Below are 54954 nucleotides of genomic sequence, written 5' to 3'. Positions count from 1 at the left end.
GCTGCGGGCTCTGCGAACGGGTCCATCGGCGGTTGGCGGAATTGGCCGCTGAACTGGACTTCGAGTTGTCCAGCACCGACGTCGACGCCGCGGCGGCCGCCGGCGAACCCGCCCTGCGCGCGGAGTTCGGCGACCGGCTGCCGGTGGTTCTCCTGGACGGCCGCGAACACAGTTACTGGGACGTCGACGAGCCCCGTTTGCGGGCCGACGTCACGAACCGGTGACGGCCGGGATGGAATTTGTTCAGCCCGCTGCGGAGCTATTACGGTTTCGGTAGTTTCTCACCCGGAACACTGTCAACAGTCCTCCAGACGTCGCCGCGCATAGGAGTAGGTCAGGTGATCGTGCCGTGAGCGTCCTGCTGTTCGGGGTGTCTCACCGCAGCGCACCGGTCTCGGTCATCGAGCAACTCTCGACCGACGAAGCCGATCAGGTGAAGATCATCCAGCAGGTGTTGCAATCCCCGCTGGTGACCGAGGCCATGATCCTGTCGACCTGCAATCGGGTCGAGGTGTACGCCGTGGTCGACGCCTTCCACGGCGGCCTGGCGGCGATCGGCCAGGTTCTCTCCGAGCATTCCGGTCTGTCGATGGGCGACCTCACCAGGCACGCCTACGTCCGCTACAGCGAGGCCGCGGTCGAGCACATCTTCGCGGTGGCCAGCGGACTGGACAGCGCCGTGGTCGGCGAGCAGCAGGTGCTCGGTCAGGTCCGCCGCGCCTACGCGACGGCGGAGGCCAACCGGACCGTCGGACGGGTGCTGCACGACCTGGCCCAGCGAGCGCTGGCGGTGGGCAAGCGCGTGCACGCCGAGACCTCGATCGACGCCGCCGGCGGCAGCGTCGTCTCCGTCGCGCTGCACGTGGCCGCCGAGCGGCTCTACCGGCCGGAACTGGGCCCCTCCTACACCGCCCTGGCCGGGCGCACGGCCACCGTGATCGGCGCCGGTTCGATGGGCAGCCTGACCGCGGCCCACCTGGTCCGGGCCGGCGTCGGCCGCATCAACGTGGTCAACCGGTCACTCCCGCGGGCCGAACGGCTGGCGCGAAACCTCGACGAGCAGGGCATCGTCGCGCAGGCCATGACTCTCGACGGGCTGCAGACCGCGCTGGCCGGGGCCGACCTGGTGGTCAGCTGCACCGGCGCGGTGCGGCCGGTCGTCACACTGGCCGATGTCCACCATGCGCTGGCCGCCACGACCCGCGACGAGCTGGGCGAGCCGCTGGTTCTGTGCGACCTGGGCATGCCGCGCGACATCGACCCGGCCGTCGCCGGACTGCCCGGGGTCTGGGTCGTCGACATGGAGCGGGTGCAGCGGGAGCCCTCGGCCCGAGCCGCCGCCGCCGACGCCGAGTCCGCCCGCCGTATCGTCGCCGCCGAGGTCGGCGCCTATCTGGCCAACCAGCGGATGGCCGAGGTAACCCCCACCGTGACCGCTCTGCGCCAGCGCGCCGCCGATGTCGTCGAGGCCGAGCTGCTGCGGCTGGACCACCGGTTGCCCGGGCTGGACGCCGCCCACCGCGACGAGATCGCCCGGACCGTGCGCCGGGTGGTCGACAAGCTGCTGCACGCGCCGACGGTACGGGTCAAGCAGCTGGCCGGCGCTCCGGGGGCCGACACCTATGCCGAGGCGCTGCGGGAGCTGTTCGAGCTCGACCCGCAGGCCGTCGACGCGCTGGCTGCAGGTGAGTTCCCGCTGCCGGACAAAAATTCTTGATGAAGGCGTGCCACGTCTACCTCATCGATACGCCCTATCCGACCGACTCGGACATCGAGCGGCGCAAGTTCGAGTTGCTCACCCACATCTACTCCTGCATCAACCACAAGGCCGTCAACCCCGACATCCCGTTGGTCCTGATCACCGACCCGAACACCGTCAGGTATTACGACGACTGGCAGCTGACCGGACTGTACGACGAGGTGATCACCCATATCCACGACGACTACCCGCGTGAGCGGATCTCGAGGAATTTCTGGGCATCGCCCAAGATCTGGGCGATGTCCAAGCTGCACGCTCCGTTCGTGATCTTCGACACCGACATCATCGTGCACCGGCGCCTGACCGACTTCACCGATTGCGATCTGCTCTATCTGCACCGCGAGACCACCGCCATCTACCCGAACGTCTTCGACATCACCGGCCCCCCGGGGTTCCTGTGGGATGAGGAGATGGTCAGGTGCTTCCGGGGAACCTTGCCGATGAATTGCGCGGTCGTCGGCATGTTCAACGAGGCGTTCAAGAACGACTATGTGGAGAAGTACTTCGGGTTCGCCCTTGACGCCCCCGGTGACGTGCAATATGCCAACCCGAACTCGCACCTGATGTACCCGTGGTCCTCGGCCCAGATCGTGACCGAGCAGTGGTTGCTTGCGGCCCTGGCGTACTACTGGGCGATGGTGGCGAACACCCCGATCAAGACCAGGGCGATGGTCAAGGCGCTGTGGGCCTCCAATGACTTCTGCCCGCTCGACATGGATCTGGGTCCAGGTCCGGGGGCCGTCGCGGCCGAACTGCAGAACACCTTCTACCACCTGTGGGGCGCAAAGAAGCACCAGAACAATCCCCGCCACGCCTACTACGACCTGGTTCGCACCACGTTGCTGAGGGGAAAGTACATCGTCGAGACAAGTCCGCAGTACGACTCGGTGAAAGACGTCTTCCACCGCATCGTCTCGCAGTTGGAGGCGTGATCGACATGGCCAGCTCCCCGGCGATTCGGATCGGCACCCGCGGCAGCCTGCTTGCCACCACGCAGGCCGGGACGATCCGAGATCAGCTGATCGCGCGGGGGCGGGCAGCCGAACTGGTCATCATCAGCACCCCCGGCGACCGCTCCGACCAACCGGTCGCCGAGATCGGGGTCGGGGTGTTCACCGCCGCGCTGCGCGAGGCGATCGCCGACGGACGGGTCGACATGGCGGTGCACTCCTACAAGGACCTGCCCACCGCGGCGGACGACAGATTCGTCATCGCCGCAGTTCCGAGGCGTGAGGACCCGCGCGACGCCCTGGTCGCCCGGGACGGGCTGGTGCTGGGCGAGTTGCCGGCCGGATCCATCGTCGGTACTTCATCCGTCCGAAGGGCCGCGCAGCTTAGAGCACTGGGTCTCGGTTTGGAAATCCGCCCCCTAAGGGGCAACCTTGACACCAGGTTGAACAGGGTAAGCAGCGGTGATCTCGACGCCATCGTGGTTGCCCGGGCGGGCCTGGCCCGACTGGGACGACTCAGTGATGTCACCGAGACTCTGGAGCCGGTGCAGATGCTGCCGGCACCGGCGCAGGGAGCGCTCGCGGTGGAATGCCGCGCCGGCGACACTGCGCTGGCCGAACTGCTGGCGGAGTTGGACGACACCGACTCCCGCGCGGCGGTCACCGCGGAGCGAACCCTGCTCGCCGACCTGGAGGCCGGTTGTTCCGCACCGGTGGGCGCGATCGCCGAGGTGGTCGAGTCCATTGATGAGGACGGCCTGGTCTTCGAGGAGCTGTCGCTTCGCGCCTGCGTAGCGGCGGTGGACGGATCCGACGTGATCCGTGTGTCCGGTATCGGCACTCCCGGCCGGGCCGCAGAGCTTGGGCTCTCGGTCGCCGCGGAACTGTTCGATCTCGGTGCGCGCGAGGTCATGGCGGCGGAGCGGGAACTGCCGCGATAGCGGCGGAAGCGGGAGACTGCCGCGGCAGCGGCAGGCGGGAGAGAGTATGTCTGGTCACGCAACCGCGCGAGGGCGCAAGCCGAAGCCGGGGCGCATCACGTTCGTCGGCTCCGGCCCGGGCGACCCGGGTCTGCTGACGGTGCGCGCCCGCACCGTCCTTGCCAATGCCGCTTGCGTGTTCACCGACCCCGACGTTCCCGAGGCGGTGCTCAAGCTGATCGGGACCGACCTCCCCCCGGCCGCGGGCCCTGCGCCCGACGGAGCCCCCACCGACGACCAGACCGCGCCCCCGGTGGTCTGGGTCGGGCCCGACATCCGGCCGGCACTGGGCGAACCGGCCGAAGTGGCCAAGACGCTGGCCGCCGTTGCCAAGACCGGGTCCGACGTGGTGCGCCTGGTTGCCGGCGATCCGCTCTCGATGGACTCGGTGACCACCGAGGTGACGGCCGTGGCCAAGACCCACCTGCCCTTCGAGATCGTGCCGGGCCTGCCGGCCACGGCGGCGGTGCCTACCTACGCCGGCCTGCCGGTTGGCTCCACCCACACCGTTGCCGACGTGCGCGGGGAGGTGGACTGGGCGGCGCTGGCCGCGGCGCCGGGACCGCTCATCCTCACCGCGACCGCGTCGCATCTGGCCGACGCCGCCCGCTCGCTGATGGAGCAGGGGCTGGCCGAGGGGACGCCGTGCGTGGTTACCGCGCAGGGCAGCACCTGCGGCCAGCGATCGGTGGAGTCGACCCTGGTCGGTCTTACCGACCGTGGTCTGGGCGCCGGAGACGCCGCCGGGCCGCTGGCCGGTCCGCTGGTGGTCACCATCGGGCGAACCGTCACCGCGAGGGCGAAACTGAACTGGTGGGAGAGCCGTGCGCTGTACGGCTGGACGGTACTGGTGCCGCGCACCAAGGAGCAGGCCGCGGACATGAGTGACCGCCTGGTCGCTCATGGCGCCGTGCCCATCGAGGTCCCGACCATCGCCGTGGAACCCCCCCGCAGCCCCGCCCAGATGGAGCGGGCCGTCAAGGGCCTGGTCGACGGCCGCTACCAGTGGGTGGTCTTCACCTCCACCAACGCGGTCCGTGCGGTGTGGGAGAAGTTCGGTGAGTTCGGGCTGGACGCCCGGGCCTTCTCCGGGGTCAAGATCGCCTGCGTCGGCGAGTCGACCGCCGACCGGGTGCGTGCCTTCGGGATCAGCCCGGAGCTGGTGCCCTCCGGCGAGCAGTCCTCACTGGGGCTGCTTGACGAGTTCCCGGAGTACGACGAGGTCTTCGATCCCGTGAACCGGGTCCTGCTGCCGCGGGCGGACATCGCGACCGAGACCCTGGCCGAGGGCCTGCGGGAGCGCGGCTGGGAGATCGAGGACGTCACCGCATACCGGACGGTGCGCGCCGCTCCGCCGCCGGCGGAGACGCGGGAGATGATCAAGACCGGCGGGTTCGACGCGGTCTGCTTCACGTCGAGTTCCACGGTGCGCAACCTGGTCGGTATCGCCGGCAAGCCACATGCCCGCACCATCGTCGCCTGCATCGGCCCCAAGACCGCCGAGACCGCGGCCGAGTTCGGTCTGCGGGTCGACGTCCAGCCGGAGACCGCCGCTGTCGGTCCGCTGGTGGACGCGCTGGCCGAGCACGCCGCCCGGTTGCGCGCAGAGGGAGCACTGCCGCCGCCGCGCAAGAAGAGCCGCCGCCGATAGCGGACAGGTCGATGTTTCCCCGGCAACGCCCGCGTCGGCTGCGCTCCACACCCGCCCTGCGCCGGCTGGTGGCCGAGACCGCCCTGGAGCCCCGGCATCTGGTTTTGCCGATGTTCGTCGCCGACGGGATCTCCGAGGCCCGCCCGATAGCCTCCATGCCGGGGGTCTGCCAGCACACCCGCGACTCGCTGCGCCGCGCTGCCGACGAGGCGGTGCGGGCCGGTGTGGGCGGCCTGATGGTCTTCGGAGTGCCCCGCGACGGGGACAGGGACGCCACCGGCTCGTTCGGCATCCGCCCCGACGGCATTCTCAACGTCGCGCTTCGCGACCTGGCCGATGATCTCGGCGATGCGACGGTGCTTATGGCCGACACCTGTCTTGACGAGTTCACCGACCACGGCCACTGCGGGGTACTGGACGCCTCGGGCCGTATCGACAATGACGCCACTAATGCCCAATACGTGAAACTCGCTGTGGCGCAGGCTAAATCCGGTGCGCAGGTGGTCGGTCCGAGCGGCATGATGGACGGACAGGTGGCCGCCATCCGCGACGGGCTGGACGCCGCGGGTTTTCCCGACGTCGCCATCCTCGCCTACGCCGCGAAGTTCGCCTCGTCGTTCTACGGTCCGTTCCGCGAAGCGGTCGCCTCCACGCTGACCGGGGACCGCCGCACCTACCAGCAGGACAGCGGCAACGGGCGCGAAGCGGTGCGGGAGATACTGCTCGATATCGGGGAGGGCGCCGACATCGTGATGGTCAAGCCGGCGATGGGCTATCTGGACGTCGTTGCGGCGGCCGCGGAGGTCTCCCCGGTTCCGGTGGCGGCCTATCAGGTGTCGGGGGAGTACGCGATGATCAGCGCCGCGGCCGCCAACGGCTGGGTGGACGGCCGGGCCGCCGCGCTGGAGTCGCTGAATTGCATCCGGCGCGCCGGAGCCGACATCGTGCTGACCTACTGGGCGGCCGAGGCTGCGGGCTGGCTGGCATGACCACCGGCCCTCAGCCGCCCACCGGCGCGCCATCGCGTCCGGCCGACGTCGACACCGGCTTCTGGCTCTGGCTGGCCGCTGTTCCGCTGATGGTGATCGGTCAACTGGCCGATGCCTACGTCGCGGCCGAGACGGCCGGCAACTCGCACGTATTCGTGATGACGGCTTTCATCGCCACCATCCTCGGCGGCGTGGTGGTCGGGCTGATGGCGCTGCTGCGGTCGGGTTACCGCTGGGCGCGCACGCTGCTGACCACCGGCGGCCTGATCACTATTTTCCTGACCACGGCCAACCTGCTGAGCACCTCGCGCCCGCTGGTTCCCGCGGTGGTCTACGCGGTGACCGGCATATTCGGCTCGGTGTTCATCGCGGGCGGGATCTACCTGCTGCACCGCGCGGATTCGCAGCGGTTCTTCGTTCGCTGAGCCGGCCCGGCCCGAACCCGTCCGACCCCGATAGGCTTGGAGACCATGTCCACGACCGAATACCGGCCCAGCGCCGTCACGGCCGGGTGCTGGCTGCTGACCGCGGCCGCGGTCCTGTTGATAGCCGGCGGACTGCTGGCCCTGTTCATGAGTTTCGACTCCCTGCGCCAGGCCGCCCCGCCGACCGTTTCCGACGAGGCGGTCCGCTCCTACGCGCGGATATACCGGGGCGGGGGCGTCCTGTTCGCCGTCGCCGGAGGCGCGCTGGCCTGGTTCGCCGCCCGCGCGCGCAACCGTGACCCGCGGTCGCGCCGGGCCGCGATGACACTGGGGCTGGCGATCGTGGTCCTGGTCGCGGTGGCCGCCGTGTTCTCCGGCACGCACATTCTTTCGCTGCTGAGCCTGCTGGCGATAATCCTCGGCACACTGCTGCTGAGCCGGCCCGGCGTGGTCGAGTGGTACGCCGGTGGATGAGCACGCCGAGCCGCTGTTCGCCGAGGCCGGAGCCAGCTGGCTGTGGTTGCTGGCCGGTCCGGCCGCGGCGCTGGCGATGGTGTTCGTGCAGTACCGGGCCGGGCTGGGTTTTCCACTGACGGTGCCGGTGCTGTTCCTGGTGCTGGTGTCCGGTTTTCTCGGGTTGCAGATCAAGGCCGCCCGGATCCACACCAGTGTGGAGTTGACGGCCGACGCGCTGCGTGAGGGCACCGAGGTCCTGCCCGTACAGCAGATCGTCGGTTTGTACCCCGAACCCGAGGAGCAGGCGAAGTCCGCCGGACCGACCCAGAACTGGCGGTTGCGGGCCAGCCCGCCGACGGAGGGGTGGCAGTCCGCCCGGACCCTCGGCGAGCTGTCCGGGGTGCCCAGGGGCCGCACCGCGATCGGCCTGAAGCTGGCCGGTGACCGCACGGCCCAGGCCTGGGCGCGCGACCACGAGGGACTGCGGGCCGCGTTGACCCGGCTGGTGGAGTCGAGGTGAGACGCCCGGTCCGCAAGCATGCCGTCCAACTGGCCGGGGCTGCGGTGGCGGCGGCCGGGGCACTGCTGTGCTGGCTGAACGTCACGAGTCTGGTCGATGTCGCCCCGGTCATCGACGGCCAGCCGGCCACCGTCTCGGTTGCCTACGACCCGCCCCTGATGTTCCTGGCCTGGGTGCTGGCGACGACGGCCGGGGTGCTGGCCGTGTTGGGGGTGGCGGGGCTGCGCCGGGGGCCTCGACTCAGGCGGGCTGCCCCCGGGGGTGCATGCGGGCACGGCGGCTGAGCATTTGGTACAAAGTTCATAATCTGTAACACTGTTCCGCATGACCGATCTGGCCCACCGCCCCGCCAGCGGCCCCGACGCCCTCCCGTTGGGCCCCGGCTCGCTGGTGTGGCAGTACTTCGGCGACCGCCGGATCGCGCTGGTCGGGCCCCGGCCGGCGGTTCTGCAGAACATGCTCGCCGAACTCGGCCAGGGGGTGGTGGACCACTCGGTGTTCTTCGCCGACACCTCCGCGCGCATCCGACGGTCACTTCCGCCGATCTACCGGACCGTCTACGGCAGCGACGACGACAACGCCGGGGAGATGGTGCGCGCGTTCCACACCGGCATCAAGGGCGAGATGCCCGCCGAGTTCGGTGGAGGCCGCTACCACGCGCTGGACCCCGACACCTACTTCTGGGCGCACGCGACGTTCTTCGACCAGGTGCTGTACTTCACCGACACCTTCGTGCGCCGGCTCTCCCGCGCGGAGAAGGAGCAGATGTACCTGGAGTCCAAGACCTGGTACCGCCGCTACGGCGTCAGCGAGCGACCGATGCCCGCGGACTACGCGGCGTTCGAGAAGTACTGGGACCACATGATCGGCGAGGTCCTCGTTGCTCACCGGACCGCCAGGTACGGCGTCGGGTACGTCACCAGGGGCTTCCCGGCGCCCAAGGGTGTTCCGCCGTATCTGTGGAAAGTCGTTGCGCCGGTGTTCAATCCGCTGGCCGCTTTCCTGACCACCGGTGGCATGCCGCCGCGCACCCGCGCGATCCTGGACTTGCCCTGGGACCATCGCCGGGAGCGCCGCTATCAGCGTTTCGCGGCGCTGTGCCGCACTCCGTTGGTGAATTGGCTATGGCGGCGCGTGCCGGTCAGGCTGCGCTACGTGCCCTACGCCCGTGAGGGCTTCGCCCGATATGCCTGACGGTGCGACCGAGGCCATCCTCGACGCCGCGCTGGCCGAGTTCGACCGGCACGGCATCCGCCGGGTGGCTCTGGACGACGTGGCCCGACGCGCGGGTGTCAGCCGGACGACCATCTACCGCCGGTTCGCCAATCGCGACGAACTGGTCGCCGCCGTCATGGACCGGGAGAACGCCCGGCTGTTCTCCGAGATCGCCGAGGAGCTGAAAACCACACGACCGCAGTCCAATTTCTACGTCGAGGCGTTCACCGCCGCCATGCTGCGCACCCGCCGGCACCGGGTGCTCAACCGGATGATCGTCGACGAGCCCGCTCTGAGCCTGCAACTGGCAGGCCGGCACTATCGCCCGGCGGTGGCCCGGATCGAGCAGGCCCTGCAGGTCATCTTCCCGCCGGGGTTCGCCGGCCGGATCGGCCCGCAGGCCGTTCGCGAGCTCGCCGAGTGCATCTGGCGCTACGCGATGATGCTGCTCCTGCTGCCCAGCGCCGACCCGGTCGAGACGCCCGACGACATCAGGGCCTTCGCCACGAAGCACTTTCTCCCCAGCCTGCCCGAGGCATTGCGGACCGATCGGCTGGTCGGCGCTCCAGCCGGGCCGGCGAACTAGGTATCCGAGCCGCCCCGGCCAACCGACCGCTCGAGTCGGAGCCGTAGCTGGCCGCGTCCGGCGCCGGACTCCACCAGATCGGGGCAGCGTCGCCGCAGTTCCCCCAGGAGTCGCAGTCGAAGAGTGTGCTCGGCGGCCGGACAGTGCTCGCATGCCCCGCCGAGCTGGACCGCCACCTCCTCGCCGCCGGCCGGGCGGGCCGTCACCGACCCGCCGTGCGAGCGCACGAAGTCCCCGACCGATCCGGCCAGCAGGTCCTCGGTCACGTGCGCCAGCACCTCGCCGGGGGCCGGTTCCACCAGCCAACCGGATGGCTCGGCCAGCGCCTGGCGCAGGGCGGTTTGGACGGCCGGGCCCTCGCGCGCCCAGGACAGGTCCTCGCGCAGCCAGAGCCACACTGCGCCGTGCTCAGTCAGAGCTTCGGAAAACGTTCCCGCGCAGAGCATCTCACCGATCCGGCCCGGGGCACGGCGCACCCGGCCGACTGGCAGGATTCCCGGCGGAACCACCCAGCGGACGACCTGATCGTGACCGGCCACCCGTTCGGCGTGGATGCCGATCACATCACACCAGCGCCGCCACGACGGTCCTGGCCACGAACGCCAGCGTCCACGCCAGGGCGAACATGTAGCCGAACGCCACGGCCGGCCACTTCCACGAGCCGCTCTCCCGGCGCAGCACGGCGACCGTCGACATGCACTGCAGGGCGTACATGAAGAAGACCAGCAGCGCGGCGATGGTTGGGGCGTCGAACAGGGTGCGCCCGGCCTGCGGTCCGCTCTGCACGGTCATGTCCCGAAGCGCCTGTGCGGGCTCCTCCGGGTTCTCGGCGGCGGCGACCTGGCCGAGGGTGGCGACGAAGACCTCGCGTGCCGCCAGGGACGACAGGATGCCTATGTTGATCCGCCAGTCGAAGCCCAGCGGCTCGAAGACGGGTTCGACGGCGCGGCCCACTTTCGCCGCATAGGAATGGTCGATCACATAGGCGGCGACGGCGGCGTCGTCGCCGGTGTCGACGCCGGCCGCTGCCAGCTCCGCGTCGCCGCGCATCGGCAGGTTCAGCAGCACCCACAACACCACCGTGGTGGCCAGGATTATCGAGGTGACCTTGCGCAGGAAGGCCGCGGTCGCCGTCCACACCTCGGCGGTCACGTTGCGCGCCCGCGGCACCTGATAGGGCGGCATCTCCATGTAGAACGGAAGCATCGGCCCGCCCCGGGAGGTGATCTTCTTGAACAGCGCGGCGGTCAGCATCGCCGACAGGGCGCCGAACAGGTACAGCGCGAACATCACCACGCCACGGGCGTTGAACGGCCCGACCCGGGCGTGGCCGGGCAGCAGAAGGCTGATCAGCAGGATGTAGACCGGCAGCCGCGCGGAGCATGTCATCAGCGGAGCGCCCATCATGGTTGCCAGCCGGTCGCGCGCCGAGGGCAGCGAGCGGGTGGCCATGATGCCCGGTATCGCGCAGGCGAAGGACGACAGCAGCGCCACGAAGGCCCGACCCTCCAGCCCGGCACGCGACATCACCCGGTCCATCAGGAACGCCGCCCGGGCCAGGTAACCCGTGCCCTCCAGCAGTGCGATCAGCACGAACAGCAGCGCGATCTGCGGTACGAACACCAGCACGCTGCCCACCCCGCCGATCACCGCCTGGGACAGGAACGCCGAGAGCCAGCCGATGCCGACGTGGTCGGCCACCAGCCCGCCCAGCCAGCCGAAGAAGGCCTCGACGTAGTCCTGCAGGGGCGCCGCGACCGCGAAGATGGTCTGGAAGAAGACGAACATGGTCAGCAGGAAGATCGCGGTGCCCAGCACCGGATGCAGCACGACGGAGTCGATGCGGTGGGTGCGGTTGTCGATTTCGGGCAGCCGGTATCCGGAGGCGTCGAGCACCGAGTCGGCCCAGGCGGTCACCTCGGCGGGCTCGGTGGGTGGTGGCACGACGGGCGCGGTCCAGGAGTCGAAGCGGGCCATCACATGGCGAAGGTCGGCCAGGCCGTCGCGGTGTCCGGCCACCACGGTCACCACCGGAACCCCGAGCGCGCGGGTGAACGCCGGGATGTCGAGCCGGCCGTTGCGCCGCGCTAGGTCGTCGGTGAAGGTCAGCACGACGCAGATCGGAAGACCGGTCTGCTGCAGCTGGGCCAGCAGGCCCAGAGATCGCCGCAGCGACGTCGCGCTGAGGGTCACCAGCATGGCGTCGGGTACATCGACGCCGGTGTTGTGATGGTCGGCATCGAGGACATCGACGACGATCTGTTCGTCGGGGCTGATCGGGTCCAGGCTGTAGGTTCCGGGCAGATCCTCCACGACCACGGTCTCGTCGTCGCCGAGACGGGTCGTGCCCTCGTAGCGGGCGACGGTCACCCCCGGGTAGTTGCCGGTCTTGGCGTGCAGTCCGGTCAGTGCGTTGAACAGGGTCGTCTTGCCGGAGTTGGGGCTGCCGACGACGGCGAAGCGGGTCAGGCCGACGTCTTCGACGGTGGGCGCACCGCCGCCCGCGCAGTGCGCGTCGCTCACCGGAGTGCCTCGACGAGGACCTCGATGTGGATACTGCGGGACTGCTCCGCGCGCAGGGCGATCTCGTAGTCGCCGACCCGGAAGATCACCGGGTCGCGCAGCGGCGCGCGGCGCACCATCGTCACCTCGACGCCGGGCACCAGGCCCAGGTCGAAAAGCCGGCGGGCCGCGCTGGGCGGCACCGCGCCGCTGTACCCGACGACCCGGGCCCGCTGACCGCGGCCGAGGTCGGCGAGGGTGGGTCCGGCGGCGGTGCCGTGGCCGCCGGCCAGCGCACGCGCGCGCATCCGCTCGGATACCGAGGACATTAAGTTAGGGTAGCATAACCAATCCTGGTAAGTCGCCCCGGCCGGGAAGAAAGGGACCTTGGTCCCCACCCCGTCTCCTACCGGCCCATTCCGGCTGGAACACTGGAGCCCATGATCGAGCAGGCGGCGCCCCCGACCGCCTCGGCCACGCTCTTCGCCGAGGCCTGTGCGGTGATTCCGGGCGGGGTGAACTCGCCGGTGCGGGCGTTCAACGCCGTCGGTGGCACCCCCCGCTACATGGCCTCGGCACAGGGGTGCTGGCTCACCGACGCCGACGGCAACCGCTACGTCGACCTGGTGTGCTCCTGGGGGCCGATGATCCTCGGCCATTCCCACCCGGCGGTGGTGGACGCGGTGCAGCGGGCCGCCGCCGGCGGACTGTCCTTCGGGGCGCCGACGGCGGCGGAGACCGAACTGGCGGCCGAGATCGTCGCCCGGGTGGCGCCGGTGCAGCGGGTCCGGCTGGTCAACTCCGGCACCGAGGCGACCATGAGCGCGGTACGGCTGGCCCGCGGGTTCACCGGCCGGCCGAAGATCATCAAGTTCGCCGGCTGCTACCACGGCCACGTCGACGCGCTGCTCGCCGACGCCGGCTCCGGGGTGGCGACCCTGGGCCTGCCGTCCTCGCCGGGGGTCACCGGCGCCACCGCCGCGGACACCATCGTCCTGGCCTACAACGACGTCGCCGCGGTCGAGGAGTCGTTCGGCCGGTTCGGCGACAGCATCGCGGCGGTGATCACCGAGGCCTGCCCCGGAAACATGGGCGCGGTCGCGCCGCTGCCGGGCTTCAACGCCGCGCTGCGCCGGGTCACCGCCGAGCACGGGGCCCTGCTGATCATCGACGAGGTGATGACGGGCTTCCGGATCAGCCGATCCGGTTGGTACGGAGTCGATCCGGTCGACGCCGATCTGTTCACCTTCGGCAAGGTCATGAGCGGCGGCCTGCCGGCCGCGGCCTTCGGTGGGCGCACCGAGGTGATGGAACGGCTGGCCCCGCTCGGCCCGGTGTATCAGGCGGGGACGCTGTCGGGTAACCCGGTCGCGGTGGCGGCGGGGCTGGCCACCCTGCGCCATGCCGATGACGCGGTGTACGCCGCACTCGACGACAACGCGGACCGGTTGGCCGGGCTGCTGTCCGGTGCGCTGTCGGAGGCCGGGGTGACCCACCAGGTGGCGCGGGCGGGCAACTTCCTGTCGGTGTTCTTCACCGCCGAACCGGTCACCGACTTCGCCGGCGCCCGGGCCGGCGAGACGTTCCGGTTCCCGCCGTTCTTCCACGCCCTGCTCGATGCCGGGGTGTACGCCCCGCCGAGCGCATTCGAGACCTGGTTCGTCTCGGCTGCTCTCGACGACGACGCCTTCGACCGGATCGCAGCCGCCCTGCCCGCGGCCGCTCGCGCTGCCGCGGAGGCGCAGCCGTCATGACCCGGACCATCGTTCACGTCATGCGGCACGGCGAGGTGCACAATCCCGAGGGCGTCCTCTACGGACGCCTGCCCGACTACCACCTCTCCGAACGGGGCCGCGCACAGGCCGAGGCCGTCGCCGAGTGGCTGGCCAAGCGCGACATCGTCCACGTCGTCGCGTCACCCCTGGAGCGCGCGCAGGAGACCGCAACGCCGATCGCTGTCCGCCACGGACTGCCGATCGAGGTCGACGACTCACTGATCGAGTCGCACAACGTCTTTCAGGGACAGCGGGTCTCCCCGGGAGACGGCGCACTGCGCGATCCCCGCAACTGGTGGCACCTGCGCAACCCGCGTTCGCCGTCCTGGGGCGAGCCCTATCACGAGATCGCCGAGCGGATGCGCTCGGCGCTGGCCCGGGCCAGGGACCGGGGGGCCGGGCACGAGGCGGTCGCCGTGAGCCACCAGCTTCCAGTGGAGACATTGCGACGGGCGATGAATTCCGAACCGCTGCATCACTTCCCGACCCGGAGGATGTGCAACCTCGCCTCAGTCACGTCGTTCTACTTCAACGGCGAGGATTATGTCGGCTGGGGATACTCGGAGCTCGCCGGGCGGTGAGACGCCTGGTGGTTGCTCTGGCTGCGGCGGCGGTTCTGCTGGCCGGATGCTCCACCGGTGATGATGCCGTCGCCCAGGGCGGGACCTTCGAGTTCGTCGCACCGGGCGGCAGGACCGACATCACCTACGACCCGCCGGAGGCCCGCGGCACTCCCGGGGAACTGGCCGGGCCGGATCTGATGGACACCGCCCGGACCATCTCGCTCAACGACTTCGCCGGCCAGGTGGTGGTGATCAACATCTGGGGCCAGTGGTGCGGACCGTGCCGGGCCGAGGTCTCGGAGTTGCAGCGGGCCTACGACGCGACCCGGGGCGAGGGCGTGGCCTTTCTGGGAATCGACGTGCGGGACAACGACATCGACGCTCCACGCGACTTCGTCAAAGACCGTCGCGTCAGCTATCCCTCGATCTACGACCCGGCCATGCGCACCATGATCGCCTTCGGCGGGCGATATCCCACCACCGTCATCCCGTCCACGGTGGTCCTCGACCGCCAGCACCGGGTCGCTGCGATCTTCCTGCGCGAGTTGCTTGCCGACGACCTGATTCCCCTGCTGCAGCGGCTCTCCGCCGAGCCGGCACCGAGACTCCCGTGACCGGCCTGGCCGAGACGGCTGCCGCCGGACCACTCTTCGCGGCCCTGGGCCTTTGTGTGCTGGCCGGGCTGATTTCCTTCGCCTCTCCCTGCGTGGTGCCGTTGGTTCCGGGCTACCTGTCCTACCTTGCCGCCGTCGTCGGCAGCCCGGCCGATCAGGACGGCGCCGGACCCCGGCGGCGCTGGCGGGTGGCCGGTTCGGCAGTGTTGTTCGTCGCCGGATTCACCGCCGTCTTCGTGCTGGGCACGGTGGCCGTCCTTGGAATGACGACCGCCCTGATCACCAATCAGGTTGTGCTGCAGCGCATCGGCGGAGTGCTGACCATAATCATGGGCCTGGTCTTCGTCGGCTTCATTCCCGCGTTGCAGCGTCAGGCCCGGTTCACGCCCCGACAGTGGGCGGGCCTGGCCGGCGCTCCTCTGCTGGGAGCGGTTTTCGGACTGGGCTGGACACCGTGCCTCGGGCCGACCCTGACCGGGGTGATCGCCGTGGCGTCGGCGACCGACGGAGCCAGTGTGGCCCGCGGTGTGGCCCTGGTGATCGCGTACTGCCTGGGGCTGGGCATCCCGTTCGTGTTGCTCGCGCTCGGGTCGGGCTGGGCGGTGTCGGCCTTCGGCTGGCTGCGCCGGCACGGCCGCGCGATCCAGGTGTTCGGCGGCGTGCTGCTGATCGCCGTCGGCGTGGCTCTGGTGACCGGTGTGTGGAACGACTTCGTCTCCTGGGTTCGCGACGCCTTCGTCAGCGATGTGAGGTTGCCGATTTGACCGGGTTGCTGGCCGGCCGGGTCCGCCGGCCGTGGCGGGCGCTGACCTCCATGGGCACCGCCCTGGTGCTGTTGTTCCTGCTCGCGCTCGCCGCCGTCCCCGGCGCTCTGCTGCCCCAGCGCAGCCTCAACGAGTCCAAGGTGCAGCAGTACCTGCAGCAGCACCCGGTCATCGGCCCATGGCTGGACCGGCTGCAGTTCTTCGACGTCTTCTCCAGCTTCTGGTTCACCGCCATCTACGCGCTGCTGTTCATCTCCCTGGTGGGCTGCCTGACGCCGCGCACCGTGGAACACATCCGCAGTCTGACGGCCGCGCCGGTGCCGGCGCCGCGCAACCTGAGCCGGTTGCCCCGGCACTTCGAGACCACGGTCAACGGCACACCCGGGCAGGCGGCTGAACGCGTCAATCGCCAGTTGCGCGGCTGGCGGCGGATGACCCGAACGGGGGACGTGGTCACCGAGATCTCCGCCGAGAAGGGCTATCTGCGCGAGTTCGGCAACATCGTCTTCCACTTCTCGCTGCTGGGTCTGCTGGTCGCCGTCGCCGTCGGCAAGCTGTTCGGATACGAGGGCAACGTGATCGTCCTCGCCAACGGCGGACCCGGCTTCTGCTCCGCCTCACCGGCGGCCTTCGACTCGTTCCGGGCCGGCAACAAGGTTGACGGCACCTCGCTCTACCCAATCTGTATGCGGGTCAACGACTTCCAGGCCCGGTACCTGCCCAGCGGGCAAGCCACCTCATTCGCCGCCCAGATCGACTACCAGGCCGGCGAGGACCTGACCACCGGGACTTGGCGGCCGTACCGGCTTGAGGTCAACCACCCGCTGCGGGTCGGGGGCGATCGGGTGTATCTGCAGGGACACGGCTACGCACCCACCTTCACCGTGACCTTCCCGGACGGACAGAAGCGCACCCAGACCGTCCAGTTCAGTCCCGACAACCCGCAGACCCTGCTGTCCTCGGGCACCATCCGGTTCGATCCGCCCGCGGGCATGTACACCGGAGACGAGCGGCGCAAGCACCAGCTGGCGATCACCGGACTGTTCGCTCCGACCAAGCAGATGGACGGCAAGCTGCTGTCGTCGAGCTTTCCGGCGATGAACGACCCCGCCGTCGCCGTCGACATCTATCGCGGCGACGCCGGGCTGGACACCGGACGGCCGCAGTCGCTGTTCGCCCTCGATCACCGGCTCATCGAGCAAAAGCGTCTGATCAAGCTCAAGCGGGTCAACCTCGACCCCGGCCAGCAGGTCGTCCTCGACGACGGCACCTCGGTGCGCTTCGACGGCGCCACGCCCTTCGTCAACCTGCAGGTCTCCCACGATCCCGGGCAGGTATGGGTACTGGTTTCCGCGCTGACCATGATGGCCGGGCTGCTGGTGTCCCTGGTCGTGCGGCGTCGGCGGGTGTGGGCCCGCATCACCGCGTCGGGCGCGCAGGGGAGAAGCGACCCGGGGATAGGATCCGGCCCGGGTACGGTGAAAGTCGAACTCGGCGGCCTGGCCCGCACCGACAACTCGGGTTGGGGTGAAGAGCTGGAGAGGCTTGCTCAGCGAGTAGCGGAGGCGGATCGCGCATGAATGCTCAGCGAGTAGCGGAGGCGGATCGCGCATGAAGGCTCAGCGAGTAGCGGAGGCGGATCGCGCATGAATACCGAGCACATCGACATCTCCCTGGCCCGCTATTCCGACTGGGCGTTCACCGCGTCGGTGATCGTCCTGGTCCTGGCGATGATGCTGCTGGCCGTCGAACTCGCCTCCAGCCGGGGACGCCGCGCCGAGGACCGCGAACTGGTCGCCGCCGGCGCCGGGGCGATGTCCCTCGGCGCCGACCGGCCCGGCATCGTCACCGACACGTCCGGGCCGGCTCTGTCCGAGCGCGCGGGTAAGGCCGGACTCGCGCTGGTGTACCTCGGCATCGCGCTGCTCTTCGCCTGCATCGTGCTGCGCGGACTGGCCACCGCGCGGGTGCCGTGGGGCAACATGTACGAGTTCATCAACTTGACCAGCTTCTGCGGCCTGCTCGCCGCGGCTGTGGTGTTGCGCAAGCCCCAGTACCGCACGCTGTGGGTGTTCGTGCTGGTTCCGGTGCTCGTCTTGCTGACCATCTCCGGCAAGTGGCTCTACACCAACGCCGCGCCGGTGATGCCCGCGCTGCAGTCCTACTGGCTTCCCATCCACGTCTCGGTGGTCAGCCTCGGTTCGGGTGTGTTCCTGGTCGCCGGCGTGGCCAGCATGCTGTTCCTGCTGAAGACGTCGAAATACGCTCAACCCGGGCAGGACGGGGCACTTGCGCGCATCACCGCGAAGCTTCCGGATGCCCAGACGCTGGACCGGATCGCCTATCGCACCACCATCTTCGGGTTCCCGGTCTTCGGATTCGGCGTGATCTTCGGCGCCATCTGGGCCGAGGAGGCCTGGGGCCGCTACTGGGGCTGGGATCCCAAGGAGACGGTGTCCTTCGTCGCCTGGGTGATCTACGCGGCGTACCTGCACGCCCGGTCCACCGCGGGGTGGCGCGACAAGAAGGCCGCCTGGATCAACGTCGCCGGTTTCGTCGCGATGGTGTTCAACCTGTTCTTCATCAACCTGGTCACCGTCGGCCTGCACTCCTACGCGGGAGTGAACTGAAGCCTCGAGGACCTCGACGAACTCAAGCCCGGACGGCTAAGGCTTGTTGTCCCCGTGGCCCAGTCGCCAGAGGAAATCCGGGTCGTCGTCGGGTCCGATGACGCGGGTCGTCGGCCGGCGGGCCTTCTCGCGCGCCGCTCGAAGGGCCACGTACCCCAACGCGGCGACGACGAGGATGAGCACCAGGTAGATCACGACCAACCTCCTTAGAAGCGAATATACGCGCGTGGGTAGGCTTCCCGGCGTGGCGGACGAACAGTCGGGCGGCGCGGGCGGGCGCCTGGTTCGCGACGTCGCCGTCTACACCCTCGCCCGGCTGATCCTGGTCGGCGCTCTGACCGCCGCCATCTTCCTCGCCGGCAGCCTGATCAAGGTCCAGATACCGCTCGTGGTGGCCATGCTGTTCGCGATCGTGGTCGCGCTGCCGCTTGGGATGTGGCTGCTGGCCCCGTTGCGCCGGCGCGCGACCGCCGCCATCGCCGAGGTCGACGAATCCCGCCGCCTCGACCGCGCGCAATTGCAGTCCCGGCTGCGCGGGGAGAACCGGGGCGAATAGTTCGGGTCGGCGGCCGCGGCGGGTGTGCCAGGATTGCCGCGTGCGCGGACGGCGCCTCGCCGGCATCATCGGCGCCGCTGCGCTGACGTCCGCGGTCGTGGCTGCAGGACCCGGGGCGCACGTGGCGGCGGCTGATCCGTGCCCCGACGTCGAAGTCATCTTCGCCAGGGGCACGGTCGGCGCGCCCGGCGTCGGGAATGTCGGCGGGGCATTCGTCGACGCGGTGCGCTCGAAGGCCGGCGGGCGCTCGGTCGCCTCCTACGGGGTGAACTACCCGGCGAGCTTCGAATTCGAGAAGTCGGCCGCGATCGGAGCGGCCGACGCGGCCGCCCGGGTGCAGTGGATGGCCGACACCTGTCCGGCCACCCGCCTGGTGCTCGGCGGTATTTCACAGGGCGCGGGTGTGATCGACCTCATCACGGTGAACCCGGGTCCGGTCGGGCGGTACACCCCGACGCCGATGCCGCCGCGACTGGCCGATCACGTCGCCGCGGTGGCGGTGTTCGGAAACCCGATGCGCAAGATCCCCGGAGCCGGACCGCTGACCGAGATGAGCACCCTCTACGGCCCCAAGTCGATCGACCTGTGCGCACCCGGCGACGTTTTCTGTTCTCCGGGGCTGAGCCTTTCGGCGCACTTCTCCTATGTGGACAACGGCATGGTCGACCAGGCGGCGCAGTTCGTCGCCGAACGCCTCCGGTAGCCCTCAGCGCCCGAACGCCAGCGCCCCCGCCACCGCCACCGACCACAGCAGCATGGTCAGGCCGGTGTCGCGCAGCACCGGGATGAGATCGCGGCCGCCGCCGCCGCCCCGTACCGGACCGGCCGCCCGCAGCGCCAGCGGCGCCGCGACGAGGCCCAGGGCGCACCACGGGGTGGCCCGCGTGAGCACCAGGGTCATCACCGCGGCCACTCCGAGCAGACCCTGGTAGAGCAGCCTTGTCCGGGCATCCCCGAGGCGCACGGCCAGGGTCATCTTGCCGGCCACTCGGTCGGTCGGGATATCGCGAAGGTTGTTGGCCACCAGCACCGCCGACGACAGCGCCCCGATCGCCACCGCCGCCGCGGCGCCGACCCAGTCCACCCGCAGCGCCTGGGTGTACTGCGTGCCCAGCACCGCCACCAGGCCGAAGAACACGAACACCGCGACCTCGCCGAATCCGGCGTAGCCGTAAGGCCGCGATCCGCCGGTGTAGAGCCAGGCGCCGGCGATGCATGCCGCCCCGACCGCGACCAGCCACGGGGCGCTGAGCATCGCCAATGCGACCCCGGCCACCGCCCCGATGCCCAGGCTCACCACGGCTGCCGCCAGGACGGCCCGCGGGGCCGCCAGCCGCGAGCCCACCAGCCGCAGCGGGCCCGCCCGTTCGTCGTCGGTTCCGCGGATACCGTCGGAGTAGTCGTTGGCGTAGTTGACTCCGACGATCAGTGCCAGCGAAACAGCAAGTGCCAGTAATGCTTTCCACCAGACCGCCGCACCCAGCCAGGCCGCCGCGCCGGTGCCCGCGATCACCGGGGCGACCGCGTTGGGAAGCGTGCGGGGACGGGCACCCTCGATCCACTGCGCGACGGTTGCCATGCGGGTAATCGTCGCATGGCCGCTCAGCCGGTCAGCCCGCCCACCAGGTTGAGCGTGATCGCGATGATGACGGTGCCGAGCAGGTAGGACACCAGGGCCTGGGACAACACGGTCAGCCGCAACCGGCGGCCCTTCACGCCGTTGTCGGAGACCGAGAAGCACATGCCGACGGTGAACGCGATGTAGGCGAAGTCGAGATAGCCGGGCTCATCCCCGGCGAAGTCGATCCCCGGGTCGCCGGGATCGGGCGCGGAGTAGTACAGCCGCGCGTACCGCAGCGCATAGACGGTGTGGATGGTGAACCAGGACGCGAACACGCTGAGCACCCCGACCACCCCGGCGGCCACGTCGGGTTTCGGCCCGGACGTCGCGTAGAGCAGGTAGCCGACGCCGGCCAGGCTGGCCAGGCTGGCGGTCACCACGATCACGTGCGCGACGTGACGGCTGCCGTCGCGTTCGTGGAAGAGGGCGTGGTCCCGGGTAGCCGCCGCATCCATCGGGAAGATCACGACCCAGGTCCACACCAGGTACACGACCGCCGCGGTGATCCAGCCGACCGCCGAGGCGTAGGCGAGGCGGGAGTTGACCCCGGTCACCAGCGCCATCGCTCCGCCGGCCAGTCCGGCGGTCCCCACCCGCAGCGCGACGGGCCCTTCGGCGCCGATCCGCGTCCGCAGCATCACAGGCCAGAGTCAACCACTTTCCGCGCCCGCGCATACTGGGCTGGTGAAGACAGAGATCTGCGACCGGTTCGGCATCGAGTTCCCGTTGTTCGCCTTCAGCCACTGCCGCGACGTCGTCGCCGCTGTCACCAACGCCGGCGGGTTCGGCGTCCTCGGCGGCGTCGCCTTCCGGCCCGACCAGCTCGAGCAGGAGCTGACCTGGATCGACGACCACGTGGGCGGCAAGCCCTACGGCGTCGACATCATCGTGCCGGCCAAGTACGAGGGCAAGGGCGAGAACCTCACCCGCGACCAGCTCGCCGAGCGCATCCCGGATGAGTACCGCGTCTTCATCAACGAGCTGTTGGCCGCCCACGACATCGAGGTCGAGGAGTTGCGGGTCGCCGGCTCCGCGCTGTCCGGCGACACCGGAAAGGGCCTTCTCGACGTCGCACTGAACCATCCGATCGCGCTGATGGCCAATGCGCTCGGCGTCCCGCCGGACTACATGATCGAGGCGGGCAAGGAGCGCGGCATCCCGGTGGCCGCCCTCGTCGGCGCCAAGGAGCACGCGATCAAACAGGTCCAGGCCGGGGTCGACCTGATCGTCGTACAGGGAACCGAGGCCGGCGGCCACTGCGGCGAGGTGACCACCCTGGTGCTGATTCCAGAGGTGCTGGACGCCATCGCCGCGATCCCCGGCGGCAAGGACGTGCCCGTGCTGGCCGCGGGCGGCATCGTGACCGGCCGGCAGATGGCCGCGTGCGTGGCGATGGGAGCCGCGGGCGCGTGGACCGGGTCGGTGTGGTTGACGACGGAGGAGGCCGAGACCGCGCCCTACACCAAGCAGAAGATGCTGTCGGCGTCCTCGCGTGACACCGTCCGCTCGGCGGGCCGCACCGGCAAGCCGTCGCGTCAGCTGCGCTCGGACTGGACCGACGCCTGGGCGCCCAACCCGAAGGGCCGCCAGCCGCTGCCGCTGCCGCTGCAGGCGATGATCGCCGAACCGGCGCTGCGGCGCATCGACAAACTCGCCGAGGGCGGCCACCCCGGGGCGCAGGCGCTCTCGACGTACTGGGTCGGTCAGGGCGTGGGCCTGATGAACAAGATCAAGCCCGCCCGCGATGTCGTGCTGGAGTTCATCGAGGACTACGTCAACGCCGCCGAGCGGTTGTCCCGCACGCTGGACGACTGACCCGCCCACTTTGCTAAGAACCGCCGTCGGCGACGGGCGCTGACCTAGATTGAGTTCTCGTGAACACGATCTTCACGGCGCGCCACGTCGTCACGATGAACCCCGCGAACCCGCAAGCCCAGGCAGTGGCCGTGCGAGACGGGCGCATCATCTGCGCCGGCACGCTGGAGGAATGCCAGTCCTGGGGTGAGGCGAGGGTCGACGACCGGTTCGCCGATCATGTGCTGGTTCCCGGGTTCGTCGAGGCCCACGGTCACACCGCCGACAGCGCCAGCGAGATGATGCCCTACGTCGGCTACCACCCCTACCCGCTGTCCGACGGCCGGACCACCACCCCGATCCGCAGCTATGACGACCTGATCGCGCAGCTCAAGGCCGAGGACGCCACACTGCCGCCGTCCGAGCCGCTGGTGGCCAACGGTTTCGACCCGATCTACTTCCCGGACCTGCCGCGGCTGTCCAGACGCGAACTCGACCAGGTGTCGACCACCCGGCCGATCTTCGTGCGCCACGCCAGTGGCCACCTGGCCACGGTGAACACCGCGATGCTCGAGGCCGAGGGCATCACCGGGGACAGCCCGACGCCGGGCATCGGCAGGGATTCCGACGGCGAACCCAACGGCGAACTTCAGGAAGCGCCGGCGATGATGCTGGCCAAGTCCGCGTTCGCGAAACTGATGGCGGCCGGCACGGGCCCGAGGCCGATCCAGATCCACGCCGCGATGTGCCGCAACGCCGGCGTGACGACGTCCACCGAGTTGATCGGCATGCTGCTGATCGACGCCGGGCAGGTCAGGGTGTGGCAGGACACCGTCAACGACGCCGCCTTCCCGGCCCGGATGGTGCTCTACAACCTGCCCGCCATGCCCGGCACCACCGCGGACTACGACGCCGTCGCCGACGCAGCGGTCAAACTGCGTGAGATCGAGACCGACAAGCTTCGCGCACCGGGCATCAAACTGGTCGCCGACGGCTCCATCCAGGGCTGGACCGCGGTGATGCTGGAACCGGGCTACTACACCGGTGAGGACCACGGTCTGCTGCTGTTCTCCCCGGAGGATCTGCTCGCCGCGGTCAAGGCGTTCCATGCCCGCAAGCTCAACGTGCACTGCCACTGCAACGGCAACGGCGCCGGGCAGCTCTTCGTCGACACCGTCGAGGAGGTGCTGCGCGGCGACGCGTGGCTGGACCACCGTCATGTCGTCCAGCACTCGCAGACCACCACCGCGGCGCAGTACCGCAGGATGGGACGACTTGGCATCTGCGCCAACATCTTCACCAATCACATCTGGTACTGGGGCGACCAGCACTTCGAACAGACCATGGGACCGGAGCGCACCCGAGGGATGTGGGCCTGCCGCACCGCATTGGACAACGGCGTCCCGCTGTCGTTCCACTCCGATTCCGGTGTCACACCGATCGGGCACCTGATGACCATGTGGTGCGCCGTCAACAGGGTGACCCCCAGCGGCCGGGTGCTCGGCGAGCAGGAGAGGATCACGCCGTACGAGGCGCTGTACGCGGCCACCATCGGCGGGGCCTTCCAGATCCACATGGATCACGAGATCGGCTCCATCGAGGCCGGCAAGTTCGCAGATTTCGCCGTGCTGGGCGACTCGCCGCTCGACGTCGACCCGATGGCCATCCGCGACATCACGGTGTGGGGCACCGTGGTCGGGGGCGAGGTGTTCGAGGCCGCGCACGGGTGAGGACGCCGATCCCGGTCACTGTGGTCGGGGGTTATCTGGGCTCGGGCAAGACGACGCTGCTCAACCGGATTCTGCTGAAGGCGGCCGGGCGGCGGATTGCCGTGCTGGTCAACGACTTCGGCGAGATCGGAATCGACGGTGATCTGATCGCCTCGGCCGACGGTGACACCATCACGCTGACCAACGGGTGCGTGTGCTGTGCGATCGGCAGTGACCTCATGACGGCGTTGTGGTCGGTGCGCGACCGCGACACCCCCCCGGAACAGGTGATCGTCGAGGCCAGCGGCATCGCCGACCCGGCGCCGATCGCCCACCACGCGCTGACCCCCGGTTTCGGCCTGGACGGCGTCGTGGTGCTGCTCGACGCCGAGACGGTGCGCCGGCGGGAACGCCACCCGGTGGTCGGCCGGACCATCCGTCGCCAGCTGGCCGCCGCGGACGTGCTGGTGCTCAACAAGATCGACCTGGTCTCCGACGAGCAGGTCGCCGAACTGGACGCGTGGCTGGCGCACGTCGCCCCCGGCGTGCCGGTGCTGCACGCCCGCGACGCCGACGTCCCGATCGCGGCACTGACCGGCGTCGGCCCGGACGCACCGGCGGAGCCGGAGTCGTCCGGACACGCCGACGACTACGTCACCGTCAGCCTTACCTTCGACCGGCCGATGGCCCGTGCCGAACTCGACGCCCTCCTCGACGGACTCCCCGAGGGCGTTCTGCGGGCCAAAGGAATTGTGCGGCTGCAGGACTCGCCCGATCAGCGCACGATCGTCCACCGAGTGGCCAGCCGTCGCAGCATCACTACCGAGGGGCCGTGGAAGACCGGCGAATCCGGACGCCTGGTGGTGATCGCGCTGGCCGGCACGCCCCTCGGCGGGCTAGCCGGCCGCTAGCGGAAGCCGCACCTCGAAGCGGGCGCCGCGGTCGAGGTTGCGCACCGACAGCGATCCCCGGTGGGCGCGCACCAGGCCCGCCGCGATCGCCAAGCCCAGGCCCGAACCGCTGGGCAGCGACGAATCCGACCGTGGCACGCGGTCGTTGGAGCCCCGATAGGCGACGTCGAACACCCGTGGCAGGTCGGCGGCGTCGATGCCGACCCCGGTGTCGTCGACCCGCGCCCACGCGCCCTGGGCGTCGGCGCCCACCGCCAGTGTGACGGTGCCTCCCGCCGGGGTGTGGGCGATCGCGTTGGCCACCAGGTTGGACAGCACCCGCACCAGGGCCCGGTCGCTGCCGATCACCCGCACCGGTTTGACCGGCAGTTCGGCCTCCAGACTGATCCCGGCGCGTTGGGCGGCGATGCCGTGGGCCGACATCACGTCGTCGACCACCTCGTCGAGGGCTACCCGCTCGTAGGGCGTGTTCACCGCTCCGGCATTGATCTTGGCCATCTCGAAGAGGTCGTCGACCATCTCCTGCAGGCGCACGCTCTCTCCTTCGATGCGCCGGGCTTGCACGCGGACTTCGTCGTCGCTGACCACGCCGTCGGCGATCGCCTCGCTCAGTGCCCGGATCCCGGCCAGCGGTGTGCGCAGGTCGTGGCTGACGAACGCGACCAACTGGCGGCGGGACTGTTCGGCGGCCGCTTCCGCGTCCTGAATGTCCTGCTCCCACACTGTCCTGCGGGCCTGGTAGCGGGCCAGCATCACCGCCGAGGGCAGGGTGACCACCGCCACGATCAGCAGCACGATGGCGATGGCCTGAAAGTTCGGCTCGGTCATGAACCGGCTGGCGCAGAACACCCCGGCGAACGTCGCCAGGGTGGGGATCAGCACCAGCGCGACCATGCTCACGGTCACCGACCAGGACCGCGCCAGCCGGATGATCAGACCGCCGAGCAGCACCACCGGCAGTGAGCAACCGAGAGCGAGCAGCGCGACTTTGACCAGTTCATGCGAAGTCACGGTCACCGCCGCCGGCCTCACCCCGCCACAGGTAACCGCGACCCCAGACCGTCTGGATTCGATGGGCCTCGCCGAGTTTGGACCGCAGGCGCTTGACGTGCACCGTCACCGTCGACAGGTCGCCGAAGTCCCAGTTCCACACCCGCTTGAGCAGTTCCTCGCGTGAGAAGACCGTGTCGGTGTGGGTCAGGAAGAACAGCAGCAGGTCGAACTCCCGGTTGGTCAGGCCGATCGGCTCACCCCCGACGGTCACCGACCTCGACGCCGTCGACACGGTCAGCCGGCCGACGGTGATCTCCAATGGCACCGTCGACGGCGCGGCCGGCGCGCGGCGCAGCACCGAGCGCACCCGCAGCGCCAACTCGCGCGGGCTGAACGGCTTGGTCAGATAGTCGTCGGCCCCGGCTTCCAGCCCGGCGATCCGGTCGTCCTCCTCGCCGAGTGCGGTCAGCAGGATCACCGGCACGGTGTAGTCGCCGCCCTGGCGCAGCGTGCGGCACAGCGACAGCCCGTTCGGGCCGGGCATCATCACGTCGAGCACGGCCACGTCGATGCGTTCGGTGCCCAGCACCCGAAGCGCCTCGTTGCCGTCGCCGACGACGAGAACCTCGAGTCCGTCCCGCTCGAGATAGCGCCGGACGACGTCGCGTACCACGGCGTCGTCGTCGGCGACCAGAACCCGGGCGGTCATGTAGCCAACCCTAACCGTGATGGCGCGGGACCCGCTGTGCCGTCACGGTTTCGTCACTGCGACGGCATTAACGCTGGAACCGCTCGCTCAATGCCCGGCGGTCGATTTTGCCGATGCCGCGGCGGGGCAGTTCGGCGACGACATGCAGTTCCCGCGGGGCCGCGACGCCGTCCAGGGATCGCGCGACGAACTCGTGCACCTCGGCCAGGGCCGGCGCCGGTGCCCCCGCTCGGAGCACCACCGCGGCGGCGACCCGCCGGCCGAGGCGGTCGTCGGGGACGCCGAACACCGCGCACTCGCTCACCGCCGGGTGTCGGCACAGCACGGCCTCCACCGGACCCGGCAGGACGGTCAGTCCGCCGCTGATGATCGCGTCGTCCGCCCGGCCCAGCACCGCCAGCCGCCCGGCCTCGTCCAAGCAGCCGACGTCCTCGGTGGCAAACCAGCCCGGCTCGGCGAACGGGTCGGGCCTGGATCCCGGCGGGTTGCGGTACCCGCTGGCCAGGGTGGCACCGCCGACGGCGATGCGGCCCTGCCCGGCCGGTGTCGGGTCCTCGATGCGGATCTCCACGCCGTCCAGCGGGACACCGTCGTAGACGCAGCCGCCGGCCGTCTCGCTGGATCCGTAGGTGCGCACCACCATGATTCCGGCGTCGGCAGCCGCGTCCAGCAGCGGGCGCGGCGCCGGGCCCCCGCCGAGCAGCACCGCGTCCAGTTCGGCCAGTGCGGCGGTGGCCGCCGGGTCGGCCAGCGCCTTGGACAGTTGATTGGACACCAGTGCGGCGTAGCGCCGCCCGGACCCGAGTTCGCCTACCGCCCTTGGTAATTCGGCCGGATCGAAACCGCTCGAGATGTCGATCTCGGCCGGGACCGTGCCGGCCAGCAGACTGCGCACCAGGACCTGGATTCCGGCGATGTGGTAGCTGGGCAGCGCAAGCAACCAGGTTCCCGGTCCGCCGAGCCGGTCGTGTGTTGCTGTCGCGCCGGCGATCAGGGCGGCCGGGGTGAGCATGGCGCCCTTGGGCGTTCCGGTGGAGCCCGAGGTGGCGATCACCAGGGCGACGTCGTCGTCGATCTCCTCGTCGAGCCGCAGTGCCGTGGTCAGCAGTTCGGCCAGCCGCAGATTCCCGGCCGGAATCGGGACGAATGCGGCGTCGCGGCCGTCGAGCACGCCCTGCAGGGCGGCCAGCATCGACAGAGCCGCCGGACCCGGCGGAACGACGAGCGCGCGGAGGGCTGCTATCCGGTTTCCTCGACTTCGCGTGCGTTGTCCAGCGGCCACCCGAAGGCGGCCAGTTTGGCCCGCACCCGCTCCACCTCGGTCGGCTTGGGCAGCTGGTCGGTGATCCGCAGGATCTCGGCGCCGACGTCGATGAAGCCGGGTTGGGGCAGGTGCCTCAGCTGCCGGGCGACCTCGATGATCTCGTCAGCGGTAAGGCGCCGGGACAGCAACGCCAGGATGGGGAGGTAGTCGTTGCGCGGCACCCCGTTGGGGTAGCCGGCCCGCAACCACGACACGATGCCGGAGAGGAATCGGTTCATGTCACCTCCCGACCGGCACGACTCGATGTCCGGCCTGACCCGATCTTAAGTCCCGCGCGCGCCGGATTGGGTATCTTCGCCGGGCCTTCGGGGCGGCGCGTACCGCGAACCGGCGGAGTACGGATCGTGAACGGCCGATGAACACATGGGCCGTTCGGGGAAACACCGAGGTCATGGAGGTCACCGGTCTGGCGGTTATTCGCCAAACCCGACGCCGACGCAGCACAATGTCGGCCATGGGCACAGAGATGATCATCCTGGTGCTGTTGATCGCCACGGCCCTGGCCTTCGACTTCACCAACGGCTTCCACGACACCGGTAACGCGATGGCGACCTCGATCGCCACCGGCGCCCTCAAACCCAAGGCCGCCGTCCTGCTGGCCGGCGTTCTCAACCTGATCGGCGCCTTCCTGTCGGTCGAGGTCGCGGTGACGGTGACCACGTCGGTGTTGAAGGTCCAGGACGCCAAGACCGGGCACCTGCTGGAGGGCATCGACGCGTCGATGGGTCTGACGATCATCTTCGCCGGCCTGATCGGCGGCATCCTGTGGAACTTGCTGACCTGGCTCTTCGGCATCCCGTCGAGCTCGTCGCACGCGCTGTTCGGCGGCCTGATCGGCGCCGGGCTGGCCGCGCTCGGGCTCAACGGCGTCAACTGGCCGGGTGTCACCCAGAAGGTGCTGATCCCCGCAGTGGCGGCCCCCGTCATCGCCGGCGTCGTCGCCGCCTGCGGAACCTGGCTGGTCTATCGCATCACCCAGAAGGTGCTCAAGCGCCGCCGCGAAGCCGGCTTCCGCTGGGGCCAGATCGCCACGGCGTCTCTGGTCGCGCTGGCGCACGGCACCAACGACGCGCAGAAGACGATGGGGGTCATCGCGCTGGCGCTGATCACCACCGGGCACCTGACCGGGGACGTCAAGAACGACGGTCTGCCGCTGTGGATCATCGCCAGCTGCGCGGTCGCCATCGGCCTGGGCACCTATCTGGGCGGCTGGCGGGTGATCCGCACCCTGGGCAAGGGGCTGGTCGAGATCGAGTCGCCGCAGGGCCTGGCCGCCGAGGCCTCCTCGGCCGCGATCATCCTCAGCTCCAGCGCCGCCGGCATGGCGCTGTCAACCACCCACGTCGCCACCGGTTCGATCCTCGGCAGCGGGGTCGGCAAGCCCGGGGCGCAGGTGCGCTGGGCGGTCGCCGGCCGGATGGCCGTCGCCTGGCTGGTGACCCTGCCGGCCGCCGCACTGGTCGGCGCCCTGTCCTACTGGCTGGCCCATTTCGTCGAGGAGGCCACCGGGTCGGCACTGGCCGGCGACGGGCTGATCTTCGTGATCCTGGTGGCGGCCTCGGGTTACATGTGGTGGCGGGCCCAGCAGCAGAAGGTCGACCACAGCAACGTCAACGCGGACTGGGACGATTCGACGAACTCCGTTGTGCCCGCGGACGTTCGCGAGGCCCGGGTCGCGGCGAAGACCAGCCCGAAGTTGCCCAAGGCCGCCGAACCGCCGGCGCCGAAACCGAAGACTCCGGTGTAGAGGGGAGACGCGACAAATGCACTATCTGGAAGCGGTTTTCAAGGTTCTCGTCGTCGGTCTGATCCTCGGCGCGGGCCTGCCGGCGCTGTTCGCCACCGGGATGCTGGCCTACTCGTTCGGTGCCGGTGGCGAGGAGGCCGACCACGTCATCCACAAGCCGAACCCGCCGCTGAAGTTCCTCGGGATCGCGCTGTTCGGTTTCGTCGCCCTTGTTATCGTCACCGCGGTCGCCTGGATCACCAGGGCGACGATCATCCACCACTTCGGGGTCGACCTGTTCCCCATGTTCCCGAAGAAGTGAGGTAGCCGTGTCCGTCGAACACCAAGAGGGCTTCGTCGACAACGTGGTCGGATGGCTCCACGAGGGCTATCCCCACGGCGTGCCACCCAAGGACTACTTCCCCCTGCTGGCGCTGCTGATGCGGTCGTTGACCGAGGAGGAAGTGATCAAGGCCGCCCGGACCATCGTCCGTCACGCCGACGCCGACACCCCGGTGAGCGAGGAGCAGATCCGCAACGCGATCCACGAGGTGATCGAGAAGGAACCCAACCCCGAGGAGATGCGTCAGGTGGCCGCGCGGCTGGCATCGGTCGGCTGGCCACTGGAGGACGGCCGCTAAGCCGGTCCCGCCCGTCGCAGCGGGTGGCTCTCCGGCACCTCGACGAAGATCAGTGTGATCCCGTCGGGATCCCGCACGTGCATCTCGTGCAGCCCCCACGGTTCCTGTCGCGCCTCCCGGGCGATCGCGACGCCGCGTCCGCGTAATTCGTCCTGCGTGGCGGCGATATCGCGGACCTGCAGCCACAGCGCGCCGGCGAAACCGTCCCCGGCGTCTGCCGGCCGGCCGTGCCCGGCCACTTCGATCAGTGACTGTCCGGCGAAAAACACCGTGCCGCCGGGGTATTCGCGGGCGATCGCCAGCCCCAGTGCATCGCGGTAGAAGGCAAGCGTGCGTTGGTAGTCCGCGGGTCGCAGCAGCATCCGGCTGGCCAGAATCTCCATACGTCCATCCCTCAGATCGGCTGAATCCGTTGACGCTTGAGCACGGCGTTGAGCAAGCCCGGGGCGACGACGTCGATGGCCCGGGCCGAGATACCGGCCCGTGGGGCGATCCGCACCGGTCGGTGCCGGGCCGCGTCGATCATCCACTGCGCGGCCTCCCGCGGGCTCAGCGCCGGCATGCCGGTGTATTCCTTGGTGGGAGCGATCATCGGGGTGGCCACCAGCGGGTAGTAGAGCGTGGTCGAGTGCACGCCGTTGCGGGCCCACTCCGTCTCGATCACCCGGCTCACCGCGCTCAGCGCGGCCTTGGAGGCGTTGTACACGCCGAACAGGGGAGAAGCCTCGCTGAGCACCCCCCAGGTCGCGACGTTGATGATGTGGCCGTCCCGGCGCTCGATCATCCCGGGCGCCAGGCCGCGGATCAGCCGCAGCGGGGAGAAGTAGTTCAGCGCCATCGTGCGTTCGACGTCGTGCCAGCGGTCCAGGGACTCGGCGAGCGGACGGCGGATCGACCGGCCGGCATTGTTGACCAGGATGTCGACCCCGCCGAAACGCTGCTCGACGGTTTCGGCCAGGGCGTCGACGGCGTCGAGGTCGGAAAGGTCGCAGGGGATGGCGGCGGCGGTGCCGCCGGCGTCGGCGATCCGCGCCGTCAGCGCATCGAGCAGGTCGGCGCGGCGTGCCACGACGATCACCTCGGCACCCTCCTCGGCGAACCGTTCGGCTCCCGCCTCCCCGATACCCGAAGATGCCCCGGTGACCAGGACGCGCTTGCCGCGCAAGCGAATTCGGGTCCGGCTGGGCACACTCGGCGGCGGGCGCAGGCCGGCCAGGGTGACGGCTTCGGTCAGCTTCCGGCGCAGCGGGGTCACGGAACCGAGTCTAGAAATAGCGGGGGAACGCGCCCCAGTCCGGGTCCCGCTTCTGCAGGAACGCGTCGCGGCCCTCCACGGCCTCGTCGGTCATGTAGGCCAGCCGGGTGGCCTCTCCGGCGAAGAGTTGCTGGCCCACCAGGCCGTCGTCGAGCAGGTTGAAGGCGAACTTCAGCATCCGTTGCGCCTGAGGTGATTTGCCGTTGATCTCGCGTGCCCAGTCCAGGGCGACGTTCTCCAGTTCGGCGTGCTCGGCGACGTCGTTGACAGCACCCATCCGGTGCATCTGCTCGGCGGTGTAGGTGCGGCCCAGGAAGAAGATCTCCCTGGCGAACTTCTGGCCCACCTGACGGGCCAGGTACGCGCTGCCGTAGCCGCCGTCGAAGCTGCCGACGTCGGCGTCGGTCTGCTTGAACCGGGCGTGCTCCCGGCTGGCCAGGGTCAGGTCGCACACCACGTGCAGGCTGTGGCCGCCGCCGGCCGCCCATCCGTTGACCAGACAGATCACCGGTTTGGGCATGAACCGGATCAGCCGCTGCACCTCCAGGATGTGCAGCCGGCCGGCGCGGGCGGCATCGACGGTGTCGGCGGTGTCGCCGCTGGCGTACTGGTAGCCGGTGCGGCCGCGGATGCGCTGGTCCCCGCCCGAGCAGAACGCCCATCCGCCGTCCTTGGGCGACGGGCCGTTGCCGGTCAGCAGGACCACGCCGACGTCGGGTGACATCCGGGCGTGGTCCAGCGCCCGGTAGAGCTCGTCGACGGTGTGCGGGCGGAAGGCGTTGCGCACCTCGGGCCGGTTGAACGCCACCCGGACGGTGGGCCGCGCCACGCCCGCCTCGAGATGGCGGTGGTAGGTGATGTCGGTGAGGTCCTCGAATCCCTCGACGGGCCGCCAGAGGGCCGGATTGAACGGGTTGTCGCTCACTCCGGTGACGCTACGCCAAGCCTGGTGGGCATCCCGTCCGGTGGGGAGTCACAACGCCAGCCCCTGTTCACGCAACGCCGCGATCAACCCCGCGGGGCGACTGGCGATCGGCAGCGGTTCGACCCAGGCGAACGCACAGCCCAGGGCGCGCGCCGCACCGTCGTTCTCCTCGCTGTCACCGACCATGAGCGCGTGCTGCGGTTGCACTCCTACAGCCGACAGCGCCGTCTGGAATATGCGCGGGTCCGGCTTGGCCGCACCCACTTCGAACGACAGCGTGTAGTGATCGGGACGCGCGCCCGCCGCCTGGAGAACCGACCGGATGTCCCAGGCGATGTTCGAGACCACCGCGGTGCGGATCCTCTTGTCGCGCAACGCGTCCAGCACCCGGACGGTGTCGGGGTAGACGGCCCACTCGGCCGGATCGACGCAGCGCTGATAGAGCGCCTCGGCGTGTTCGTCGGGCAGTCCCGCCTCGCGCAGCACATGCAGGTAGGCGGTCCGGTGCTTGCGGGGGTCGAGGTCGCGGTGCGCCCAGGCCTCGTGGCTCACGCTCGCGGTGGGATGGGTCATCCGGTCCATCACCTCGGCCCGGCGCCGCGCGTCCAGATCCATCCCGGCAAACCACTGGTCGTTCTCCTCCAGGCTGGCCAGCGTTCCGGAGAAGTCGAACAGGACCGCCCGGACCTCACCCGACGGCACGATCCGAACCCTCCCAGAACCGGGCCCGCACCGCCTTCTTGTCCGGTTTGCCCAGGGCGGTCACCGGCACCGAGTCGGCCACGACGACCCGCTTGGGCGACTGGACCGCCCCCTTGCGCTGTTTGACCGCGTCCTGGATCTCGGCGGTCACCCGCGCGACCGCGGCCTCGTCCCGGGGATGATCGGGCCGCAGCACGATCACCGCGGTCACCGCCTCGCCCCATCTGTCGTCCGGGGTCCCGATCACGCAGACCTGCGCCACCGCCGGATGCTCGGCGACGACGTCCTCCACCTCGCGGGGGAACACGTTGAACCCGCCGGTGACGATCATGTCCTTGACCCGGTCGACGATGTGCCAGAAGCCGTCCTCGTCCTCCCGGGCCATGTCGCCGGTGTGCAGCCAGCCACCGGAGAAGGTCTTTGCGGTCTCATCCGGCAGGTTCCAGTAACCGCCGGCCAGCAGCGGCCCCGACACGCAGATCTCGCCGACCTCGCCGCGCGGCACCGGTCCTCCGTCGCTGTCCAGCAGCGCGGTGCGCGCGAACAGCGTCGGTCGACCGCACGAGGTCAGCCGTTTGGCGTCGTGGTCGCCCCTGGCCAGGTAGGTGATCACCATCGGGGCTTCGGACTGCCCGTAGTACTGCGCGAAGATCGGCCCGAACCGTTCGATCGCCTCGGCCAGCCGGACCGGGTTCATCGCCGAGGCGCCGTAGTACACCGTCTCCAGCGACGACAGGTCGCGGGTGTGCGAATCGGGATGGTCCATCAGTGCGTAGATCATCGACGGCACCAGCATGGTTGCGGTGATCCGGCGCTCCTCGATGACCTGCAGCACCTCGGCCGGATCGAACTTCGGCAGCACGATCATCTCGCCGCCCTTGACGATCGTCGGGGTGAAGAACGCCGCCCCCGCATGCGACAGCGGGGTGCACATCAGGAACCGGGGGTGCTGCGGCCACTCCCACTCCGCCAGCTGCGCGGTGGTCATGGTCATGATCGAACTGACCGTGCCGATCACGCCCTTGGGCTTGCCGGTGGTGCCGCCGGTGTAGGTCAGACCGCCGATGTGGTCGGGTGGAAGATCGGCCGCCGCCAACGGCTTCGGCGGGTACTGCGCGGCCTTGGCGATGAGGTCCACCGCCTCGGCCCTCGACGCGGTCAGTTCGGCCGGCACCGGCCCGAGCGTCAGCACCTGCCGCAGCGAGGGGACCTTCTCCAGCAGGCCGGCCGCCCGCTCGACGAACATCGGGTTGGGGTCGATGATCAACGCGGTGGCGCCGGCGTCGGCCAGCACGTAGGCGTGGTCGTCGAGCGATCCCAGCGGATGCAGCGCGGTGCGCCGGTAGCCCTGGGTCTGTCCGGCGCCGATGATCATCAGCACCTCGGGCCGGTTGAGCGACAGCAGCCCGACGGTCGCGCCGGTGCCCGCCCCGAGCGCCTCGAACGCCTGGATGAACTGACTGATGCGGCCGGCCAGTTCGCCGCCGGTGAGGGTGGTCTCGCCGAGGAACAGCACCGGCCGGGTGGCGTTGCGGTGCAGCGCCCCGACGGTCAGGTGGCCGGAATGCAGCGGATGGCGCAAATGGTCGGTCATGAGTGACACGTCGGTCATGAGTGACACAGTAGAGCGCGTATGTCCGACCGCGAACCGCCGGACGACGCGCTGCGCGCGGCGATCCTCGACCTGCTGTCCCGACGTGCCGGCAGCATCTGCCCGTCGGAGGCGGCCCGTGCCGTCGGGGGCGCGGGCTGGCGGGATCTGATGGAGCCGGCCCGCCAGGCGGCCCGCGCCCTGGCCCGCGCCGGGGTCGTCGAAATCACCCAGGGCACCACCGCGCTGGACCCGGACGGCACCTGGCGCGGACCGGTCCGCATCCGGCCGCGTCGGGCATAACATCGACCAATGCCGGAGACACCTGCCAAGGCCGAGGTGTCCGGCCTTGCCGCGACAATGACCATCGCCGCGATGGGTCTGGGTTACAGCATCACCGCCGCCGACCCGACCACGCTGTCGGCCAACCTCGCCGAAGTCCGCAAGGGCCTCCAATTCACGCCTGCCACAGCCAGTTTCCTGGCCAGCCTGTGCACCCTGACCCTGGCCGCCGCGGTGCTCGGTGCGGGTGCGCTGGGGGATCTGGCCGGAATGAAGCGGATGTTCGTCATCGGCACCTACGGTTCCATCGTTTTCGGCGTGCTCGGCGCCGTCGCCCCGCATGTGGCCGTGCTGATCATCGCCCGCGCCGGCCTCGGGATCGCGTTCGCGTTCGTGCTCGGGCTCTCGCTGGCGATCATCAACGCGGTCTTCCCGCCCGGCCGCAGGGCCGCCGCGATCGCGGCCTACCTGGGTGCGGGCCATGCGCTTGCGGTGTTCCAGCCTGCCCTCGGGGGCTGGCTGGCAAGCCATTACGGCTGGCGGACATGCCTACTTGTCACCCCGGCGCTGGCCCTGCTCACCCTCGTCATCACCCTCCGCTACGTGCCGGAGACCGTCAAAGACCAACGCAAGCTGGACATTCCGGGGATCGCGCTGATCGCGGTCGCTCTGGTCACCGTCATCTACGGACTGACCGAACTGCAGGGCGGCGTCAGCGCCGGGGCTCTGGTCCTGATCGCGGTCGGCCTGGCGCTGGGGGTGGCGTTCGTGCTGTGGGAGTTGCACACCGACACCCCCGCCCTGGACATGCGGATCTTCCGGTCGGGCCGGTTCAACGCGGCGCTGATCGCCGGGGCCACCTTCAACTTCCTCGGCGGCGGCGGCACCATCCTGTTCGCCTACTACCTGGTCACCCTCCGCGGCAAGTCTCCCGAAGTCCTCGGGCTGCTCCTGATCCCCGCGATGCTGATCGCGTCGGGGGCCGCGGTGCTGGCCGGCCGGGCCGTCGTCCGCTTCGGCGAGCGGGCGGTGCTGGTGGCCGGTTTGGTGATCCTGCTGGCCAGCATGCTCATGCTGGTGGTGCTGGACACCCGCACCCCGATCGCCTACCTGGGAATCGCCGTCGCGCTCAACGCAATCGGCGGCGCCGTGGTGCAGACACCCCAGTCGACGATCATGATGTCCAGTGCGCCGCCGGAACTCGGCGGGGTGGTGTCTGCGGTCAAGCCGGCGGTGGGACAGGCCGCCTATTCGCTGGGTCCGGCGCTGTTCGCCCTGGTGGGCACCACGCTGTTCCTGCGTGACGGCCGCCGCAAGCTGGAGGGCTCCGGCATCAGCGAGGAGCAGGCCCGCGACGCCCTGCGGGTGGCGCACGGCGGCGCGCCCAGCCCCGCGGCGGGCAGCGAGGTGCTGGATCCCGAACAGGCCCGCTGGGTGGTCTCGGAGTCCACCGGCAGCTGGCTCTCGGCGATCCACGACGTGAGCCTGATCATGGCGGTGGTGCCGGCGGCCGCGATCGTCGCCGCGCTGGTGTTGCTGCGGCCGCGGGCAGCGGCCCGGCCGGACTGAGCGTTGTTCGCCGCAACCGCGGGTCGACGGGCCGTTAGCGGCGAGGACAAGCACGGTCACCGATTGCGGGAAACCGGTCGATCGGGAGGGCAGCTGGTGGCACGCTGATGCGTATGGAACAAGCCCCGGAACCGCGCTTTCTCGACGACCGCCTGTCCTACTGGGCCACGGTGAAACCGGACGAGGAGGCGATCAGTTACCTGGGCCGCAGCTTCACCTGGGCCAAGTTCGACGACCGGGTGCGCCGGCTGGCCGGCGCGCTGTCCGAGCGTGGCGTCGGGCGCGGCGACGTGGTGGCCTTCCTGGACAAGAACCACCCGGCCTGCGTGGAGACCACGCTGGCCGCGGCGAGCCTGGGCGCGGCGACGGCGATCATCAACTTCCGGCTTGCCGCCGACGAGATGGACTACGTCCTCAACGACTCCGGCGCCAAGCTCATCATCGTCGGCGAGGAACTCAGGGATTCGGTCGACAAGATCCGTGACCGCATCCCCGGCGTCGAGCACGTCGTCAGCGTCACACCGTCCGGAGCCGACGGCGACGAGTACGAGGCCATGCTGGCCGAGGCCACCCCGCGCGGACGCGGCGCGGACGTGCAGCCCGAGGACGTGTGCGTGATCATGTATTCCTCCGGAACGACCGGAAAGCCCAAGGGTGTCAGGCTTTCCCAGGCCAACCTGGTGGCGCACACCCTCAACGCCGCGACCTTCCAGTTCGACGCCGATGACATGAACATGGTCTCCATGCCACTGTTCCACGTGGGCGGCTCCTCCTATGCGCAGCTGGGCATCCACGCCGGCATCCCCAGCATCGTGACCCGCGAGGTGGACGGCCCGACGCTGGGCGCGGCGATACTGCAGGGCGCCACCCGGACCTTCCTGGTCCCCGCGGTGCTGGGCAAGGTGATGGAGGCCGGACCCGGCGCCATCGAGATCTTCAACAAGTTGCGCACCTTCGTCTACGGCGCCTCTCCGATGCCGCCGGCCCTGCTGGCCAAGGCACTGGCAGCGTTCCCCGACACCGACTTCGTGCAGGTCTACGGCCTGACCGAGGTGTGCGGAGCGGTCACCCAGCTGTCCCCTGAGGCCCACCGCGACCCGTCCCACCCCGAACGGCTGACCAGTGCCGGCCAGCCCGCGCAGAAGGTCGAGGTCCGCGTCGTGAACCCCGACACCCTCGAGGATGTGCCGGTCGGGCAGCCCGGGGAGCTGTGGTTCCGCACTCCGCAGCTGATGGACGGCTACCACAACAAGCCGGAGGCCACCAAAGAAGTGATCACGGCCGACGGCTGGTTCCGCACCGGCGACATCGGCCGGGTCGACGACGAGGGCTTCGTCTTCGTCGAGGACAGGCTCAAGGACATGATCATCTCCGGCGGGGAGAACATCTACTCCGTCGAGGTGGAGCGGGCGCTGACCGACCATCCGGCCGTGCTGGACGCCGCTGTGTTCGGGATCCCGGACGAGAAGTGGGGTGAGTCGGTCAAGGCCGTCGTCGAACTGTCCGAGGGCCAGCAGACCACCTCCGAGGAGCTGATCGCCTGGTGCCGGGAGAAGCTGGCGCACTACAAGTGCCCCAAGAGCGTCGACATCATGGACGTGCTGCCCCGCAACCCGACCGGCAAGCTGCTGAAGAAGGACCTGCGCAAGCCCTACTGGGAGAACCGCGACCGCGCCATCTGATGCGTCCCGCGCTGGAGGACCTGCTGGACCGGCTGCATGTCCTGGCGCTTCCCATGCGGGTGCGGTTCCGCGGAGTCACCGTTCGTGAAGTGGCGCTCGTCGACGGGCCCGCCGGCTGGGGCGAGTTCGGGGCGTTTCCCGAGTACGGGCCTGCCGAGGCGGTGCACTGGCTGGCCTCGGCTATCGAATCTGCCTATCGCCCAAAGCCTTTGGCCTTGAGGCAGCGTATCCCGATCAACGCCACCGTGCCCGCGGTCGGACCGGCGGAGGTGCCCGGCGTGTTGGCCCGGTTCCCGGGTGCGACGACGGCGAAGGTCAAGGTCGCCGAGGCCGGGCAGACGCTGCGGGACGACGTGGAACGGGTGAACGAGGTTCGGGCGCTGGTGCCCACGGTGCGGGTGGACGCCAACGGCGGCTGGAGCGTCGATCAGGCGGCAGCCGCGCTGCGTGCGCTGACCGCCGACGGGCCGCTGGAATACGTCGAGCAGCCCTGCCGCACGGTCCCGGAACTGGCCGAGGTCCGCGCCCGCACCGATGTCGCGGTGGCCGCCGACGAGAGCATCCGCAGGGCGCAGGACCCGCTGGCCGTGGTGCGGGCCGGAGCCGCCGACGTCGCCGTGCTCAAGGTCGCCCCGCTGGGCGGAATCGCCGCGGTGCTCGACATCGCCGCCCGGGTCGACATCCCGGTGGTCGTCTCCAGTGCCCTGGACTCGGCGGTCGGGATCGCGGCCGGACTCGCGGCGGCTGCCGCGCTGCCCCGTCTGGAGCACGCCTGCGGCCTGGGCACCGGAGGACTGTTCGTCACCGACGTCGCCGATCTCGAGGTCCTCGACGGTCACCTTCCCGTCGTCGGCGTCACCCCGGACCCGGACCGCCTGAGAAGTCTGGCCGTCCCCGCCGAACGTCGCCGGTGGTGGGTTGACCGGGTCCGGGAGTGCTATCCGCTTCTGATCGATCAGTCCTCGTCGGGGCAGACGGCGTCCGGATAGACCGTTGCCGGGAATTCAACGGCGCACTGCTACCGTCGCGCCGTGACGAACCTGCTCTACGACGACACCGGTTCGGGTGACCCGGTGCTGTTCATCGCCGGAACCGGCGGGGCCGGCCGCACCTGGCACATCCATCAGGTCCCGGTGTTCCAGCGGGCGGGCTACCGCTGCGTCACCTTCGACAACCGCGGAGTGGCGGCCACCGAGAACGCCGACGGGTTCGACACCGCTCAGATGGTCGCCGACACCGTCGACATCATCGAGACCGTGATCGGCGGGCCCACCCGGGTGGTGGCGATGTCGATGGGCGCGTTCATCGCCCAGGAGTTGATGCTGGTGCGGCCCGACCTGGTGCGCCAGGCGGTGCTGATGGGCACCCGGGGCCGGGTGGATCCCACTCGTCTGGCGTTCCGGACCGCGGACCTCGAACTCGCCGAGGCCGGAGTCGAGCTGCCGGCCTCCTTCGCCGCCAAGATCCGCATCCTGGAGAACTTCTCGCCCAAGACCATCAACTCCCCGGCGATCGACGAGTGGCTGCAGATGTTCACCGCGTTCCCGCTCAAGCGGACCCCCGGATGGCGTGCGCAGCTGGCGGTGGCGCCGACGGAGAACCGGCTGCCGGCCTACCGCTCGATCCCGACCGAGGTGCTCGTAATCGGCTTCGCCGACGACGTCGTGACCCCGCCGGCCCTGGGCAGGGAGGTGGGGGAGGCGATCCCCCGCGGCCGCTACGTCCAGATCGCCAACGCCGGACACCTCGGATTCCTGGAGCGTTACGAGGCGGTCAACCGGGCCATGCTGGACTTCTTCGCCGGAACGCTTATTTAGTCGCGGTTCACCGGCTGTGCCACCCTGTAGGGGTGAACCCCTCGACGACTCAGGCCCGGGTCGTCGTCGACGAACTGATTCGCGGCGGCGTCCGTGACGTCGTGCTATGCCCCGGCTCCCGCAACGCCCCGCTTGCTTTCGCCCTGGCTGACGCCGACCGCGCGGGACGGCTGCGGCTGCACGTGCGCATCGACGAGCGCACCGCAGGCTACCTGGCCATCGGGCTCGCGGTCGGCAGCGGCCGGCCGGTGCCGATAGCGATGACCTCGGGCACCGCGGTGGCCAACCTCGGTCCGGCCGTGGTCGAGGCCAACTACGCCCGGGTGCCACTGATCGTGCTGTCCGCCAACCGGCCCTACGAGTTGCTCGGCACCGGCGCAAACCAGACCATGGAGCAGCTGGGTTACTTCGGCAGCCAGGTGCGCGCCGCGATCAGTCTGGGGCTGGCGGAGGACGACCCCGGGCGGACGGCGGAGTTGAACGCGTCGTGGCGTTCGGCCACCTGCCGGGTGCTCGCCGCCGCCACCGGGGCTCGCACGGCCAACGCCGGGCCGGTTCAATTCGACATACCGCTGCGTGAACCCCTTGTGCCCGATGAGAATTCGGATCCGCAGGATTTCCCGGCGGGCCGACCCGACGCTCGACCATGGACCTCCACCCCGCCGGTCAGCTTCGACGAACCGGTTTGTGTGGACCTCACCGAGGACACCGTGGTCATCGCCGGCCACGGGGCGGGAACTCATCCGAACCTGGCGCATCTGCCCACCGTCGCCGAGCCGACGGCCCCGCACCCGGCCACTCCGCTGCATCCGCTGGCGCTGACGCTGCTGCGGCCGCGGCAGGTGATCATGCTGGGCCGGCCCACCCTGCACCGGCCGGTCTCGGCCCTGCTGGCCGACCCCGCGGTGCCGGTCTACGCGCTGACCACCGGTCCGCGCTGGCCGGACGTGTCCGGGAATTCGATGGCCGCCGGCACCCGCGCGGAGACCGTCGGCACGCCCGACCCGGACTGGCTGCGCCGCTGCGCCGAGGCCGGCGCCCGTGTCAACTCCGTGGTCGCCGAGCAACTGGCAGCCCACCCGCTGACCACCGGGCTGCACGTGGCCGCCGCGGTTGCCGCCGCGCTGCGGCCCGGCGACCAGCTGGTGCTGGGCGCCTCGAACCCGGTTCGCGACGCGGCCCTGGCCGGGCTGTGCACCGCGGGCGTCACGGTGCGGTCCAATCGCGGGGTGGCCGGCATCGACGGCACCGTGTCCACGGCCATCGGCGCGGCGCTGGCGCACACCGGGCGAACCGTCGCCCTGCTGGGCGATCTGACCTTCGTCCACGACGCCTCCGGCCTGCTGATCGGCCCCACCGAGCCCATCCCGCACGACCTGACCATCGTGGTGTCCAACGACAACGGCGGCGGCATCTTCGAGCTCCTCGAGCAGGGTGACCCGCGGTTCTCCGACGTCTCATCCCGGGTGTTCGGCACTCCGCACGACGTCGACGTCGGCGCGCTGTGTCGCGCATACCACGTGGACGCCCGCCAGATCGAGGTCGGCGATCTGGGTGCGGCCCTCGAGGAACCGCACGACGGCATACGGGTGCTGGAGGTCAAAGCGGACCGCTCGTCGCTGCGACAGTTGCACGCCGCGATCCGGGCGGCACTGTGATCCGGGCGGCACTGTGACCCGGGCGGCACTGTGACCCGTGCCGGCCGGCTTCCGGCCCGCGCCGTGCTCGCGCGGATTCGGGCCATGGTGGAGGCAGCGCTGCCGAGCCGGGATCCCGACCTGCCCGATCCGCTGGACCGCAAGATGCTGCGCTGGGCCAAGATGGCGGTCTGGGTCCTGATCGGGATCGTCACCCTGCAGTCGGTCCTGCTCGTCGTCGGCGCCTGGCGCAACGATCGCCAGATCGAACGGCACCTCGCAGTTGCCGAGGCGGAGGTGCTCTCCGCCGGTCCGCGCCGCTCGACCATCGAGTTCGTCACACCTGATCGCGTCACCTACCGGCCCGAGTTGGGGGTGCTGTACCCCTCGGAGCTGGCGACCGGGATGCGCATCTACGTCGAGTACGACAGGAACAACCCGAACATGGTCCGGGTGCAGAACCGGAACGCGACCCTGGCGATCATCCCGGCCGGCTCGGTCGCGGTCGCCGGCTGGCTGATCGGCGTGGGACTACTTGCGGGGCTGGTTCGTCTGGAGCGCGGGAGGCCCGTCGCGCAACAGAGCCGAAACACAATGTTCACGTGAGATTCCGCTAAGACCTCTTCCGTCAACGGTGTGGCCCGGCGCACAATGGGTAGACAACTCAACGACGATCAAATTCCAACACGTGCAAGCACTTTCACGCACAGCTCTGATGATTGGGGAGGTGTTCACAGATGAGTGACAGCTCGTTCCGGGATGATCTACAGGGTTTCGCCGTAGAACTGCGCCAGTTGGCGTACACCATGCCGGCCGGACACGAGGACCGGCTGATCCACCTCAGCGAGCGGATGGCCGCTCGCTCTCGTCAGGCCGCGGAGTTCTCCAAGCGCCGCGCTTGATAGCGTCGGCCGGGTGAGCCGCGCGTCCCTGGACAAGGATCCTCGCGACGTCGCGTCGATGTTCGACGGCGTGGCCCGACGGTACGACCTCACCAACACTGTGCTGTCCCTCGGCCAGGACCGGTTCTGGCGGCGTGCCACCCGCGCGGCGCTGGGAGTCGGCCCGGGCGACCGGGTCCTCGATCTCGCCGCCGGTACCTCGGTGTCCACCGAGGAACTGGCGAAGTCCGGTGCCTGGTGCCTGGCGGCGGACTTCTCAGTGGGCATGCTGCACGCCGGGCACCGGCGCGCCGTCCCGAAGATCGCCGCCGACGCCACCAGGCTGCCGTTCGGCGACGGCATCTTCGACGCGGTAACCATCAGCTTCGGCCTGCGCAATGTCGTCGACCCGGGTGCGGGCCTGCGCGAAATGGCCCGCGTCGTCAGGCCCGGCGGTCGACTGGTCGTCTGCGAGTTCTCCACGCCCACCGTGCCGGTGTTCGCCACCGCCTACAAGGAATACCTGATGCAGGCACTGCCCAGGGTGGCTCGCGCGGTGTCGAGCAACCCGGAGGCCTACGTCTACCTCGCGGAGTCCATCCGGGCCTGGCCGGACCAGGCCGGCCTGGCCCGCCGCATCGCGGAGGCCGGCTGGACGCGGGTTCGGTGGCGCGATCTGACCGGCGGCATCGTCGCCCTGCACGCGGCGGTCAAGCCGGCCTGAACCGCCCACCGCACGAGAGCGGCGCGAAACGGCGGCGCGAAAAAGCTGACTAGCTGAACGGCTTGCGGTGGTCGGCGAGGCGTGAGGTTGCCCCGGCGAATCGCCACGCCCGTGCGACCCGGTCGGTGTCCTCGTCGGTTACCAGATTGCCCATCACCCGCACCGCGACACCCATCAGCGCCGTCGAACGCATGGCCAGCGGGCCGGTCATCGGCAGAAACCTCGGCATCGTGAGCAGCAGCCCGAGTCGGCGGGCCACCGAGAATCCGCGGCCATAGTGGGCCTGCAGCAGCGCCGGCCAGGCCGACGCGATGTCCGCGGACCCCAGCAGTCCGGCCGCCAGCCGCCCGGTCTCCAGGCCGTAGTCGATGCCCTCGCCGTTGAGCGGGTTGACGCAGGCGGCGGCGTCACCGACGAGCATCCAGTTGACCCCGGCCACGCCTGATACCGCCCCGCCCATCGGCAGCAGCGCCGAGGACACCGCGCGCGGCGGGCCGTCGAACCCCCACTCGGCGCGCCTGGACTGCGCGTAGTGCTTGAGCAGCGGCCGCAGCGCGACGTCGGCCGGACGCTTGGCGGTGGCCAGCGCCCCCACGCCCAGGTTCACCTCGCCGTTGCCCAACGGGAAGATCCAGCCGTAACCGGGCAGCACCTGGCCGTCGGCCGACCGCAACTCCAGGTCCGAGGAGATCCACGGCTCGTCGGCCCGCGGCGAGCCCAGGTAGGCGCGGGCCGCCACCCCGTACACCGTCTGCTGATGCCACTGCCTGCCCAGCACCCTGCCCAGCGGAGAGCGTGCCCCGTCGGCCACGATCAGCCAGCGGCAGGACACCCGGCGGCCGTCGGCAAGTATCACCGATTCGACCCTGTCGGCTGAATTCCGTTCCGCATCAACGGCTTTACTGCCCAGCAGCATCGACACCCCGGCCTCTTCGGCGGCTTGCCGGATCCGGTCGTCGAGTTCGGTGCGCGGTACGGCCGAGCTCTGCGCGGGGAACGAGGGCCCGGGCCAGCGCACCTCGACCGAGCTTCCGAATCCGGCCATCCGCAGCCCGTGGTGACGGATCCGGCCGTCCAGCCAGTCGCCCAGCCCGAGCAGCTGCAGCTCGGCGACCGCCCGCGGGGTCAGCCCGTCGCCGCAGGCCTTGTCCCGCGGGAACTCGCAGGCGTCGATCAGCAGAACCTCGCGCCCTGCGCGGGCGGCCCACGCCGCCGCCGCCGAGCCCGACGGGCCGGCCCCGACTACGACGACCTCGGCACCGGTTTGCCGGTGCCGGTCGACCTGATGCGACGGTGCGTCCACGCCTCACAGTATGTTGGCAGCGTGAGGACACCGGCGACTGTGGTGGCGGGGGTTGACTTCGGTGACCCGGATTTCGCCCAGCGCGTGCGTGCCGGGGTCGCCCGTGTCGAGGATCTGATCTCCACCGAACTGCGCGGTGCCGACGACCTGATGACCGAGGCGGTGCTGCACCTTTTCGAGGCGGGCGGCAAGCGGTTCCGGCCGCTGTTCACCGTGCTGTCGGCCCACGTCGGCCCCGAGCCGGAGAACCACGACGTCACCGTCGCCGGCGCGGTCATCGAGCTGGTCCACCTGGCCACCCTCTACCACGACGACGTCATGGACGAGGCCCAGGTGCGCCGGGGCGCCCCGTCTGCCAACGCCCGCTGGGGCAACAACATCGCGATCCTGGCCGGCGACTACTTGTTCGCGACCTCGTCGCGGCTGGTGTCCGATCTGGGGCCGGAGGCGGTGCGCATCATCGCCGACACCTTCGCCCTTCTGGTGACCGGACAGATGCGGGAGACCAAGGGGGTGCTCAACGGCGGAGACGCGGTCGCGCACTATCTGAAGGTGGTGTCGGAGAAGACCGCATGCCTGATCGCCGCGGCCGGCCGGTTCGGCGGCACCTATTCCCGTGCGACGCCCGATCAGGTGGAACGGCTGGGCCGTATCGGCGGGATCATCGGCACGGTGTTCCAGATCTCCGACGACATCATCGACATCGAGAGTGACCCGGACGAGTCGGGCAAGCTGCCCGGCACCGACCTGCGCGAGGGCGTGCACACCCTGCCGGTGCTCTACGCCCTGGCCGAGACCGGTCCGGCTGCCGACCGGTTGCGGGAACTGCTCAAGGGCCCGGTGACCGACGACGGCGCGGTCGCCGAGGCGCTGGCGCTGCTGCGCGCCTCCGGTGGGATAACCGCGGCCAAGGCCACCGTGCAGCAGTACGCGGCCCAGGCCCGGGCCGAACTGGCTGGGCTGCCCGAGGGTCCCGGCCGGCGCGCCCTGGCTTCGCTGGTCGACTACACGGTTAACCGGCACGGTTAGCCTGAACCGGAACTTCCCGGCCCGCGCGAGGCGTTAGTCTGCCGAGAAGCCTTCCGAGGAGGACCTAGATGACCTGGCATCCCACCGCCAACCGGATGAAGACGTTCCTGCTGCTCGTCGGCATGTCGGCGCTGATCGTCTTCATCGGCTCGCTGTTCCAGAACCGCTCGGTGCTCTGGTTGTCGGTGTTGATGGCGGTCGGCATGAACATCTACGTGTACTTCAACAGCGACAAGCTGGCGCTGAAGGCCATGAACGCCCAACCGGTCACCGAGGTGCAGGCCCCGCAGATCTACGCCATCGTCAAGGAACTGGCCACCACCGCGCACCAGCCGATGCCCCGGCTCTATATCGCCGATACGGCCAACCCCAATGCCTTTGCTACCGGGCGAAATCCGCGCAATGCCGCCGTGTGCTGCACCACCGGCATCCTGAACATCCTCAACGAACGCGAACTGCGCGCCGTGCTCGGCCACGAGTTGTCCCACGTGTACAACCGCGACATCCTGATCTCCTGCGTCGCCGGCGCGCTGGCGTCGATCATCACCGGCCTCGCGCAGATGGCGATGTTCGCCTCCTACTCAGGTGGCCGCGGGCGGCAGGGCGGTGGGGTGAATCCGCTTGCCATGCTTCTCGTTTCGCTGCTCGGCCCGTTCGCGGCGACTCTGATCAAGATGGCCGTGTCACGGTCGCGGGAGTACCAGGCCGACGAGTCGGGTGCCGAGCTGTCCGGCGACCCGATGGGCCTGGCCTCAGCGCTGCGCAAGATCAGCGGCGGCGTCGAGATGGCTCCGCTGCCGGACCAGCCCCGGCTGGCCGACCAGGCGCATCTGATGATCGCCAACCCGTTCCGCGCCGGGGACCGCATGGGGAAGCTGTTCTCCACGCATCCGCCGATGGAGGAACGCATCGCGCGGCTGGAGAAGATGGCCGGCGGCCGGTAGCGCTACGGGGTGTCGGCGCCGGCGGAGGACTTGCCGGCTCCCGAAGTGCTCGTGCCGGAGGTGCCGCCGGCTCCGGAAGTGCTCGTGCTGGAGGTGCCGCCGGCTCCCGATGTGCTCGTGCCGGAGGTGCCGCCGGCAGTCTTGGCCGAACCGCCCCCCGCCGAAGCGCCGTTCACGCCGGTGGCGCTCTTCGGGGCCCGCTGCCGGCCGGCGCCCTTTCCGGGCGTGGTGGTGTCGCGACCGGAAGCTCCCGGACTGACCACCTTGCCAACCGCGTCGGTGACCGATTTCACCACCGATCCCAGCGCGTCCTTGACCTTGCCCGGGAGATTCGCCGGACCGCTGGGGGCCGGCACGTTCTCGGCCGGACCCTGGTCGGAACCGAAGTCGAGCGGCGTCTTGGTGACGCTCACCTTGGGAACGCTCGGCATGTCGTCGGGGTCCAGCGCGGCCGTCTCCGGGGCGGGCGGGCCCGGGTCGATGGCGGGCGCCACGACCTCCGGGGACGGCGGCAGCAGAACCGGCGCCGTCGTCGCGGGCACGTCCACCGGGGCGACGGACGGAACCGTGGGCGCGGCGGACAGGGTCGGGACCGGGGGCATCAGCGTCCGCAGTTCGGCGGGCAGCGCCTCGGTGAGGGTCTTGTACGCCACCACGGTCAGGTCGTTGACCTTCTGCACGATGGCGACGACGCCGTCGGGGTAGGTCACCGTTGTGACATTGGTCACCGGATCGGTTTTGCAGCTCACCGAGCCGGTGCAGTCGACTCGTCCCTGCGAGTCGACCACCGGTTTGGCGGGAATCATGCCGGCGACCTTGGTGGCCGGGGCAGCGGTCATGCCGGTGCTGGGATCGGTGGTCGGGAACACGCTGATCGTGGTCGTGCCCGGGGTGGAACCTGCCTCGACGGCCACCCGGTAGGAGGTGGGCGGGGCGGCGCCGGTCGCCGGACCGGGGCCCTTGAGAAGGGTCGCCAACTCGGTTGGGTCGCTCGCCCCGTCACCGATGGCGAGCACGTCAGAGGGGGTTTTGGCGAAAACGTCCAGCGGGCCGCCGAAGCTGGCGTGAACGAAGCCGTCGGGAGTCTGGGCGGTGGAGGCGAGCGCCATGAAGCCTGCGGCGACGCCGACGGCCGTTGCGACCGCGCGCGCCCCGTCCTTCATGCGGCGATGCACGTCCCCACCTCCCTCGGCTCTCAGCTTCCGTTAATGCCAATCCTAGCTTAGGTCATCCCGTCCTGTTTTAATACGCGGGTTCGTGCTCGTCCGCGTTCGGTACGGTGTTGTTATGTTACTCAGGTTTCTTATCGCTACTGGTGTGGCGGCAGTGGCTGGTGTGATTCTCTCGCCGGGCGCCGCAGCAGACCCAGCTCCGGAGCCGTCGATCCCCGATGTCAACGCCTACATGCCGGTCAACCCGGCCAACTACACCACCAACAAGGGCAGGTGGTTCGCCTTCGCCGGGCCGCCCGGGGTGGTCTGCGTCCTGGACAACCTGAACGGCGACTACGGCTGCAGCGGCCCGCTGCCGGGGGCGCCCGACGGTGCGAACCTGGTCAGTGGGGGTCCGGTGGGGGCGCCGACGTTCTCCACGACCGACGCTGCCATCTACGCCGCCGCCGGTGAGGTCAAGGCGCTGCCGCCGAACACCCGGATCAGCTACCGGCAGGTCAGCTGCGGGGTCGACGACGCCGGCGTGGTGGCCTGCCTGAACAGCCGCGACCAGGTCGGTTTCGTGATCGGTCCCACCGGGACCTTCATCGACGCCACCAACCCGCTGGTGGACCGACCGGACGGCGCCAACCCGCCGGTCCCGACCCTGCCGCCCGGCTGAGTCAGAACCCGGGCCGGGTCGGAACCCGGGCCGCGTCAGAACCCGGGCCGCGTCAGAACGGAGTGCCGTCGACCTCGTGGCCGGGCTTGTGCGCCATCAGGCCGCGGTAGGCCTGCTCGACGGTCGAGCCGTGGTTCACCACCGCGTCGACCTCGTGCGCGATCGGCATGGTCACCCCGTATTTCTCGGAGAACTCCATGATCACGCTGGCCGCCTTGACGCCCTCGGCGACCTGATTCATGCCGGCGATGATGTCCTGCACGGACTTGCCCGAACCGAGTTCCTCGCCGACGTGGCGGTTGCGGCTGCGCTTCGAGGTGCAGGTGACGATCAGATCGCCCATCCCGGCCAGTCCGGAGAATGTGTCGCGCTGGCCGCCCATGGCCTCGCCCAGTTTGGACATCTCCCGCACCGCCCGCGTCATCACCATGGCTCGGGTGTTCTCGCCGATGCCCAGCGAGTAACCCATGCCGACGGCGATGGCGTAGACGTTCTTCAGCGCGCCGGCGATCTCAACTCCGGTCACGTCGTCACTGGTGTAGGTGCGAAACCGGCTGGTGCGGAACATGCTCGCCAGATTGCCGGCCAGGTTGCGGTCCGGCATCGCCAGCACGGCGGCGGCGGCATAGCCCTCGGCCACTTCGCGGGCGATGTTGGGTCCGGCCAGGATTCCGGCCGGGTGGCCCGGCAGCACCTCCTCGACGATCTGGCTCATCCTCATGTTGGTGCCCTGCTCGAGACCCTTGACAAGGCTCACCACCGGAACCCACGGGCGCAGTTCTTTGGCCAGTTCGATGAGTACGCCGCGGAAACCATGGGAGGGCACTCCCATGACGATGACGTCCGCTCGATTGGCAGCCTCGGCGAAATCAGTTGTGGCGGAAAGGCCCTCCGGTAACTCGACCTCCTCGCCGAGATACTCCGAATTGCGGTGGTTCTTGTTGATGTCCTCAGCGGTGGCAGCCGAGCGCACCCACTGCAGGGTCGGGCCGCGGCGCGCGCAGATGGACGCGACGGTGGTACCCCAGGAACCACCGCCGAGCACGACGACTTGCGGTTGGCGGCGATCAGTTGTCATGGCTGTAAACCTAGTGCCGACGACGACCGCTCACCCGCCGTTTGGGTCAGCTACCCAGGGCGCTATCGGGTCAACTGCGCAGGTGCCGCGACGCGGCCGAACACCATGTCCTCGTCGATCCGGTCGAGAAGGCGGAAGTCGATGGCGTCGGCGAGGAAGTCCTGACGCACCGTCCATGGTCGCTTGACTCCCGACTTGGGCAGGGCGTGCGGGCTGCGCCGGACGTAGCCGGCCTGGAGATCCCAGGTCGGCTTCTCGGGGATCGGCCCGGAACCCAGATGCGGGTAGGCGTGGGTGTAGCCGTGGTCGTCCATGTAGTCGAGCAGTTTGGTGGCCGCCCGGGCGGTCATGTCGGCCCGCAGCGTCCAGGAGGCGTTGGTGTAGCCGATGCACCAGAACAGGTTGGGCACGTCGTCGAGCATGTGCGCCTTGTAGGAGAACCGTTCCTGCGGCTTGACCTCCACACCGTTCACGCTCACGCGAATCCCGCCGAGCGCCTGCAGCACCAGACCGGTGGCCTTGACGATGATGTCGGCGTCGAGGTGCCGGCCGGACCTGCAAGCGATGCCGGTCTCGTCGACGTGGTCGATGTTGTCGGTGACCACCTCCAGTGCGCCTCTTCTGATCTCTTCGAAGAGGTCTCCGTCGGCCACCAGGCACATGCGCTCGTCCCACGGGTTGTACCGCGGCTTGAAGTCGCGCTCCACCGGGTAGCCCGCCGGGAGATACTTGGCGTTCTGCCAGCGGACCACCTTTTTCATCCCGCTCGGCAGACCGCGGGAGAAAATCCAGACGATCTTCTCGAACATCAGGCCGAGCATGCGGACGATCCGGTAGGAAACCTTGGCGGGCAGCAGGTTTCGCACCGGCTGCGGAATCGGATTACGCCGCGGCATGGAGAACAGATAGCCCGGCGAGCGTTGCAGCATGGTGACGTGTGCGGCCCGGCGGGCCAGTGCCGGCACCATCGAGACGGCGGTGGCGCCGGAGCCGATGACGACGGCTCGCTTGCCGGTGTAGTCGAGGTCATCGGGCCAGAGCTGGGCGTGCACGACCCGGCCCCGGAAGCTTTCGATGCCGGGGAAGTCGGGGCTGTAGGGCTCGTCGTAGTTGTAGTAACCGGTGCCGAAGAACACGAAGCGGCTGCGGTAACGGACGGACTTGCCGTCCCGGGTGACGTGCAGTGTCCAGGTGTCGGTGGCGGAGTCCCAGTCCGCGGAGTGCACGTGGGTGCCGAACCGGATGTGCGGGTAGATGCCGTGTTTGCGCGCGGTGTTCTCCACGTAGTCGCGGATCACGTCGCCGTCGGCGACCCAGTCCTGCCCGGTCCACGGCTCCCATGGCCAGGACAGCGTGAAGATGCTCGAGTCCGACCGCACGCCCGGGTAGCGGAACAGGTCCCAGGTGCCGCCGATGCGTTCGCGCCGTTCGAGCACGACGTAGCTGGTGCGGCGGCTTCGCCGGCCGAGGTGGTAGGCGGCGCCGATGCCGGAGATGCCCGCGCCGATGATCACGACGTCGTAGGTGCCCCCGTCGGATTCGGCGGACGCGTCGGCGGTATCCGGGGCGGTGGCCATGTGACCACCATAGGCAGGCCGCCGGGGGTCGGCCAGGGGTCTTTCGGCGCTGCTAGCGGTAGTTGACGAACTGCAGCGCGACCTCGAGGTCGGCGCCCTTGAGCAGGGCCTGGACGGCCTGCAGGTCGTCGCGGCTCTTCGAGCTCACCCGAACCTCGTCACCCTGGATCTGGGTCTTGACGCTCTTGGGCCCCTCGTCGCGGATCAGCTTGGTGATCTTCTTGGCGTTCTCGCTGGTGATGCCCTGTTTGAGGGTGCCGGTGACCTTGTAGGTCTTGCCCGACGCCTGGGGTTCGCCCGCGTCGAAGGCCTTCATCGAGATGTCGCGGCGGACCAGCTTCTCCTTGAACACGTCGACGGCGGCCTTGGCCCGCTCCTCGGTGGAGCTGACGATCTCGATGACCTCGTCGCCCTTCCAGGCGATGGAGGTGTCGGTGCCGCGGAAGTCGAAGCGGGTGGCCAGTTCCTTGCCCGCCTGGTTCAGGGCGTTGTCGACCTCCTGGCGGTCGACCTTGCTGACGATGTCGAACGACGAATCTGCCACTGTCGGCGCCTCCTCGGTGTCCCAGCCGGTCGGGTATCGGCCGGTTTGTGTCCGGGGTACATCCTCGTTGTACCCTGCTAGACGCATCAAACCGGCCGGTTCGGTTTGATCCAGGCAGGTTGCCCGAGCGGCCAATGGGAGCGGACTGTAAATCCGTCGGCGGAAGCCTACACAGGTTCGAATCCTGTACCTGCCACAGAGCTCACCGGCATTTGCTGCTGCCGTCCGGTTTCGCTGTTTAGCAAATTCACGGCCTGCGTGATAGCCTTCGGCGTTAATTTGCTGGATGGGCAGGAGCTTAGATGAGTCACGGGCAGACGAACCGGGGGCGCCACGGCGGACGGGCGTACCGCGCCGGGCGGATCGGGGCCTTTGCCCTGCTACTCGGTGTGGGCGGCGTCATCACGCCGGTGCCGGCCGCGGCGGTCGGGGACACCGGTTCGCCGGCGGACACCACGGCGTCGGCGGGGACGGTCGACCCCTCCCGGCCCTCGGCTCCGCGGCGCGCGAGGGGTGGCCGCGGAGTCGGGGCGGATCATGATGCCGGCAGTGCCCAGGCGCCCGCGGCCGACCGGCGATCGCCGCGTCGGTCGAAGAGTTCCGCCGCCGCCGCGAGCGCAGCCTCACCGGGTCCGGGTCGGACCCGGATCGTGGCCCCCGCGGCCGCCACCGGGAAGCCCCACGAGGTCCGCGGTTTCGCAGACGTCGAATCACCAACGCCAAGTGCGGGTTCGGATGCAGCGGCTGCACTGACCGATACCCCGGTGCCGTCTTCGCCGTCAGCCCGCTCGGGTATCGCGACTTCCGCCTTGCTGCCCGTCGCGGCGACGCCGGCGATGACGGTAGCCGCGCCCCGGGGCGCGATGGCCTCCGCCGACCCGCTGGCGTGGCTCGGCGGCGGCCGCGATCCGCTCGCGCCCGTCGCCGTGCCGATAGGCTGGGCGGCCCTGGCGGTGAGCCGGCGCGAACTCAAGCCCGCCGCGTCCGCCCCCGCGCCGGCGGCGTCGGTGTCCGCCGCGGAGCCGGCGCCGTCCGCGCTGACCGAAGCGCTCGGCCGCCCCGGTGCCCGTGACGCGCTGACCGTCGCCGCCAAAGAGTTCGCCCTGGCCGCCGCCGGCGGCGGCAATACTGTCGACGCACTGCAGCGCGGCATTAGCTCGCTGGAGAATGATCCCATCTTCAGCGACATCACCCTGGATTCGCTGTTGACCGATCCGGCCCTGCCGCAGGCCGCCGGATCGGCAACCGCCGCGGTGGTCAGTGCGCTGGCCGCCGACCCGGAAGTCCGGGCCGCCGTCGGCAAGGCGATCACCGACTATCTGGGCCCGGCGCTGGGTGGGCTGCCGGCGGGCATCGCCCCGTCGGTGGCCGACGCCGCGGTGGCCCTGCTGGCCGATCCGGCGGCCGGTCAGGCGCTGGGGTCGGTGGCGGGCTCGATGGTCGGGGTTTTCCTCGGCCACCCCGGCGTCGTACCCGGACTCAGTGCCGCGGCCTACCAACTCCAGGCGGCGCTGAGCGGCGAGGGTTTCGGCGCCTCGCTGGACTCGGCGTGGGAGGCCGTGCGGGCCGTCTCGGCCGTTCGGGACGGAATCGTCAGTGCCGTCACCGCGGGGGTTGACACGGCGCTGACCGAACCCGGCCTGGTCGCCGCCCTCGGCTCAGCGGCGACCGCGCTGGTCGGCGATCTGAGTGCCGATCCGTCCACCTGGGCGCTGGCCGCGGATCTGCTCGGGCCCGGCTACGGTGACGCGATCGTCGGCCTGCTGTCCGATCCGGCGGCCGCGGCCAACCTGGCGCAGACGGCGGGCGCGGTGCTCACCGGATTCCTCGGTCAGCCCGGTGTCGCCGCCGCGCTGTCGGTGGCCGCCGGCGATCTCGCCGATGCGCTGCTGTCCGGAACGGAGCCGACCGCCGCCGCGACCCTGGTGTTCGAACGACTGCAGGGCGATCCCGCCGTCGCCGAGGCCGTGAGCGTCGCCGCCTCAGCCGCGTTGCGAGCGATCCTCGGCGACCCCGGTGTCCAGGACGCCGTCGGCGGGGTGGCCGAGAAGGTCGTGGTCGGTCTGGTCTCCGGCGCGGTCGGCGCCGCCGATCTGAGTCCGGCGGTCAGCGGACTGGTGACCGTCGCGGTCGACTCCCTGCTGGGCGACGCCGCGGTGCAGAGCCTGATCAGCGACATCGCGCCGGCCGTCGTCGGAGCCGGCGTGTCCGGTGATCTGGCCGGCACCGTGATCCAGGCGGTCGTCGACCGGCCCGCCCTGCAAACCGCCGTCGGCACCGCGGTCGGCGCGGCAGTCGGTTCCCTCATCGGGGACAACCCGATCGGCAAGTTCGTGGCTGAGGCCGTCGGGAAGGGCGTGACGGCGCTGATCCGCGCCGTCGTCCGGTTCGCGCCGCTGCTGACCGGACTGGGGTTCACCCTGCCCGGCCCCGCGGCCGCCGAAAGCCGTTCGGGCAGCGGCTATCTGGTCGCTGTCGCGCAGTAGTCACAGACCTGCCGGGTCGTCCGGCACGTCGACCGCGTGTTGGCGAAGGGCATCCAGCGGAACCACGGCCAGGGTGCTCTCGTGCGTCGCGGCCAGCACCACCGGTGCCGCGCAGCCGTCGCGGTAGGCGCGCAGCCAGTTGCGGGCGGTGACGCACCACCGGTCGCCGGGCACCAGGCCGGGGAACCGGTAGGCCGGCATCGGGGTGCTCAGGTCGTTGCCGATGGCGCGTTGGTGCTCGAGGAACTCCGCGGTGACGACCGCGCAGATGGTGTGCAGGCCGCGGTCCTCAGGCCCGGACGAGCAGCAGCCGTCGCGATAGAAGCCGGTCAGCGGCTCTACCCCGCACGGGTCCAGCGGCCCGCCGAGTACGTTGCGATCCGTCACCGGGTCAGTATCCCCGACACGGCGGCCTAGGACCGGTGCTCCGGGTAAGGCCCCTCGCGCACAACGTGATTCAGTGACTTCATCACGCCGATCACCTCCTCGCGGCGGTCATGGAGAAAGGCCGGGACGCAGCGCTGCCAGTCCGCGACGGAGGGCACGTAGGCGACCGGAGGCTCGACACCCCACCCGCAGCCGAAGCAGAACGACCGCCCGTCCTCATCGGTGACGATGAGCTCCTCCTTCCACTGGGTGTGGCCGCGCAGTGTCACAGCGGCGGAGGGCGTCAGTACCAGCCCGGCGGCAGTCCGCCGGGAAAGCATTGCCCGCCCAGTCCGCACGGGGGCC

61 protein-coding genes and 1 tRNA gene (1 of these 62 only partly in view) are annotated in these 54954 nt (G+C 69.9%); 40 read left to right on the top strand and 22 right to left on the bottom strand.

Annotated features, from left to right (window positions below; genetic code table 11):
* The 12 genes from ACKOQ4_RS06185 to ACKOQ4_RS06130 form a co-directional block, all read left to right on the top strand.
* Window positions 1–224, top strand: partial view of a glutaredoxin family protein gene (locus ACKOQ4_RS06185; protein ID WP_526289893.1) — the 3' portion only. It extends 37 nt beyond the left edge of the window; 224 of the gene's 261 nt are visible here — the last part of the coding sequence; the start codon falls outside the window, past its left edge; it ends in the stop codon at window positions 222–224.
* 125 nt (window positions 225–349) lie between these two features.
* Window positions 350–1717, top strand: coding sequence for a glutamyl-tRNA reductase (locus ACKOQ4_RS06180; RefSeq protein ID WP_526289891.1), 1368 nt, complete (start codon window positions 350–352; stop codon window positions 1715–1717).
* Window positions 1717–2691 (top strand): DUF6734 family protein, encoded by a 975-nt coding sequence (locus ACKOQ4_RS06175; protein ID WP_526289889.1) that lies wholly within the window; start codon window positions 1717–1719, stop codon window positions 2689–2691. Before ACKOQ4_RS06180 ends, ACKOQ4_RS06175 begins: the two co-directional genes overlap by 1 nt.
* Window positions 2692–2696: 5 nt before the next feature.
* The gene (gene hemC, locus ACKOQ4_RS06170) at window positions 2697–3650 is read left to right on the top strand and encodes a hydroxymethylbilane synthase (RefSeq protein ID WP_526289887.1); all 954 of its coding nucleotides are present in this window, start codon (window positions 2697–2699) and stop codon (window positions 3648–3650) included.
* Window positions 3651–3696: 46 nt separating this feature from the next.
* Window positions 3697–5340: a bifunctional uroporphyrinogen-III C-methyltransferase/uroporphyrinogen-III synthase gene (locus ACKOQ4_RS06165; RefSeq protein WP_526289885.1), complete on the top strand. Its 1644-nt coding sequence runs from the start codon at window positions 3697–3699 to the stop codon at window positions 5338–5340.
* 11 nt (window positions 5341–5351) lie between these two features.
* Window positions 5352–6329, top strand: a complete 978-nt coding sequence (hemB, locus tag ACKOQ4_RS06160) for a porphobilinogen synthase (protein ID WP_526289883.1) — start codon at window positions 5352–5354, stop codon at window positions 6327–6329.
* A complete protein-coding gene (locus ACKOQ4_RS06155) occupies window positions 6326–6754 on the top strand; it encodes a hypothetical protein (protein ID WP_526289881.1) in 429 nt (142 codons plus the stop codon). The genes hemB and ACKOQ4_RS06155 overlap by 4 nt, the downstream gene beginning before the upstream one ends.
* Window positions 6755–6799: 45 nt before the next feature.
* A complete protein-coding gene (locus ACKOQ4_RS06150) occupies window positions 6800–7228 on the top strand; it encodes a hypothetical protein (RefSeq protein ID WP_526289879.1) in 429 nt (142 codons plus the stop codon).
* Window positions 7221–7730, top strand: coding sequence for a transport-regulating membrane protein Mce1N (gene mce1N / locus ACKOQ4_RS06145; RefSeq protein ID WP_526289877.1), 510 nt, complete (start codon window positions 7221–7223; stop codon window positions 7728–7730). Before ACKOQ4_RS06150 ends, mce1N begins: the two co-directional genes overlap by 8 nt.
* A complete protein-coding gene (locus ACKOQ4_RS06140) occupies window positions 7727–8014 on the top strand; it encodes a hypothetical protein (protein ID WP_526289875.1) in 288 nt (95 codons plus the stop codon). Before mce1N ends, ACKOQ4_RS06140 begins: the two co-directional genes overlap by 4 nt.
* Before the next feature lie 40 nt (window positions 8015–8054).
* On the top strand, window positions 8055–8924 hold the full coding sequence (locus tag ACKOQ4_RS06135; RefSeq protein WP_526289873.1) for an oxygenase MpaB family protein: 870 nt from the start codon (window positions 8055–8057) through the stop codon (window positions 8922–8924).
* Window positions 8917–9531, top strand: a complete 615-nt coding sequence (locus tag ACKOQ4_RS06130; RefSeq protein WP_526289871.1) for a TetR/AcrR family transcriptional regulator — start codon at window positions 8917–8919, stop codon at window positions 9529–9531. The genes ACKOQ4_RS06135 and ACKOQ4_RS06130 overlap by 8 nt, the downstream gene beginning before the upstream one ends.
* Here ACKOQ4_RS06130 and ACKOQ4_RS06125 read toward each other — a convergent pair.
* From ACKOQ4_RS06125 to ACKOQ4_RS06115, 3 genes are read right to left on the bottom strand one after another with little or no spacing between them, the layout of a single operon-like run.
* Window positions 9528–10094 (bottom strand): NifU family protein, encoded by a 567-nt coding sequence (locus ACKOQ4_RS06125; protein WP_526289869.1) that lies wholly within the window; start codon window positions 10092–10094, stop codon window positions 9528–9530. The two genes, ACKOQ4_RS06130 and ACKOQ4_RS06125, sit on opposite strands and share 4 nt — an antisense overlap.
* A gap of 1 nt (window position 10095) precedes the next feature.
* Complete coding sequence (gene feoB, locus ACKOQ4_RS06120; protein ID WP_526289867.1) at window positions 10096–12054, bottom strand: ferrous iron transporter B; 1959 nt, start codon at window positions 12052–12054, stop codon at window positions 10096–10098.
* Window positions 12051–12362 (bottom strand): FeoA family protein, encoded by a 312-nt coding sequence (locus ACKOQ4_RS06115; protein ID WP_526289865.1) that lies wholly within the window; start codon window positions 12360–12362, stop codon window positions 12051–12053. Before ACKOQ4_RS06115 ends, feoB begins: the two co-directional genes overlap by 4 nt.
* 111 nt (window positions 12363–12473) lie before the next feature.
* Here ACKOQ4_RS06115 and hemL point away from each other — a divergent pair, with 111 nt between their 5' ends.
* From hemL to ccsB, 6 genes are all read left to right on the top strand, one after another.
* Complete coding sequence (hemL, locus tag ACKOQ4_RS06110) at window positions 12474–13787, top strand: glutamate-1-semialdehyde 2,1-aminomutase (protein ID WP_526289863.1); 1314 nt, start codon at window positions 12474–12476, stop codon at window positions 13785–13787.
* On the top strand, window positions 13784–14389 hold the full coding sequence (locus ACKOQ4_RS06105) for a histidine phosphatase family protein (RefSeq protein WP_526289861.1): 606 nt from the start codon (window positions 13784–13786) through the stop codon (window positions 14387–14389). Before hemL ends, ACKOQ4_RS06105 begins: the two co-directional genes overlap by 4 nt.
* A complete protein-coding gene (locus ACKOQ4_RS06100) occupies window positions 14386–14985 on the top strand; it encodes a TlpA disulfide reductase family protein (protein ID WP_526289859.1) in 600 nt (199 codons plus the stop codon). Before ACKOQ4_RS06105 ends, ACKOQ4_RS06100 begins: the two co-directional genes overlap by 4 nt.
* A complete protein-coding gene (locus ACKOQ4_RS06095) occupies window positions 14982–15749 on the top strand; it encodes a cytochrome c biogenesis CcdA family protein (RefSeq protein WP_526289857.1) in 768 nt (255 codons plus the stop codon). Before ACKOQ4_RS06100 ends, ACKOQ4_RS06095 begins: the two co-directional genes overlap by 4 nt.
* 50 nt (window positions 15750–15799) lie before the next feature.
* Entirely contained in the window at window positions 15800–17329 is a 1530-nt protein-coding gene (resB, locus tag ACKOQ4_RS06090) for a cytochrome c biogenesis protein ResB (protein ID WP_526289943.1), read from the top strand.
* A 66-nt stretch (window positions 17330–17395) separates the two neighbouring features.
* A complete protein-coding gene (ccsB, locus tag ACKOQ4_RS06085; RefSeq protein ID WP_526289855.1) occupies window positions 17396–18379 on the top strand; it encodes a c-type cytochrome biogenesis protein CcsB in 984 nt (327 codons plus the stop codon).
* A 36-nt stretch (window positions 18380–18415) separates the two neighbouring features.
* Here the strand turns inward: ccsB and ACKOQ4_RS06080 are convergent, their stop codons facing one another.
* Window positions 18416–18574, bottom strand: a complete 159-nt coding sequence (locus tag ACKOQ4_RS06080) for a hypothetical protein (RefSeq protein WP_526289853.1) — start codon at window positions 18572–18574, stop codon at window positions 18416–18418.
* Between the two features lie 49 nt (window positions 18575–18623).
* On the opposite strand from ACKOQ4_RS06080, the gene ACKOQ4_RS06075 reads away from it, so the two are divergent.
* The gene (locus tag ACKOQ4_RS06075) at window positions 18624–18935 is read left to right on the top strand and encodes a DUF4229 domain-containing protein (RefSeq protein ID WP_526289851.1); all 312 of its coding nucleotides are present in this window, start codon (window positions 18624–18626) and stop codon (window positions 18933–18935) included.
* Window positions 18936–18975: 40 nt separating this feature from the next.
* Window positions 18976–19638, top strand: a complete 663-nt coding sequence (locus ACKOQ4_RS06070; RefSeq protein WP_526289849.1) for a cutinase family protein — start codon at window positions 18976–18978, stop codon at window positions 19636–19638.
* 3 nt (window positions 19639–19641) lie between these two features.
* Here ACKOQ4_RS06070 and ACKOQ4_RS06065 read toward each other — a convergent pair whose 3' ends face one another.
* Together ACKOQ4_RS06065 and ACKOQ4_RS06060 are read right to left on the bottom strand one after the other, a co-directional pair.
* A complete protein-coding gene (locus ACKOQ4_RS06065) occupies window positions 19642–20514 on the bottom strand; it encodes a 1,4-dihydroxy-2-naphthoate polyprenyltransferase (RefSeq protein ID WP_526289847.1) in 873 nt (290 codons plus the stop codon).
* Between the two features lie 23 nt (window positions 20515–20537).
* Window positions 20538–21194 carry a DUF1345 domain-containing protein gene (locus ACKOQ4_RS06060; protein WP_526289845.1) on the bottom strand — a complete coding sequence of 219 codons (657 nt, stop codon included), beginning with the start codon at window positions 21192–21194 and terminating at the stop codon, window positions 20538–20540.
* A gap of 46 nt (window positions 21195–21240) precedes the next feature.
* Here ACKOQ4_RS06060 and ACKOQ4_RS06055 point away from each other — a divergent pair, with 46 nt between their 5' ends.
* Genes ACKOQ4_RS06055 through ACKOQ4_RS06045 form a run of 3 tightly spaced genes read left to right on the top strand, consistent with a single transcriptional unit; the run spans window position 21241 to window position 24970 of the window.
* Window positions 21241–22371, top strand: coding sequence for an NAD(P)H-dependent flavin oxidoreductase (locus ACKOQ4_RS06055; RefSeq protein ID WP_526289843.1), 1131 nt, complete (start codon window positions 21241–21243; stop codon window positions 22369–22371).
* Between the two features lie 59 nt (window positions 22372–22430).
* Window positions 22431–24080, top strand: a complete 1650-nt coding sequence (locus tag ACKOQ4_RS06050) for an amidohydrolase (RefSeq protein WP_526289841.1) — start codon at window positions 22431–22433, stop codon at window positions 24078–24080.
* Window positions 24077–24970, top strand: coding sequence for a CobW family GTP-binding protein (locus tag ACKOQ4_RS06045; RefSeq protein ID WP_526289839.1), 894 nt, complete (start codon window positions 24077–24079; stop codon window positions 24968–24970). The genes ACKOQ4_RS06050 and ACKOQ4_RS06045 overlap by 4 nt, the downstream gene beginning before the upstream one ends.
* Here the strand turns inward: ACKOQ4_RS06045 and ACKOQ4_RS06040 are convergent.
* The 4 genes from ACKOQ4_RS06040 to ACKOQ4_RS06025 all read right to left on the bottom strand — a co-directional run bounded on the left by ACKOQ4_RS06040 (window position 24956) and on the right by ACKOQ4_RS06025 (window position 28214).
* The gene (locus tag ACKOQ4_RS06040; protein ID WP_526289837.1) at window positions 24956–25981 is read right to left on the bottom strand and encodes a sensor histidine kinase; all 1026 of its coding nucleotides are present in this window, start codon (window positions 25979–25981) and stop codon (window positions 24956–24958) included. The two genes, ACKOQ4_RS06045 and ACKOQ4_RS06040, sit on opposite strands and share 15 nt — an antisense overlap.
* A complete protein-coding gene (locus ACKOQ4_RS06035) occupies window positions 25968–26672 on the bottom strand; it encodes a response regulator transcription factor (RefSeq protein ID WP_526289835.1) in 705 nt (234 codons plus the stop codon). Before ACKOQ4_RS06035 ends, ACKOQ4_RS06040 begins: the two co-directional genes overlap by 14 nt.
* Before the next feature lie 67 nt (window positions 26673–26739).
* Window positions 26740–27864 carry an o-succinylbenzoate--CoA ligase gene (gene menE / locus ACKOQ4_RS06030; RefSeq protein ID WP_526289833.1) on the bottom strand — a complete coding sequence of 375 codons (1125 nt, stop codon included), beginning with the start codon at window positions 27862–27864 and terminating at the stop codon, window positions 26740–26742.
* A gap of 47 nt (window positions 27865–27911) precedes the next feature.
* A complete protein-coding gene (locus tag ACKOQ4_RS06025) occupies window positions 27912–28214 on the bottom strand; it encodes a DUF3349 domain-containing protein (RefSeq protein ID WP_526289831.1) in 303 nt (100 codons plus the stop codon).
* Window positions 28215–28450: 236 nt separating this feature from the next.
* On the opposite strand from ACKOQ4_RS06025, the gene ACKOQ4_RS06020 reads away from it, so the two are divergent.
* The 3 genes from ACKOQ4_RS06020 to ACKOQ4_RS06010 are packed head-to-tail and all read left to right on the top strand — an operon-like array spanning window position 28451 to window position 30363.
* Window positions 28451–29743, top strand: coding sequence for an inorganic phosphate transporter (locus tag ACKOQ4_RS06020; protein ID WP_526289829.1), 1293 nt, complete (start codon window positions 28451–28453; stop codon window positions 29741–29743).
* A gap of 16 nt (window positions 29744–29759) precedes the next feature.
* On the top strand, window positions 29760–30044 hold the full coding sequence (locus ACKOQ4_RS06015; protein WP_526289827.1) for a hypothetical protein: 285 nt from the start codon (window positions 29760–29762) through the stop codon (window positions 30042–30044).
* A 7-nt stretch (window positions 30045–30051) separates the two neighbouring features.
* Window positions 30052–30363 carry a DUF3349 domain-containing protein gene (locus ACKOQ4_RS06010; protein ID WP_526289825.1) on the top strand — a complete coding sequence of 104 codons (312 nt, stop codon included), beginning with the start codon at window positions 30052–30054 and terminating at the stop codon, window positions 30361–30363.
* Here ACKOQ4_RS06010 and ACKOQ4_RS06005 read toward each other — a convergent pair.
* From ACKOQ4_RS06005 to fadD8, 5 genes are read right to left on the bottom strand one after another with little or no spacing between them, the layout of a single operon-like run.
* Window positions 30360–30746, bottom strand: coding sequence for a VOC family protein (locus tag ACKOQ4_RS06005; protein ID WP_526289823.1), 387 nt, complete (start codon window positions 30744–30746; stop codon window positions 30360–30362). The two genes, ACKOQ4_RS06010 and ACKOQ4_RS06005, sit on opposite strands and share 4 nt — an antisense overlap.
* An 11-nt stretch (window positions 30747–30757) precedes the next feature.
* Entirely contained in the window at window positions 30758–31618 is an 861-nt protein-coding gene (locus ACKOQ4_RS06000; protein WP_526289821.1) for an SDR family oxidoreductase, read from the bottom strand.
* Between the two features lie 10 nt (window positions 31619–31628).
* Entirely contained in the window at window positions 31629–32543 is a 915-nt protein-coding gene (locus tag ACKOQ4_RS05995; protein ID WP_526289819.1) for a 1,4-dihydroxy-2-naphthoyl-CoA synthase, read from the bottom strand.
* A 48-nt stretch (window positions 32544–32591) separates the two neighbouring features.
* Window positions 32592–33245 carry an HAD family hydrolase gene (locus ACKOQ4_RS05990; RefSeq protein ID WP_526289817.1) on the bottom strand — a complete coding sequence of 218 codons (654 nt, stop codon included), beginning with the start codon at window positions 33243–33245 and terminating at the stop codon, window positions 32592–32594.
* Window positions 33232–34839, bottom strand: a complete 1608-nt coding sequence (gene fadD8 / locus ACKOQ4_RS05985; protein ID WP_526289941.1) for a fatty-acid--CoA ligase FadD8 — start codon at window positions 34837–34839, stop codon at window positions 33232–33234. Before fadD8 ends, ACKOQ4_RS05990 begins: the two co-directional genes overlap by 14 nt.
* A 39-nt stretch (window positions 34840–34878) precedes the next feature.
* Between fadD8 and ACKOQ4_RS05980 the strand changes: the two genes are divergently transcribed.
* The 9 genes from ACKOQ4_RS05980 to ACKOQ4_RS05940 all read left to right on the top strand — a co-directional run bounded on the left by ACKOQ4_RS05980 (window position 34879) and on the right by ACKOQ4_RS05940 (window position 43428).
* Window positions 34879–35139, top strand: coding sequence for a DUF3253 domain-containing protein (locus ACKOQ4_RS05980; RefSeq protein ID WP_526289815.1), 261 nt, complete (start codon window positions 34879–34881; stop codon window positions 35137–35139).
* 9 nt (window positions 35140–35148) lie between these two features.
* Window positions 35149–36687, top strand: a complete 1539-nt coding sequence (locus tag ACKOQ4_RS05975; protein ID WP_526289813.1) for an MFS transporter — start codon at window positions 35149–35151, stop codon at window positions 36685–36687.
* 113 nt (window positions 36688–36800) lie between these two features.
* Window positions 36801–38369, top strand: coding sequence for a long-chain-fatty-acid--CoA ligase (locus ACKOQ4_RS05970; RefSeq protein WP_526289811.1), 1569 nt, complete (start codon window positions 36801–36803; stop codon window positions 38367–38369).
* A complete protein-coding gene (locus tag ACKOQ4_RS05965) occupies window positions 38369–39358 on the top strand; it encodes an o-succinylbenzoate synthase (RefSeq protein ID WP_526289809.1) in 990 nt (329 codons plus the stop codon). The genes ACKOQ4_RS05970 and ACKOQ4_RS05965 overlap by 1 nt, the downstream gene beginning before the upstream one ends.
* 42 nt (window positions 39359–39400) lie before the next feature.
* Window positions 39401–40186, top strand: a complete 786-nt coding sequence (locus tag ACKOQ4_RS05960; RefSeq protein ID WP_526289807.1) for an alpha/beta fold hydrolase — start codon at window positions 39401–39403, stop codon at window positions 40184–40186.
* 32 nt (window positions 40187–40218) lie between these two features.
* Window positions 40219–41844: a 2-succinyl-5-enolpyruvyl-6-hydroxy-3-cyclohexene-1-carboxylic-acid synthase gene (gene menD, locus ACKOQ4_RS05955; protein WP_526289805.1), complete on the top strand. Its 1626-nt coding sequence runs from the start codon at window positions 40219–40221 to the stop codon at window positions 41842–41844.
* 144 nt (window positions 41845–41988) lie between these two features.
* Window positions 41989–42429: a DUF3592 domain-containing protein gene (locus tag ACKOQ4_RS05950; protein ID WP_526289939.1), complete on the top strand. Its 441-nt coding sequence runs from the start codon at window positions 41989–41991 to the stop codon at window positions 42427–42429.
* 131 nt (window positions 42430–42560) lie between these two features.
* Window positions 42561–42725, top strand: a complete 165-nt coding sequence (locus ACKOQ4_RS05945) for a hypothetical protein (protein ID WP_526289803.1) — start codon at window positions 42561–42563, stop codon at window positions 42723–42725.
* Between the two features lie 13 nt (window positions 42726–42738).
* Complete coding sequence (locus ACKOQ4_RS05940; RefSeq protein ID WP_526289801.1) at window positions 42739–43428, top strand: demethylmenaquinone methyltransferase; 690 nt, start codon at window positions 42739–42741, stop codon at window positions 43426–43428.
* 49 nt (window positions 43429–43477) lie between these two features.
* Here ACKOQ4_RS05940 and menJ read toward each other — a convergent pair whose 3' ends face one another.
* Complete coding sequence (menJ, locus tag ACKOQ4_RS05935) at window positions 43478–44731, bottom strand: menaquinone reductase MenJ (protein ID WP_526289799.1); 1254 nt, start codon at window positions 44729–44731, stop codon at window positions 43478–43480.
* Window positions 44732–44752: 21 nt separating this feature from the next.
* On the opposite strand from menJ, the gene grcC1 reads away from it, so the two are divergent.
* Together grcC1 and htpX are read left to right on the top strand one after the other, a co-directional pair.
* Complete coding sequence (gene grcC1, locus ACKOQ4_RS05930; RefSeq protein WP_526289797.1) at window positions 44753–45760, top strand: nonaprenyl/(2E,6E)-farnesyl/geranylgeranyl diphosphat synthase; 1008 nt, start codon at window positions 44753–44755, stop codon at window positions 45758–45760.
* Between the two features lie 68 nt (window positions 45761–45828).
* Window positions 45829–46704, top strand: a complete 876-nt coding sequence (gene htpX, locus ACKOQ4_RS05925; protein WP_526289795.1) for a zinc metalloprotease HtpX — start codon at window positions 45829–45831, stop codon at window positions 46702–46704.
* 2 nt (window positions 46705–46706) lie between these two features.
* Here htpX and ACKOQ4_RS05920 read toward each other — a convergent pair whose 3' ends face one another.
* Window positions 46707–47879 carry a hypothetical protein gene (locus tag ACKOQ4_RS05920; protein WP_526289793.1) on the bottom strand — a complete coding sequence of 391 codons (1173 nt, stop codon included), beginning with the start codon at window positions 47877–47879 and terminating at the stop codon, window positions 46707–46709.
* Between the two features lie 151 nt (window positions 47880–48030).
* On the opposite strand from ACKOQ4_RS05920, the gene ACKOQ4_RS05915 reads away from it, so the two are divergent.
* A complete protein-coding gene (locus tag ACKOQ4_RS05915; protein WP_526289791.1) occupies window positions 48031–48537 on the top strand; it encodes a hypothetical protein in 507 nt (168 codons plus the stop codon).
* A 52-nt stretch (window positions 48538–48589) separates the two neighbouring features.
* Here ACKOQ4_RS05915 and ACKOQ4_RS05910 read toward each other — a convergent pair whose 3' ends face one another.
* The 3 genes from ACKOQ4_RS05910 to ACKOQ4_RS05900 form a co-directional block, all read right to left on the bottom strand.
* A complete protein-coding gene (locus tag ACKOQ4_RS05910) occupies window positions 48590–49615 on the bottom strand; it encodes an NAD(P)H-dependent glycerol-3-phosphate dehydrogenase (RefSeq protein WP_526289789.1) in 1026 nt (341 codons plus the stop codon).
* A gap of 62 nt (window positions 49616–49677) precedes the next feature.
* A complete protein-coding gene (locus ACKOQ4_RS05905) occupies window positions 49678–51192 on the bottom strand; it encodes a flavin-containing monooxygenase (RefSeq protein ID WP_526289787.1) in 1515 nt (504 codons plus the stop codon).
* Window positions 51193–51244: 52 nt separating this feature from the next.
* On the bottom strand, window positions 51245–51736 hold the full coding sequence (locus ACKOQ4_RS05900; RefSeq protein ID WP_526289785.1) for a YajQ family cyclic di-GMP-binding protein: 492 nt from the start codon (window positions 51734–51736) through the stop codon (window positions 51245–51247).
* 113 nt (window positions 51737–51849) lie between these two features.
* On the opposite strand from ACKOQ4_RS05900, the gene ACKOQ4_RS05895 reads away from it, so the two are divergent.
* Both ACKOQ4_RS05895 and ACKOQ4_RS05890 read left to right on the top strand, forming a co-directional pair.
* Window positions 51850–51932, top strand: a tRNA-Tyr gene (locus ACKOQ4_RS05895).
* Between the two features lie 640 nt (window positions 51933–52572).
* A complete protein-coding gene (locus tag ACKOQ4_RS05890; RefSeq protein ID WP_526289783.1) occupies window positions 52573–54222 on the top strand; it encodes a hypothetical protein in 1650 nt (549 codons plus the stop codon).
* Here ACKOQ4_RS05890 and ACKOQ4_RS05885 read toward each other — a convergent pair whose 3' ends face one another.
* Window positions 54223–54609, bottom strand: coding sequence for a DUF2237 family protein (locus ACKOQ4_RS05885; RefSeq protein WP_526289781.1), 387 nt, complete (start codon window positions 54607–54609; stop codon window positions 54223–54225).
* 26 nt (window positions 54610–54635) lie between these two features.
* The coding region (locus tag ACKOQ4_RS05880) for a hypothetical protein (RefSeq protein ID WP_526289779.1) at window positions 54636–54954 on the bottom strand (319 nt) is incomplete at its 5' end.

Source organism: Mycobacterium sp., from assembly GCF_046095365.1.
In the GTDB taxonomy this organism is placed as follows: Bacteria; Actinomycetota; Actinomycetes; order Mycobacteriales; family Mycobacteriaceae; genus Mycobacterium.
This window is presented reverse-complemented; position numbering and strand designations above follow the sequence as displayed.

Coding starts and splice junctions, on each gene's coding strand:
- ACKOQ4_RS06175 (WP_526289889.1), top strand. CDS start 1,717: ATGAAGGCGTGCCACGTCTACCTCATCGATACGCCCTATCCGACCGAC.
- hemC (WP_526289887.1), top strand. CDS start 2,697: ATGGCCAGCTCCCCGGCGATTCGGATCGGCACCCGCGGCAGCCTGCTT.
- ACKOQ4_RS06165 (WP_526289885.1), top strand. CDS start 3,697: ATGTCTGGTCACGCAACCGCGCGAGGGCGCAAGCCGAAGCCGGGGCGC.
- hemB (WP_526289883.1), top strand. CDS start 5,352: ATGTTTCCCCGGCAACGCCCGCGTCGGCTGCGCTCCACACCCGCCCTG.
- ACKOQ4_RS06155 (WP_526289881.1), top strand. CDS start 6,326: ATGACCACCGGCCCTCAGCCGCCCACCGGCGCGCCATCGCGTCCGGCC.
- ACKOQ4_RS06150 (WP_526289879.1), top strand. CDS start 6,800: ATGTCCACGACCGAATACCGGCCCAGCGCCGTCACGGCCGGGTGCTGG.
- ACKOQ4_RS06135 (WP_526289873.1), top strand. CDS start 8,055: ATGACCGATCTGGCCCACCGCCCCGCCAGCGGCCCCGACGCCCTCCCG.
- ACKOQ4_RS06130 (WP_526289871.1), top strand. CDS start 8,917: ATGCCTGACGGTGCGACCGAGGCCATCCTCGACGCCGCGCTGGCCGAG.
- ACKOQ4_RS06115 (WP_526289865.1), bottom strand. CDS start 12,362: ATGTCCTCGGTATCCGAGCGGATGCGCGCGCGTGCGCTGGCCGGCGGC.
- hemL (WP_526289863.1), top strand. CDS start 12,474: ATGATCGAGCAGGCGGCGCCCCCGACCGCCTCGGCCACGCTCTTCGCC.
- ACKOQ4_RS06105 (WP_526289861.1), top strand. CDS start 13,784: ATGACCCGGACCATCGTTCACGTCATGCGGCACGGCGAGGTGCACAAT.
- resB (WP_526289943.1), top strand. CDS start 15,800: ATGGGCACCGCCCTGGTGCTGTTGTTCCTGCTCGCGCTCGCCGCCGTC.
- ccsB (WP_526289855.1), top strand. CDS start 17,396: ATGAATACCGAGCACATCGACATCTCCCTGGCCCGCTATTCCGACTGG.
- ACKOQ4_RS06065 (WP_526289847.1), bottom strand. CDS start 20,514: ATGGCAACCGTCGCGCAGTGGATCGAGGGTGCCCGTCCCCGCACGCTT.
- ACKOQ4_RS06060 (WP_526289845.1), bottom strand. CDS start 21,194: ATGCTGCGGACGCGGATCGGCGCCGAAGGGCCCGTCGCGCTGCGGGTG.
- ACKOQ4_RS06035 (WP_526289835.1), bottom strand. CDS start 26,672: ATGACCGCCCGGGTTCTGGTCGCCGACGACGACGCCGTGGTACGCGAC.
- menE (WP_526289833.1), bottom strand. CDS start 27,864: ATGCTGGCCGCCCTGCAGGGCGTGCTCGACGGCCGCGACGCCGCATTC.
- ACKOQ4_RS06025 (WP_526289831.1), bottom strand. CDS start 28,214: ATGAACCGATTCCTCTCCGGCATCGTGTCGTGGTTGCGGGCCGGCTAC.
- ACKOQ4_RS06020 (WP_526289829.1), top strand. CDS start 28,451: ATGGGCACAGAGATGATCATCCTGGTGCTGTTGATCGCCACGGCCCTG.
- ACKOQ4_RS06015 (WP_526289827.1), top strand. CDS start 29,760: ATGCACTATCTGGAAGCGGTTTTCAAGGTTCTCGTCGTCGGTCTGATC.
- ACKOQ4_RS06005 (WP_526289823.1), bottom strand. CDS start 30,746: ATGGAGATTCTGGCCAGCCGGATGCTGCTGCGACCCGCGGACTACCAA.
- fadD8 (WP_526289941.1), bottom strand. CDS start 34,839: ATGACCGACCATTTGCGCCATCCGCTGCATTCCGGCCACCTGACCGTC.
- ACKOQ4_RS05980 (WP_526289815.1), top strand. CDS start 34,879: ATGTCCGACCGCGAACCGCCGGACGACGCGCTGCGCGCGGCGATCCTC.
- ACKOQ4_RS05975 (WP_526289813.1), top strand. CDS start 35,149: ATGCCGGAGACACCTGCCAAGGCCGAGGTGTCCGGCCTTGCCGCGACA.
- ACKOQ4_RS05970 (WP_526289811.1), top strand. CDS start 36,801: ATGGAACAAGCCCCGGAACCGCGCTTTCTCGACGACCGCCTGTCCTAC.
- ACKOQ4_RS05965 (WP_526289809.1), top strand. CDS start 38,369: ATGCGTCCCGCGCTGGAGGACCTGCTGGACCGGCTGCATGTCCTGGCG.
- ACKOQ4_RS05950 (WP_526289939.1), top strand. CDS start 41,989: ATGCTGCGCTGGGCCAAGATGGCGGTCTGGGTCCTGATCGGGATCGTC.
- ACKOQ4_RS05945 (WP_526289803.1), top strand. CDS start 42,561: ATGAGTGACAGCTCGTTCCGGGATGATCTACAGGGTTTCGCCGTAGAA.
- htpX (WP_526289795.1), top strand. CDS start 45,829: ATGACCTGGCATCCCACCGCCAACCGGATGAAGACGTTCCTGCTGCTC.
- ACKOQ4_RS05910 (WP_526289789.1), bottom strand. CDS start 49,615: ATGACAACTGATCGCCGCCAACCGCAAGTCGTCGTGCTCGGCGGTGGT.
- ACKOQ4_RS05905 (WP_526289787.1), bottom strand. CDS start 51,192: ATGGCCACCGCCCCGGATACCGCCGACGCGTCCGCCGAATCCGACGGG.
- ACKOQ4_RS05890 (WP_526289783.1), top strand. CDS start 52,573: ATGACGGTAGCCGCGCCCCGGGGCGCGATGGCCTCCGCCGACCCGCTG.